This is a genomic window from Bacillus sp. S71 (assembly GCF_016625265.1).
GTDB classification, from domain to species: Bacteria; Bacillota; Bacilli; order Bacillales; family Bacillaceae_G; genus Bacillus_A; species Bacillus_A cereus.
The window spans coordinates 57,672-115,342 of record NZ_JACVUW010000004.1 but is presented as its reverse complement, the minus strand read 5'-3'; the positions used below and the strand labels follow the sequence as shown (position 1 = coordinate 115,342).

Here is a 57,671-nt window from a genome sequence, read left to right as displayed (position 1 = left end):
AAATGTAAAGAAACCAATTAATACAGGACCAAGCCCATCAAACATCGTAAAGTCTTTAGAGCCATGTAAAAAATTTACTTCAGGTTTCATAATCGATACATCATTCTTCTCTGTGCTTTTTTGCAATACTTGAAGTACAGCACGATTTTTTGACGAATCACTACCTTCCAACAGAAGTTTCATTTTTCCATTCTCTATTCGAAGTATTGCATCTACCTTTTGTTTTTCTAACTCAGAAATCGCGTTTTCTTTACTGTATTCATAAATTGACGCTTCTTGATTTTTCATCACTTTTACTATTTGAGCGGGCATATCAACAACAGCAATTTGCGGTATATAGTCTTTTTGTGTAAACACTAGCGATAATAGCCAAAGTAATAACATTGGTGCCCCAAACATCATCGCTAACGAGCGCTTATCTCGAAAAAATTGGCGAATAATACGAATGATTACACCAGTAACTCTCATGATGACACCACCTCTTCCAACAAAAAGACATCTTCAATCCGTCCAGATGACACGCGTTTTTTCAATTCTTCAGTTGTTCCAACCGCAACTAGTTTCCCTTCTCTAATTAATCCTAGACGCTCACAAAATTCAGCTTCATCCATAATGTGCGTCGTTACAATAATCGTTGTGCCTTTCTTTTTAAGATCATAAAATTTTTCCCAAATCGTTTTCCTAAGAAGCGGATCTATCCCCACTGTAGGCTCATCTAAAATTAATATTTCTGGTTCATGGAGGAGTGCTATTGCTAATGATAAGCGTTTTTTCATTCCACCTGAAAATTGTTGTACTTGCTTTTTCATATACTGTGACAATTGTACAAGTTCAAAAACCTCTGCAATTCTTGTCTTTTTACTTTTTCCCTTTAATCCATACATCGTTGCTATAAAATCTGCATTTTCATATGCTGACAATTCTTCATATAATGCATCCGCCTGGGCCATATAACCAATTCGTTTCATTTCATTTAAATTAGGCATATTAGTATTATTAACAAGCACTTCACCTTTCGTTGCCTCATTAATACCTGCAATCATTTTAATGAGCGTTGTTTTCCCTGATCCAGAAGGTCCAACAAAACCAAAAATCTCTGCTTTTTCAACTTGCAATGAAAGATTGTGTAACACTTCTTTTTTTCCAAAACTTTTTGATACAGTCCGTAAAATAATTGAAGGTTGTTGCACGTTTCATCCTCCTTTTCCAATAAAAATGAGTGAGTACTCACTTTTATTTTACTCTTGCTTAATTATATGTCAAACTTCGTTGATTAGTATGTATGTTCAATCACCGATATTAAACAATGAAACAGAGTCGACATTAGAATTTCATTTCCTAAAGTCGACTCTGTTTCATTTAAACTATAAATTTCACTTTACGTTTTTAAATTCATATACTTCCGAATTCTAGCAACGTCTAAAGAATATTCAATAACTAATTGCTGTAACGGTAAAATAACTGTGTCAGGATATAAATGTGCATATTGTAATGTTTCTGCATATTTTTCTAACCTTTTTTCTAAATACTTTATTATTTGATCAGGATGACTTACTAATAAACATTTACAATAATAATGGATTTGTTCCTCAATCGCCGTGTATTCTTCAATTTCATATTCTTTATGCATGTGTACACCCCTTTAAGTTTTTTATATGAATTACTTATCACAATTTTCACTCGACAAATTTTAAGCTTTTTGATTATTTACACTATAACAAACACTGAGGGTCAAATTTTGTTACTTTATGTAACGTAGAAAATTTTTAACAAAATTGTAATGTTTACTCCTGCAAAATACAGAAAGCCCCTTTACTCATTTTTGTATAAAAAAAATCGTACAGCTTAATTTAGCTGCACGACTACAATTTCTGGCCTATTCAAAATCCTTTGCGGAATGATACTATTTCCTAATCCTCTACTCACTACCATTGATGTATTTTGTTCTACATATAAACCCGCTGTATATTTAGGTAAAACACCTTGATTTGGCGCAACTAATCCTCCGATAAATGGCAATCTAACTTGCCCTCCATGAGCATGTCCCGATAAAACCAAATCCAACCTCTCATTCGTATATTCCTTTATAAATTCAGGCCGATGGGATAATAATACATTATATTTATCTGGCTGCATTTCAATTTTCGCTTTTTTAATTTCATCTATTATAATATTTCCTTCATCACGGTTTCCAGTAACAAACTCTGGATCATCAATACCTAGCAAGTTTATTTCTTGCTCACCCCTTCGAATGCCTACATGTTCATTCCTTAAAACATTGACATCATATTTCTTCAACTCTTTTTCTAAATTGTTATACTTTCCAGACCATTGTTCATGGTTTCCTGTCACAAAATATACAGGATATTTCTTTACAATTTCTCGTATTAATTGCATACTAACTTCTGCATCGTATGATTTACTGTCAATTAAATCACCCGTAATCGCAATAATATCTGGGTCTATACTTTTTATTTTTTGAATTAACACATCTTGATTATCGCCAAATTTTTTATTGTGTAAGTCTGAAATTTGTAGAATTTTATACCCTTTAAAAGAGGATGGTATTTTACTAGAGGTTATTTTAACCTCAGTTATACTTATTAAATTGTTCTGTAAAAATAAAAAGATACTACAACCTACTAATGTAGCAATAAGTAATATACTTCTTTTAATCTTCTTGCTCATATTCCCTCCTAAAATCTTCATCAATACTACAATTCTCAAAAACATTTCAATAGATTATTCTTTTTATCTAACGGTTCTCTTTTAAAGTGAAATCGATTTAACTACGATAATCAAGTACAAGTTTCTAATTTTAGGAACTGAAGAACTTATATCACTCTGTTGAAGTAAACATGCCCGGTTCTGTTCTAATCGTAACTCTATCATATAACATTAAAGCCGAAATTCCCAAGTTAAGGAATTTCAGCTTTTTGAGTTCGTATGAATATCTTAGTTTTAGTTCTATGTACCTTGCAGTTATACAACTTAGTACATATCAGTTGTCTATCTATATGTGGTGAGGTTTTTATCTTTTTCAATAATCAACTATGTATAAAATATTTAAGTTAGTTAATACCCTTAATGGATATCATGCTTTTTAAAGTTTCCGCCTTGTACTTCCGCAACATCATATACATTGACAAAGGCATTTTCATCAATTTCATGAATAAGTTCCTTCATTGTTTCTAAATTTTATAATTATGTAGCGTCCTTCCATTCAGACTTCAATATTGAATATTGATATTCATCAATCCACTGGCCTTTTAGCATGTAATTCTGCAATAAATGACCTTCTCTCCTCATCCCCACTCGTTCTAGTACAGAAATAGACTTATTATTTCGAACGTCCGAAAATGCAATCACCTTATGTTTTCCTAATGAATGAAATATGTAACTCAATAAGGCACAAACAGCTTCAGTTGCATAGCCTTTTCCCTGATATTCTGGAGAAAGAGTAAATCCGATTTCTACGATGCGAGGTTCATTTACAAGTGTGTGAAGTGCACAATCTCCAATTATTTTGTTATTTTCAGTTAAAGCAATTGCGAACTGGAACCAAGTACCTGGTAGATTAGGATTATTTTTAACTTGTTCATTTACAAACGTTTTAGCCTCATGATATTGATAATTAACCCATGACTGAAATTTAGCCACTTCTGGATTAGAATGATAAAAATGAAAGTAGTTAGTGTCATCCATACTAAACCTTCTCAAAACAAGACAATCTGTTCTCCAAAAGACTTGATTGTCATTCTCCATAACTATTCACCCTCTTTTCTACATTAATTATATCTTTATAATACATAGGTATAAATAGTTTACATGCTTATAAAAAAGCGATTCTTTTCACATTAAAAAGAATCGCTTTCCAAGTTCTTATTTTTAATTATATTACATAAAGAATTGAAAGATTATTACTTAAGAGCCTTAACTATAACTTCCGTTGCCTCTGCAATGAGTTGATTATCATAGGTAGCCTCTTTCTCATCTTTACTAGATAAAATTGCGATGATAATTGGTGCTCTATTTGGAGGCCAAACGATAGCAATATCATTTCTTGTCCCGTAACTGCCCGCACCTGATTTATCTCCAACTACCCAGTCAGTTGGTACGCCTGCACGAATAAGTTTGTCCCCTGTAGCATTTCCTTTCATCCACTCTGTAAGAATTTTACGTTTTTCAGCTGGAAGTGCATTTCCGACCGTAAAAGCTTTAAGATTCGTAGCAATTGCTTTCGCTGTACTAGTGTCACGAATGTCTCCTGGAATAGCTTCGTTTAATTCTGTTTCAAAGCGATCAGACATAGTAACCCGATCCCCCATCTTTCTAAGCGCTTTTTCATATCCTTTAGGTCCGCCTATTTTATTAAATAAAATGTTCCCTGCAGTATTATCACTTGAACGAACAGCAGCCTCAGCAATTTCTCCTAGTTTCATTCCAGTATCTACATGTTTCTCTGTAACAGGTGAATAATCCACTAAGTCTTCTTTCGTAAATGTGATTACTTCATTTAATGTATCAATTGAGTTTTGCTGTAGTAATACTCCTGCTGCTAAAGCCTTGTAGGTTGATGCGAAGGCAAATCTTTCGTTAGATCGATAAGAAATTGTTTGATTTGTACCAGTATCAATCGCATATACACCTACCCGAGCATCAAATTTTTTCTCAAGTTGAGAGAACTCTTTATGCGTCGCCTGATTTTTATGTTTCACTTGTCCAGTCTTTTCTTTCGCTTCAACTTGCAGTGCTCCTCCTGTAAAAGCTTCTAGGCTTGTAATACTTAAACCTAATATACCAACGCATATTCCTATTTTTAGCATCCTCTTATTTTTCAAAATCATCATTCCTTCCAAATTTTTAGCACCTTTTTATACGTACACATAATAGACAATCACCGAACCAAATTTGTTCCATAAACTAAAAAAATTATAGCTAGTATGAGAGTTATTAACAAAATAAGAGATAGTAGCTACGACGCCTCTATCTCCTATTTCATATTTCATTTTTTTACTTATAAATGGCTTTATATGAACAGGGTCTTTCCCTGAGAAAAGTACTCTAATTTTGCTTAGAACTACCTGTACTAGTAGCTTCACCATGTATACGTTGCTGTTTTAAATCAAAGTATACATCTAATACTTCCTTTCCGATTATAGAATTAATTCCATTTTTATCATCATGAAGCCATGGAACTACTACGGAAAATGCTACTTCTGGATTATCATATGGGGCATATCCAACTAACGTTAAGTTGTAACATTCCATACGTTCTCCTTTTGCATTTCTACCAATCGGGTCATCTCCACCATATACAGTTTGGGCTGTTCCTGTCTTTCCTGCTGGTTTATATGGCGCGTTTTTGAAATATTTCACGCCAGTTCCATCACCTTCTTGGAATACCCATCTAAACCCTTCTTTTATCCGATCAATATGTTCTTTCTTCATATCAATTCGATTTAATACGACAGGCTCTATGGAACGTATAACTTTGCCAACCTCTTCTTTTATTGATTGTTCTCGTATTTCTTGTACAATTTGAGGTTGCATTCTATAACCACCATTCGCAATCGTTGAAATATATTGCGCTAATTGCAACGGCGTATACGTATCATACTGACCGATAGAAAAATCTAGTAAAAATCCAGGTTGACTATCTACTTTTCTCGTTTGTCCAATTATTTCATTCGGTAAATCAATACCTGTTGGGACACCTAAACCAAATTGCTTGAAATAATAGCGCATCGTATCAAATGCTCCTTGTTTAATATCCAATGAGCCATTTGGTACGTAATTAACTCCCGCAATTTTTAAAGCTGTCTGGAACATGTATACATTCGAAGATACTTGTAAAGCCCGTAAATCATTAATATTACCAAATCCGGATACATTCCACGATTTCTTAGCTTGTGTACCTTTAAATTTCATCGGCGCGTCATAAAATTGATCTCCTAGATGTATTGCGCCTGTCTCATATCCAGTTAATAAAGTAGCACCTTTTACAGCTGACCCTAGCTCATACGAAGTTGTCATGTTTCCTAATGCCAAATCGTCAACCTCTATTTTCCCTTCTTTTTCTACAATCTTTTTGCCTGCCATTGATAAAATTTGTCCGTTATTTGGATTCGTCATGACAACAAAAGCTCGATCGAGCAGTGGCTCTGAACTCTTAAAAGCTCTCAAGTTTTTCTCTATACTTTCTTCCACTTTCTTTTGTAATTCCATATCAATCGTTAATGTTAAACTATTACCACTTTTTCCTTTAGAGATTATTTCTGTGCTAACAATGTTTCCTGATTTATCAGTAATATTTTTCACCTCTTCTTTTGTGCCGTGTAATACATCTTCATATCGTTGTTCAATATAACTTTTTCCAACACGATCATTACGGTTATATCCACGTACTAAATAAGAATCTAAATTTTCTTTCGGTAATCCTTCTTCACTACTCGTAATATTCCCTAATACAGAACGAAATAAATTACCGTTTACATAATTACGTTCCCAATCAACAGTTGCATCTACTCCTGGAAAATTCGCAAGATTTTCGCTTATCCGCGCATACTCTTCATCTGTTACATCTTTTTTAATGATTTGTGGTGTTAGTTGATAACCTGAACTCATTTTACTTTTAATAGCTAACACCTTTAAATCTTGTGCTGTTAATTCTGCTAATTCTACCTCTGTAACACGACCTCGTCTTAAGTCTTCTATTTTTTTATCTAACTCTTTTCCCTCTATACCCTTTTCTTTAAACTTTTCTATATCTTTCTTAGTAATCTTTGTCTCCGCACGTTTCGAATTCAACTGCATCCAAAAATCTTTTTTATCGATATCTGTTAATTTATTTATATCTTGTTCAGGCATTTCAAGTACTTTCGCCAAGTCTTTTGCTGTTTTTAAAATATCTTCACTCGTAATTCCCTTCACCCTTGTATACGTAATTGTGCGAAGAGATTTATTATTAACAACTGTTTTCCCTTCTCGATCTAAAATTTGTCCACGTGGAACTGGAATACTAGTTATTGCATTTTGACTACTTTCCACTTGGTTCTTATAAGCCTCTCCCTCAACGATTTGTACCTTTCCTAGCTGCATAATAATAGCTGAGAATAGTACAAATATGCAAAGGAACATTATATTTAATCGAATAGATATATATGTCTTCTGCTTCTTGCCTTTTTGTTCTTTCATAAATCCTCCATTTAATCCTTTCAGAAATTGCTACAAATACTAAAAGCATTCCTTATATATTAGATACCGATAATCGGTTATAAATATCGCCTCAATTTTTTGCTTCATCCTTGTAAGCAACCATTCCTTTTCGTTTAGCTACGGAATTAATAACTCTCCCTTCCTGTTTTCTCTCTATTTTTTTGCCACTTGCATGAGAAGTGCTAAACTGTATAATGACTCTTATTAAACTTACATATAAACTTGCTAGTAAATTTTCATGCTAATTATTCCTTTCTTCATGCTGTAATACTTAATAGACAACCTAAACAATAAAGTTGTTCCACATTTACAAAAAAAATAATTAAATATAAGATGAAATAGGCTACATAAGGGAGGGTTATATGTTACATATAAAAAGATGGAGATTTTTTGCGGTTTTTTCTATCGTAGGTTTGATTTTACTAATTTTATTAAAAATCAACTTCATTTCAATTACTATCGCAACTTCTTCAGCTGAAAGAGGAAAGATTTTTGATCAAAATGGTGTAATACTAGCTACAAATAAGAAAGTTAAGTCTCTATATTGCACTTCTAATGACGAAAAGCTATCGAAACAAGATACATCAAACACATTAGCTTTTTTTAATCAATTTTCAAGCGAGTTTCAACATGATATTTCTACAGAGAACCTAAAATCTCAATTACAACAATCTTGTAAAAAGCAGACTATGAATGATATACCGTTATACTCTGATATAACTGAGAATGAACTTGCATTCATAAACAAAAACAAACCCAATAATGTAATAATTAAAGATGAATGGATTCGATATTATCCTAAACAAGAAATTGGTTCACAAGTAATTGGGTATGTAGAAAATGGCCTTAATTCAAAGCATAAGGCTGTTGGAAAAAGCGGGATTGAGCTGCAATATGAAAATGATTTAAAAGGAAAACCAGGTAAAACTCTTATTTTTAAATTGAATAATAAAAAATTCTTATGGAATATTCAAAAAGTACAAAAAGGTAAAGATGTACGGCTAGCTTTAGACTCTGAGTTGCAGCAAAAGGCAGAAGAAGCATTAAGATCTCAAATTAAGAAAACACCTGATGCTAAAGCTGGTTATGCTGTAGTAAGCGATGCAAAAACTGGCGCAATTTTAACTATGGCCAACACGGCAGTTTTTGATCCAAATATATTAAATACACGTGTATCTTCTAGAAAAGAAAACATTAACTCTCTTTCGCAAAATAAAGCAATTCAAAAATTAAAGTATGGTGAATCTTATGTAAATATGGCTTCTACTATAAAACCACTCACTATTTTAATTGGATTAAACGAAAAACTTTTTCAACCCGAAGATACTTATTTAGATAAAGGTACTTTTCAGTATGATAGTCAAAATAACATTACGAATGCACCTGGAACACCAACAGGTGAGATTACACCGAGGCAGGCTATCATTAATTCATCTAACACATTTATGACAGCAAAAGTAGCTCTGCCCTTATTCAACCAAAATAATGGAAATATAGAAAAAGTAGCACATATATGGACAGATTATTTAATGCAATTCGGCCTACGTTCTAAAACCGGGATTGATTTGCCCTTTGAAGAAGACGGACAATATGAATTCCATCCATCTAATAAATTTGAAAATGGGATTTCCGCTTTATTAAATGCCTCTTGGGGAGGAAATGAAGTGCATACTCCTCTTCAACTCGCTCAATATGCAGCAACATTGGCAAGTAAAGGTGATAAATATAAACCTCAAATCGTAAGTGCCATTATTGGTCAAGATGGTAAGGAAACAAAAAAGTTTAAACCCATTTTAGAAAGTTCAAATCGTTACCCGATGAACTTTTGGAGTGTCGTGCAAGGTGGAATGAGTCAAAATATAGAGGAAATTAAAAAGTTGCCCTTTGACGTCGCAGGTAAAACAGGTATTACAGGTTTTCCAAATGAGCAAGAAAGAATGATAAATCATTCTCTTTTCATTGCTTATGCTCCTACTGAAGATCCACAAATTGCCGTTTCTGTCGTTATTCCTGGTAGTAATTCAGAAAAAAACATCGCTGCTCTCGTTACATCAGAAATTTTAGAGTCTTGGCATACACTTCAAAAAGAGAATAAAAACAAAGAGGAAGGTTCATTAAAGTGAACCTTCCTCTTTTACCAAATAGAATCTATATTTATTATTTTCCATTCACCATTTTCATTTTTTTCGAACATAAATGAATACTTAATATCAGTTAAAATATACTCTTTTTGTACGTATCCAGTATTGCCATTAATTGTCGATATTTTTATATATCCATCATTTTGCACTTTTTCTGGAATCCAAGCTTTTACCATTTCATTAGATACTTCATATAACACTTGTGATTCTCGTTTTGGTTCAGCTAAAATTTTCGTTTTATTTCCAGTAACCGTTGCATATATAAAATGCGCTTGCTTTGGTTGGTTACTTTCTGTCAATCCACTTGGTACTTTGTATACTTTTTTTGTATCATTTGCAAACTCTCCCCCCATTGTAAGAGCGACTTGCAACTCATGAAAAATATCTTCATCAAACTTCAGTTCATCCTTTTTATAACTCTTCCCTTTAAATAGAACTTCATCATTTAACGCTTTGTACAGGTCATTTTCATTTTTTGAGTTCGTACTTTGATATAGTTCATTCATAAATTGTTTTAATGATGGATCTTGAGCAGACTCATCTTTTGTTTTAGGCTTAATTTGAGTACTACTTTGTACTGGTGATTTATTATCATCAAGCCAAGGTTGTTGAACAATGAAAAATAACATTGTACAAACTAAAACAACTACAATAGGTAATGCTTTTTTACGAAATGGTCTTTTATGTTTTACAAAATCCACTTCATTATTTTCGTATATAGACTGCTTTATTTTAGAAATAAATTCTTCTTCATCTTTACGATTCTCCATTGGGCCTTTTTTTATCTTTCTATACCAGTCAGGATTTTGTTTATTGTTCATCACTACTACCCTCCCCTATTAATTTTGAAACCTTACTTCTTGCTCTACTTAATCTCGATTTTACAGTTCCAATGGATACTCCTAATGTTTCAGCCATTTCTTCATAAGATAATTCATATTTTGCGTCCAATATAATTATTTCACGGTGCTTTTTAGGTAGTTTTAATACAACCTTCCACACATCATTCATTTCTTCTTGGTTAAAAAATTCTTGTTCTGCTGACAGGGATTGCTTATCGTCACTAAAAAATCCTATTAAAGATATCCTTTTAAAATAAGAGGATTTCAAATAGTTTATTGCCGTATTTCTTGTGATTTTTAATATCCACGTTTTAATAGATGACTCCTTTCGAAATGAATTCCAATTTTTAAACACCTTTATAAATACATCTTGCGTGATATCATCTGATAAGTGTGGATCTTTCGTAATAATAAATGAATAATTCCATACATCTTGCCAATAGTCTTTTATAACATAGTCCAGCTCATCATGATTACACTTTTCAATAAACGTCTGTTCCATTTCCACACCTCAAACTTATTTGAATAAACATAAAAACTGCCCTCACTTTTATTATGGTTTCAATATATAGACAAGATACAAGTTTCATTTGTTCCATTGTTTATCTTTTTTCAAGCAGAATAATACTACTAAAAAACAAGTAAAGCATACAATGATAAAATTCTACTCATGAAAATCTGTTTTTTGAATTTAACGTAACACTCCACTTGTCCATTTCAATTTGCTATACTCTTCTATTTACCATTAGCAATGCCAACTTTTTAGAAATGAAAATTAAGATAAGGTATTAACTTTCTAGAGTCGCAGCAAAAAAGCATTCTCGATTAGAAAGAATGCTTTTTTGAAATTTAATTGTTCTATATTTTCCCCAATTTATATCTTTGAGTTAAGCAAACATGTAATAAATTTAGTCAAAAAATTCACCTTATAATTAAGTATTATTTCTGAAATACATGTTTTACTTTTTCACCTGGAACGTTACTTCCTCCTCTTCCTTTTACATCTTCAATCATCATTGTAACAATCATGTCTGGCGCATTTGCATCGAAAGCTGCGAACCATCCCAGTTCTTTTCCGTCTGCTTCTTTCGACTCTTTCAGTTCTGCTGTACCAGTTTTACCAGCAAGCGTTACACCATCAACCTTTGCAATTCTCCCTGCACCATCAGGGTCATTAATGACTTTGATTAATGCACTCTTTAATATCTCTTGATTCTTTTTAGAAACCACATTTTCTTTCCAATTCCCTGCTACTTTTGCTTCTTTTAAAAGATGTGGCGACGGAATATTCCCTTCATTCACAATCGGTGCATATGTTAATGCTAAATGAAGTGGCGTCATTAATACTTGTCCTTGTCCATAGCCCGTGTCTGCTAGTTGAATATCGTTTTTTATCCCATCTTTTGCAATGATTGAAATAGGAAATTCGTATTCGATTGGTAATTTTTCATGAAATCCGTACTTTTTAAATTCCTTTACATACTGATCTTTTCCCATTTTCAAAGCTTGTTGAGCAAAATAAATATTATCAGAGTACTTCATTGCCTTATCCAAATCAATTGGACTTGCATCCTTTACACGCGTTACATAGTAATTTCCCCAAGACGAATCTTTTGTCCACTTCAATCCTTGAATTTTAAATTCTTCCTTCGGATTTATTGTGTTTGTTTCCAAACCAATTGCACCTGTGATCGTTTTAAATACGGAACCTGGTACAAATGCTTGTGTAAAGCGATTCGTCATTGGTAGTTTCGAGTCGTTACTCCATGCTTCTCGTTGGGCTTTCGATGCTCCTCTAACTATTATATTTGGATTATAAGCAGGGCTACTTACAAGTGCGATTGTTTCACCTGTTTTAGGATTGACCGCTGCACTAGACCCTGCTTCATTTTTCATCTCATTAAAGATTTTTTCTTGAATTGCAGCATCAATTGTTAACGTAACATTTTCTCCTTCTTTTGCTTCTTTTTTTGCTACGTTTTTAATCTCTTTCCCATTCTCATCTTCTATAAATACGCGTCCACCCTTTTCACCACGCAATTTATTTTCTAACACTTTCTCTAAACCGGTCTTACCTACTAAATCATCCGCTTGATAACCTTGTTTTTGAAGTGATTTTAACTCCTCCGCATTCACCTTTCCTATATATCCAGTTAAGTGTGCCGCTGCTTCACCTAATGGATACGTACGAATATTTACTGGGAGAGATGAAACTCCTTCTAATTCAATATAATCATTCTGTCTAGTTCCCTCTTTTAAAATACCAATTGGTACAAAGGAGTCTGGTTTTATCCATTTTGCTGTGAGCTTTTGTTCGACCTCTTCTATAGACATATCAAGTAATTGTGCTACTATTTCTTTCGTTTGCGCTGCTGTTTCGCCTAGTTTCTCTGGAATAATTCCAACCTCAGTTGCTTTACCATTCGTTGCAAGCCCTTTTCCATTGCGATCATATATTTCTCCGCGTTTTCCTTGCTCTATTTGCATACGTACTTTGTAATCTTTTTTCATACCTGGGAAAATGAAGTCTGGTGTCCAATCTATTTTCCAAGACTCTTTATCTTTCACAAGTTTTGCTTCGTGGATGAATGAAACTGGTCCTACATCCGTATCCATCTTAACTTCAAAAAGAAAAAGCTCTTTATCTTTCGTATTCTCTCCTTTCATTTTAACTTTTAAATTCTTAGCTCCAATCCCCTCATAGATTTTTTGATATTTTTCTGTGAATTCTTTTTTAGAAATCGATTTTTTTGCATGATCTGATAAATGATCATACATATTTGCAAATTTTTTATCATTCCATAAATTGATATATTCTTCAAATGCTTGTTTTGGCGGTTCGTTTTTATTACATCCTACCAACATAACTGCAAAACAAACGAAAAGCAGCATCCATAATTTTTTCAATTCAATCTTCTCCCTTATTTAAAAATGATGATTCCTTTCTTAATTTATTTAATAGAAAATGTTTTAACGCTTAATAGACAGTGTAAGTAATGACATTGTTCCATATTTTAAAAAAATAGACCTAATTGGAATTCATCAGAAATTAATAGATACAAAAAAACGCCATACTTTCTGTAAATTTCTACAAAAAGAATGGCGTTTTCTTATTTTATCTTTCTATATATGCTATACCGTGAGCTCCTTGATTTACAGAAGGATCTGCATTTCGATCTCCTGGATCAACTTCAATGGTATGAACATTCTTGTAATTAACTAAATCTAATACACTTATTGTCCCTGATCTAAGGTTAGAAACATATCCAACCGTTCCGTCCGTAGAAGAACGCATTGTAATTGGGAGTAAATCTACTTCTATTGTACCTAACACATTTAACGATTCTCCATCAAGAACAGAAACATACCCTGGTGCTGGAGAAAACATATTTCTTGTTCTCTCTCCATTCTTATTCTGAAAACGCGTATGTCCTACCAATACTTTCCCATCATTCGTTACATGAACCGGAGTAATTAAATCTGAAAATGATTTTGTCTTTATAATTTTATCGGTTTCTGTATTAATGATGCTAAGTGTAGGTTGCTCCTCTTTGTAGTCTCCAAGTAAACATGGTGAAGGGATGTAAACTCGATTACCTTTAGGAGAAATAGCTAGTTCTTCACTACCATTGGGCATAGATACTTTTCCAATTAACTCCTTATCATGTGTATCTAAAACCGATATAAAGGGCGCCTCTTTATTAGAGGAATATCCTTTTGTACCATCTGGAGTCGTAACAAACCAATGTGGACCTGCTGCTTCTGTAGAGATTCTATCTAGCACTTTTCTCGTGTTAGGATTAATAATTAAAATTCCTCCTTCACCAGATTCAACACTTACATACAATAAGTCTTTTTTTTCATTATAAACTAAACCATGTGGTGCAAATTCCGGCGAGATATCAATGATATCAATTACTTTAAATTGATCAATATCGATAACTAAAATTTCATGGCTTTTTTCCGGATTATTTCTATAAAAACCTGAGCGATAAGTAATACTTACATATAACAATTGACGCTTAGAATCGAAACATAATTCATGAGGTTCTGTAACTGGAGAATCTATAACCCCTATTCTTTCAAAATTTTTCGCATTGAAGAAATGGATTTGATTACCGCTGGAGCTAACGACCGCCAATATAGGATTATTTTCTTTAGAAATATTCATTAATTAAACCCTCCTTGTTATTTGTTCCAAATTTCTTAAGTTCCATAGAAATCAGCATATTTAAGTAATTTGTATTATTACTAAGACAAATTATAAACAATTTTCACCTCCTTTCATTTAAATTAGTTTAACTTATAATAAGCTAGACTAACTTTTATTCCGTAAAAATAAGTTGAATTTAATAATCCAACGTATTTATCTACCTTCTCCAACTTTAGCTTTTATACTTACATGTATTTTATTTAATAACCTTCCAATACTTTACTCCTAAATTAATGATGCACAAAAAGCACAGAAAGTAAGTAATTAGCGAAATACCATTTCTTTGTCTCGTGCATTATCAGATACTCATAACATAAGTAAATCAAGCTTAGCTACCATTGAATCAGTTTCCTTTGCTGCCGTTTTTTTTAATTCATTCTGCGTACAGCTCTATTCTTTGGGGAATCTTTCTATAGATTGACAAATTTGCTTCAGATTCTTGTTTTTTATTGCTCTATTCCTGTGTTGAAAAACTAATTATAATTAGTTAGCTTAACTAACTATAATTATAAATACATTTACATTTTATCGCAAGAGTTTTAAGAATCTTCGAATAAATGAATAGAGAGATAGAATTATTTTCATCCTAAGATACATAATCTTAAGTTGATAGTGATGCATAACGAGAATTTCGTACGTTAAGAAAAAAACTTGCTACATATGTATGTAAATTTTAATTGCCTACTAAAAAATAACGTATTTACAGGATGTATGAAAATTATACAAAAAGTAATAATTCATCGTTTACCCAACAATAGATAATATGGATAAAGAAAAAATACTAGAGAATATCACAGTGTAGTAGTCTCAAGTATCTTTTCATAGTATTTTAACGGCTATGCAATACGAAGGGATAAAAAAAGACCTCTTACGGAAAGATAAGAGGTCATCAAGAAGATAAAAATGTTGTATTTGAAACACGCGAGTTTCTAATTCATATCATAACACAATATATTTATATATTCAATATATACATAAAACAAGGGGTATATGTTCAAAAAACACACGGAATATTAATTTGGAACAGTATGTTTTATTCTTTTAACCTATTGCTTCTACAATGCCGTAATTGTAACAATGGATGGTCTCCTCTATATACTGATGAGCAATTGTAGCAATTTTTTCTAAATTCTCTTCCGTTACCTCGTGAATAAATAGAACAAAATTACTATCGGATTCGGAGTCTGTTGAAATGGAACCATCGATCCGTTATGAAATGTTGAGCTTGCATCTCCTAGATTCCATGTAAATATTCGCTAATTCCAATCCCCTTTCGTGTCTATTTTATGTTTAATATAGTCTCGTACCGTACAAACGGGAAATGTTGTTAATTTGAAAAGTGAGCGGAATAAAATTTCTTTATCGCCTCTGTTCTTTCTTCTGTATGATAGAAAAAACGGAGAAAGATGGAATTTTATCTATCCTTATCACTTGTTAGAAAATTCTAATTTGATTAAATTAAAAGAAAATGATATATTGATTTTAGAATAATAATCCAATTAATGGATGATAACCTAATACCTGTAAGTGGACTATGACAATGTCAGATAAACGGGAGGAATTTAATATGAAAAAATTATGTTCATTTGCTTTAATCGGTGCCTTAACCTTTTCGGGTTTTATCGTTTTAGACAGTACGCTACCTGATAAAGCGCGCGCTGAAGTAAATACGATTAAGCAAGCTTCAGCTGTTGTGGATGATTGGCCATGGCAGACGTATTTCTTATTGCATCACAACGTGGACTATCTACAAGAATTAGCCCCTGGTACGTTAAAACAAGGTGATACGTTTGATACGACGGTATATATAGGCGGAAAAGATGTAGGTGTTGTAAAGATTTATCGATTGAACGGAGAAGGTAAATTGCAACGCTACAAAACCATTTCTGCAGGTGAGGCTGGACACCACTACTATTCTAGGTTCAAAACACCAATTACAACGGTTTATACACCAGGTACATATGTGGCAGTACTAAAAGTAGACAATTCATATTATTATGGTGGCTCCTTCCAAATTACAAAGTAAAACATATAGGTATATTTGTCTGAAACGCACTGGGTTACGGTGCGTTTTTGTTATCTAACGAATAAATGATCACGCGGGAAGTCAAAGCATATTATCGAAACGGAGCTGAATGTGATGAAAATTGTAACAGTTAATGCGGATGCAACAATCCATGTTGGTATTTTAAAAGGGATGACAGGATGTGTTACTAGTTATGATGCGGATACTGGATGGCCGAAATCTAATTGGATTCATTTACAACGGTTATAATTAGGTCTGTATTTCTAACGCAATAAGGTTTGTATAGGATTCTTTAGAAAATTAATATTTGATTTTTATAGTGATTCAATACATTCTATGATTAAAACTAAGTTACATATTTTAAAATCATCACCAGGAGAATCTGCAAATTTACGGGTTCTTATTTAAAACATAATGCCAGAAAAGCTGAGGTGAATAAAGTGCAAAGTTTAAAATCTTTAAAACGTGACGTATACATTTTTCTTCCATTGTCTATTTATTTTTCCTCCATTTTTATTTCATTCTATATTATAGAGAATACATTCAACTTGCTAAGTTTTTTACCAGCACTTGGAACCCTGTATGTCTGGCTAACTAGTGTGATAGACATTAAAAATAAAAATTACAAAATAAAATAAAAAAGCATCTGAACTAGATGCTTTGCTCTTAATGTTATAGAATATTGACGCCCATGACCATACAGCTACCAAAAACAATACATACCAAACCTAAAAATATTAAAAACTCTGGCAGATCAAAATGTTCGAGTAACGCGCCTATTAATAATAAAAAGGGATATACTAGAATTTCAATCCAGGTTACGCCCCCTGCTTTCTTTATTTCTCGGTAAGATACAACGCTGACAAGTAAAACGCCTACTACAATCAACCCTATTCCTAACATCATCCATTCACCCTTTTGAAAATTTAGTATTTCACTTTCATATACTGCTCTTTTACGAGCACCAATAATTCCCTCAGTTTCTTCTCTACAGGATGTTCTTGATTTTCTGGTACTTCTCTCCCGTATGATGAGAAGCTTTGTGAGCAAGCACTAGTTGTAACTGCCAATTTCGCGTATGAGAATGTATGCTCATTTTCTTTACCAATGTTTTCAGTAGTGCCTCCATTTGAACCAACGCGTATACAGCTTTCATCAAGTTTGGTGCGCTTACCTTCCTTGTTAACCGTGTAATACGTGTCATTGACTTCCCCATATTTCATATCGGCTGTAGATGTAACTGCGATCCCGTCTGCAGAAAAAGTGACGACACGAAATCCATCTTCTTCTGGCAACAACTCAGCTCCTGGAACATTGTATATAACCAAAAGGTCTCCTTCGTATGCTTCAGGAATGAGATAGATTGTATCTGTAATGTCTTTTCCGAATCGGATACAACCGCTTAAAAGAATCATAATAAAGATCCCGCAATACATTATAACTTTTCTCATAGAGTCTCTCCCGTTATGTGTAAGAATGTATAGTATGTATTATATAATTCAATATATTTCCTTGGATAGAATAAGTTTCTAGTTTGAAGACGATTTTACTATTGTCATATAAAAGAGTTATGTCAGTGGATGATTAGCACAAAGAGAAATGGAGTGAATTGATGAGCAGACGTTTTGCATTAACATATGAAAATAAGATTTTGAGAAAGATAATAATTACCGTAAGTATTGTCATACTCGTTTTCATTGCAACAGGGTGTGATTCTGTCCAAAATGAGGTAAAGGATGTAACGGATATTCCGCTTAACAGCAAACTAGATTCCCTTATTTCAGAAAGTATCATTGCCTGGAATCAAGACAAATTAAAACATACAGAAAAACAATTTGAGACGCATGTAATCTATGGAACTGAGATGAAGGATGAAAAAATGTATGTCTACCTCCATTCCCTCATGCAAGGATATAACCGCGAAACACAGACAGTTCCTCAAGCAGGACATTTACTTCCAGTCCGTGTGACAGTCACAAAAAATGGGGATGATTACATCATTGAAGATTACCGTGAACCAGGAGATGGTGCTGAAAATGAACCTACTTTGCGCAACATGTTCCCGAATAAGTATGCGGATCAAGCACTTGCTATATCAAATAAAATAATACAATCATTAGAATCTCGTATGCAAGAATCCGTTTCTAAGTGGCTGGAAGAAACAAATAATGAGAGACAAGAAAGATAACAAATATACTATTTATAATCGAATACAAAACAAAAAAGGAGAGAAATAATCTCTCCTTTTTCTACTTTATATCTAGCATTATTTGTTATATCCACCAAGTTGCTGTTCTGCCATAGCAACGAGACGTTTTGTGATTTCTCCACCTACAGAGCCGTTCGCTCTTGCAGTTGAATCCGCACCTAATTGTACGCCGAATTCTTGTGCAATTTCATATTTCATTTGATCCAGTGCGCTTTCTGCACCTGCAACCACTAAAGAGTTGTTACGATTGTTTGCCATCACATATCACCTCCTGTACGTTTAATATGCTACGAAACAAAGAAAATATTATTAGTAAATAAATCCATTTAGAACGTGTACTTTTCAACCATTTTACTTTCCCATTACAATTTCAGCATAATAACAGTACAAGTTTTCTTTATTTGCATGAGTTTACAGAATGTGAAATATGATTATGAAGAGTTTTATTTTACAAAAAAATTTATCGATGTAGTTGTATTGCAAGTTCTTCTAAAATATTGACAGATAATATGCCGTGTGTTAAATTCAAAATATTTAAATATTAAGGAGATGAGTGACAGATGTCAGTTAATAAGATAGAAGAATATTGGTATATGTACGCTAAAGAAAATGAGTTAAACATGAGTGTTCCAGATGCATGGATGTTTGGAGATGGTTCCAAAGAAATGGGAGATGAATTAGGAAGTTTAGTAGTTAAAGGAATCAAAACAGGAACATGCGCTGCACATTGTGTTTATGAGCTTGAAGGGGAAGAAATTCAAAAAGTTGGTCAGTACGATATTGTATTGGATGGAGACAATAATCCATTAGCAATTATAAAATATACAAAGATCGATTTACTAAAAATGAATGAAGTAACAAGTAATTTTGCAAGATCTGAGGGTGAAGGAGATTTAAGCTATGATTATTGGTATAGTGAGCACGTTAAATTTTTCACTTGGGAATTAAGTCGGTATGGACTTACTTTTACTCCAGACTTAATGCTCGTTTGTCAAACGTTTAAAGTAATGGATGTCTATAAAGATTAAACATGAATGAAAATCAAACATGTTTAATCTTTATATTATGTTTTTAAGCATTTCGTCATGTAAAAAAACAAAATCCCCTTAATACAGGGGTTTTGTAATCTATACTGTTCGTAATCCTTAGTAAACCGTTGATACTGTTTGGATAGTTCATACTCAATTTCATCGTACGCCATTGTACCTGCTAATTCTTTACGTGTCTGTTCTTCAATATATCGAGATACTATAATCAATCCCATCATCTTAACGCCTCACTATTTGGTTCAAAACTAGAGCCATTCGCGGATAAAGCAGAACAATATGCCATACTTATCCTTTATTGTTCCTTTATACCTTTAGTAATTGTGTATCGGTAAGGCTTATCGCCTTCTCATACAACTTTGGATGAAGTGAATAGCTGAAAATAAAAGGAACTCTCAGAATAGAGTTTTTAATCAAGTGCGTACCTTTTATTACTTACTATTTAGCCTACGTACATATTACATAGTGTATTTTATCATCCAATAAATTGGATTAAAACCTGGTTAAACTTTTCCCGCTCTTCCCAGAATGTACCGTGACCACTGAATTGAAAAGGTACAAGTTGTGCATTTCCCAATAATTTTTGCGTCTCTTCTCCTTTAGTAAATGGAACAATTTTATCGTGAATACCGTGAATAATTAGCGTCTGTACATTTATTTTACCAAGATCGCTATACACATTTTCATCTCTCAATGTTCTCATAATCGCAGCTGTCGACCAACTAGCCGCTTCCAATCCTAACTGTAGAAACCATTCGGAAAATGGTCCAGTGATTTTCTGAAAGAAAAATTGATTTGTTACACCCTGCAACATATTAGGGCGATCATTCAGTGTGTCTGTAATGAACTTATTCGCAATCTCTTTTTCCACACTAGTCGGAGATGCAGCACCAATTAGGACTAATTTGGATACTCCAAATCCTTGATAACGAGCCATATAACGAATTGAAATTGCACCACCTGTGGAGTGTCCTGCTAGTGTGACATCTTTAAGCTGTAACGCTTTAATTACTACTGCTATATCATCTGCCAATCTATCAAAATTGTATCCACTATATGGTTTGTCTGAATTGCCGTACCCCCTCCAATCAATGCCTATACATCGATATCCCATTGCTGGAAGTACATTGTACTGATATTCGAATTGCTTATGGTTTAATGGCCAACCATGTATAAAAAGTATTGTTTTCTTACCTTTCGGATTTATATCTTCTACAAAAATTCTTACATCAGATTCAACAGGTATTAAGTATCCCATGCAGACTCCCCCATGTAATAAAGATTGCCTCTACAATAAGATATTCAGCTTAAGTGAATCTATGCTGTTTCAGGTCTACTCTAAATTGCCCTAAGGAACAGTTCGACTACAAATAATGATTCATGAAATTCGCGTTACGTATACAATCGCAACAGTTGTGTTAGAGAGAGATCCTACTTTCAATTCCTTCATTTGTAAATAAGGTGTTGAAAGTTTTCTACGTACTAAATTTAAATTTACATCTAAATCTTGGACAAATGCGATTTGCGGACCCACAATATTGTATTCAATTTCTGCTTTTGAAATATCTCTTTTTTCTTTCTTTGACACATTTACTAACAAACAATTTAATTTATCTGTATTGAACTGAATAAGTATATAGCCATTTAAAATACTATCCTGAATATCTTCCATTTGATTTGTTATTTTTGAATTCTCAAAGGGTAATACAGACTGAATATCTTGTAACGAATCGAAGCTCTTCTCTTTTATATAAGTCAAAACCTCTTCATGAAATATATTTACATCGATTAATGTTCTAAAATATGAAATGACTATAGCGGAATTATTAGAAGAAATTTCCAACGTTATAAAATATTTAGATTTTTTAGTAATTTCATTAAATCCTGCAAAGATTCTATAGAGTAAACAGATATTCTTTCATGTGGTTTCAATTGATAATACCCTTCCTTTCAAAAAGAACCTATATATAGTTTTTAGAAATTTCTATTTTAAAAATGAGGGATATTTATATGTCAATATGCTCATTAAAAATAATGCCTTTTTAACTAACTTAACCAAAATTAGTTAAAAAATGTATTACAAGTAAAAATTTGAAATGTCTCCAAGAAAAATTACAATATTAAAAACATCCTTTCTTTTGGTTCTAAAGAAAGGATGTTTTTATAACAGGCTTTTTCAAGTGTCTATTCTATAGGGTACATTTACCAGTGTTCTTCTCTTTATTATTTCATTAAGTAACATTGGCATTACATTCTGTATGGTTTCTTAAAAAATTTCAGTAAGAGAATATCTTAATTTTGAAGTGTACAAATAGGGAGAGTGACTTCAACTGTAGTCCCCTTATTCATTTCACTCTTAATAAATATCTTTCCCTGATGTGTTTCAATGATTTTATAACAGATCATTAATCCTAAGCCAATCCCCTCTTCTTTAATACTATAAAAAGGTTCTCCGAGGTATGGTATACGTTCTTTTGGAATCCCACACCCTTGATCGATAAAACGAATGCTTACTTGATTATTATCAAGTATATTTAATTGAATCAGAATTTCCCCTCCCATCGGCATAGATTCAATTGCATTTTTTAATATATTAACAAATACTTGTTTTAATTGATTTCCTTCACATGAAATCAATGGAATACCAGGGTTAAGATCGATTCTAAATTTTATATTATGCATCATTGCTTGAGGTTGTAGTAGCATTAAAACTTGATCCATTAGCACACTAATGTTATTAGGTTGCATTTTTACTACCTGTGGTTTGGCTACCGCCATAAATTCAGTTGTTATGCTCTCTATACGCTCAATCTCTGATGATACTATATTAATATAACCCTGATTATTCTCATTTTCCGTTGATTTTAGTAATTGCATGAACCCTTTCATTGCAGTTAATGGATTATTAATCTCATGAGCCATTACAGTCGCTAATTGTCCTACAACAGCAAGTTTTTCAGATTTTCGTAATAATTCTTCTGTTTTTAGCCGTTCAGTGATATCACGAGAAATACTTAGAAAAACTTTTTTACCATTTAAGTTAAAAACACGAACACTAAACTCAGTTGTTATTACTTTTCCTGTTGGAAAAACATATTCATCTTGCAAAGTGAAGAAAGTTTGTCCTTTTTTAATTTTTTCTAATAACCTTACGATTATTTGAGAATCTTGTGGTACTATATTTGAAAATGATAATGAGAGCAACTCTTCTCTACTATATCCAAATCTTCTACACCCAACAGGGTTTACCTCAATAAATCGACTTGGAGCATTATCTTCATTCAGCTCTACTACATATACCGCATCAGTTGCTTGTTCGATTAGTGCACGGTACTTCATTTCACTATCTCTTAATTGCTGGTGTAATCGATGCCGTTCTCTTTCTGCTTGTTTTCTTTCAGAGATGTCTCTACATATTGCTGATAAAGCTATCACATTTCCTCTTACATCTAGTATAGGAGAAACTGTCAGACTGATATCAAGAAGACTCCCATCACTCCGTTGTCTAACAGTTTCTAATCTAGTAACCACCGATTCTCCTGTTAGAATTTTCTGAATATTTTCGAGCGATTCTTCCATTAAAAAATCTGGTACACAAGGTAATCTCTTACCTATGATTTCTTGTGATGACCACCCAAATATCTTTTCATAAGCTTTATTGGCTTGTAAAATATGCCCTTCTCGATCAGAAATGGTAATAGCATCTAGATTGTGCTTTATAAATGATTCTAATAATTCTTTGGTAGCGCTTAATTCTGATTCTACCTTTTTCCTTTCGGTTATATCAACTGTAGAACCAACAACTTCAATAACTTGTCCATTTCTTTTAATCGGCCTAAGCGCAATAAGAATAATAGTTTTATCATTTGGCCAAGGTAATTCAAATATAATTTCTTTTCCTTCCCATGCCTTAAGATAGTACTTCATCAATTGTGGAACTAAATGTGGAGGAACAATAGAAGCATCAATAGTACGTAAGCTTTTTCCTACCACCTGTTCAGAATAAAATCCGTTTTGATAATAAAACTGTCCATCACATAAAGTGTGTATAAAGTGCTTACCCACTTTTTTAAATTTAAAAATTCCTCCTTGAAGCTCATGTACGGTATCTGTAAGTTCTTGCTTCGATTTTTTTAATTCTCGATTCATTTTAGATAAGTCCCGTGTTAAATAATACAATCTCTGGTAGGCTTCCATAAGAAATAGCCCAATTAAAAGTCCTAACGCTATATATAATAAGCCTCCTGTGTAAAGTAATGTAATATTAAATAATACGCCAACTAACCACTTTATTCCAATAAAAACAGAAAAATATAAAGATGCACTTTTAAAAGGATGTAGTTTTTTAAAATAAGTTTTAAAATTAGAAAATAGAATTCCCATACATAAATAAGCAATCACAGGAGGTTCCCAATACCCTCCAATGTAAAAGATACGCATTAAAATTATGCTAATTAACGTAATCCAACCAGCAATACGGCCAAAGTAAATAAAAGATAGAATAAGAGGAACAATTCGAAGATCGTAGGAAAATCCCATGTATGGAAAAGAAAAGAACATTAACGTAACTGCAATAATCCCTCCATAGAGCTTTTCGAAATATCGACTAGAATTAATTGTAAACACTTGAATAAATATTGCTGCGCTAACTAATAAAGAAAAAATAGAAAGGTTGATGAAATAATCTTTAATAATCATGTAATGTCCCTCCTTGCATTAAGTGTATTCGACAAAAAAGCTAAAAATCCTACAAATTGTATAAACAGTTCAAATGCATAAATTTTAAACTAGGATAAAATCTGGAAAAGTAAATAAGGAGCACAGCAGATGAGATATTTTAATGAAAAATAGTTCAAAAAAGATAATAGTAACCGTTGACTACTATTATCTTTTTTCTTTAAGTTATCGTAATACGTATGAAACTCTAAGGGACGTGGTATGTCATTTCATCAAACAATGATTATATGCTGAGTCATGAATATAGAAACTTCAACAGTAATTTTTGAAAAATAATATAAAAAACAAAACTATCTTTGATAAATGAAAAAAATCTATATAAATGTCAACTAATCTATGTACAAAAACGTTCACTTAATTTTGCATAAAGTCACTCCACTTAGGAAGCGAAGTAGTTCTTCAGGGTCGATAAGAACACCTGTAGATGCTTCAGGATAACTACATAATTGTATGCGTAATGTACTTGAAACCGTTCGGTAAAACCATACACATAATACAACTAACTCCATGGTTCAATATTTACTTTTTCGTTGAACAAATTCTTTTTCTTGAGCAAAGTATTCTAGGATTTAAGGAGATTTTCAAATTAACTTGATGTCTAGTTTATTGTCCAGCTTTAATTACTTCGTTACTTTTCAGATTCAGTTCATTATATTTTGTACTTTGTCTTTATATACAACATATTCTTTACCATCCACTACTGCTACTACCGCAAATTCATCATTTGGATTGAATGAAAGCCAATCAGCCCACATGTTAGTATTAGCCCCTCCACTCCACATATTATGAACAGTGTTTTTAGTTAAATTCATAACTTTATAAGACGCATTTGGCGCATTTGTTCCAGTCTTTATTTCAAAAGTGTATGCGTTATGAATTTTTTTATAAAAGTAGAAAACGTTTGATGGACGAAGCTGATTCAAAAAATCCTGTTCTTTTTTCTCTGCAATTTTTATCCCTTCTTGCAAAGTGACAACATCTGTTTTTAATGTTTTCCAACTGTTTTTCGCTGCATTCAAGCTAGGGGTTAAGAATTTATATTTATTTTGATCAGCTTTTTGATCAGCTTTATCAATATGTCCCAGTACACCCGAATATTGAGAATCTAAATCCTCCCATTGCGTAGACATATAAGTAAGAGCAGTGATAGCACTATCAAGCATACTATGCATATCACTAATATTATGAAATGCAACTCCAACTACACGATTCAATGTTATTTTATAATCTACAGTCTGACGCAATTTTGCTAATTCAGGTTCTAGCCAACCTAACTTACCTCTTGCATCACCTATCATGATGCCACCAGCAATCAAGGTTGGAATAAAGGGGATTTTCACCATGTCTAATCCCTTAGATTCTATGTCTTTCTGATATTTTACTTGTCCTAAAAGGTCCTCTAGACGCTTTTGGTCAGCCTCCACATCAGCACCTTGGTTTTTTAAAATCGATTGCAATGTCTCTTTATGACTTCCAAATGTTCTAACATCTTCTCCAATAGCATTTTTTAATTGAATTAATTCTTCTATTAATGCTTTTGCAGACTTTTGATTTTGTTGAATTCCTCCCTGTAAATCTGTAATCCCTTTTTTTAAAGTATCTCCATTTCCAGTATTGATCGCCTCTACTAATGTTTCATAATAATTTTCAAATTTTGTATCGTATTCTATAATGCCTGTCAATGTATCAAAAAGCTGTTTTTTTACTTGTGTATTCCATGTAACAGCATGTGCTCTTGCATTCTTTTGATCTTGTACAATTTTACTAGGTAAATCTGCATTTCCATTAATAGTTATTCCTTCAAAACTCACATCTGGATTATTAATTAGCAAATAAGAATATTCATTCATAGCTTTTGCAAATAAACCAGCATCTTGCAAAGCTTTTTTCATCTGTTCTTCATTTGCTGAAAGAGATATATTTTCATTGTTCGTTTGTTCAATTTCAATCGCAAAAGTTTCTAGTGGTATGACTGCATAAGTAGTTGTTATAGTTAAAAACGCTGATACAGCGAGTAGTTTATTAGGGATTTTTTTCATCATTTCGTATTCCTCCTATATAAGGTATGGTTTCAAGTTCTAATCTTATTAAAAAGCGATGTCTTTCAAAATGAGTTCTACATCTTTTATCAGTATCGTTTGAACTTTCTTTAGCAGCCTTCAAATCATTAAGTATTAAAGAAAATGTATATAATCTGCTTCAAATTAACCGATTCTGTTGCAAATTTTAAAAAAGCAATTAAACTACAAGGTTATTTTTTATTCGAATCATACTTATATATAATTGAAAGGCGAAGTCTTTAATGAGACTCCGCCTTTCTGTTATATAAGGATTTATTAATTATTACTTTTCTGTTTAACAGTGTAATCATAGACTTTCTATGTTTTAGTTCACTTTACAACAGAATTAATATTTCCCTATTTTTGTGGAGTAACTGTTTCCACTTTTAATTCCTTTATTCCTTCTTTTAATGTAACGGCATCTGTTCGTAATGTTTTCCAACTATCTTTCGCTGCATTTAAATTAGGTTTTAAGAATTTAAATTTATTTTGATCCGCTTTTTGAGCTGCATTCTCAATATGCCCTAGAACGCCCGAATATTGAGAATCTAAATCATGCCACTGCGTTGACATATAAGTAAGAGCGTTAATAGCATCATCAAGTGCCTTGTGCATTTCATTAATATTACTATAAGCAACTCCAACTACACGATTTAATGTTACTTTATAATCCACGGTCTGACGTAATTCTGCTAATAAAGGCTCTAACTTACCTAAGTTGTCTCTTGCTACTCCCACTATAATACCGCCAATTATTGGTAGACCCAAAATAGCACCCTTCATTACATTAAACCCATCAGATTCTAATTGTTTATAATAGTTTACTGATCCTAATACTTCTTCTAGACGCTTTTGATCTGCATCAACATCTGCACCTTGGTTTTTTAGAATCGATTGCAAAAGATCTTTATTGCCTCCAAATGCTCTAACATCTTGTCCAATAGAGTCTCTTAATTTAGTTAATTCTTCTATTAATTGTTGTGCGTACTTTTGGTTTTGTTGAATTTCACCTCGTAAATCTGTAATTCCTTCTTTTAAAGTTTCTCCATCCCCTGTATTAATCGCCTCAACCAATGTTTCATAATAATTGTCGAACGTGGTATCATATTCAACAATACCAGTCAATGTATCTAAAAGCTGTTTTTTTACTTTCGTGTCCCAAGTAACAGCATGTGCTCTTGCATTCTTTTGATCTTGTACGATTCTACCAGGTAAATCTACATATCCATTAATAGTAATTCCTTCAAAATTTACATCAGGATTCTTAATTAACATATAAGAATAGGCATTCATAGATTTTGCAAATAATCCAGCCTTTTGCAAGGTCTCTTTCATTCTCGCTTCATTTGCAGAAAGAGCCGTATCTCCATTGTTCGTTTGTTCAATTTCACTTGCAAAAGTTGCTACTGGTGAGACTACAGAAGTTGCTGTCATAGTTAAAAGAGCCGATGCGACGATTAGTTTGTACGGGATATTTTTCATCATTTTATATTCCTCCAATATAATTTTTCATTTTCAGTTCTATTCCTGTTTAAAAGCAATGTCTTTTGAAATGAATTCTGCATCTTTATGAATATCATTCCAACTTTCTTTAGCAGCTTTTAAATCATCCGGTATTAAAGAGAATTTGTGGTCTTGCATAGAATCGATATTATCCAGTAAATCTGTATAATTTGCGCCCATTGTATTCCATTGCTTTTGAATATTTGTTAGAGACAATATCGCTTGATCTACAGTCTGGTACAGATATGCCAATGTTTCTTTCGCGTTAGTAAGCGAAAGAACTGCTTGATTAGCACGATCTGCTTTCATACTTAATTCTCCGATTTTGTTAGAAATTTCGTTATAGGAGTCCATATGCTTAGATGCCGTGACACCAGCCGCAGTTCCTAGACCGATACCAGCTGCTCCAAGAGCTGAAAGTCCACCAACAACAGCCGGTGTTGCTGTACCACCAGTTACAACAATTACAACCGCTCCTCCAATAGCTGCAATAACTAAAATAGCTGCTCCCAATCCACCACCAATTGACCATGCTAATACATCATCAAAATGTTTTTTCTGAGTAGAACGAAGTTGCTCAATTTCAGCTTGAAGTTGTGGGATCGTTGCCTGTTGACCTGCTAATATTGCAGTTAATCCACCTTTCCCATCTGGACCACCAACATTATTTTTAAAATCTGTAGAATTTTGATATAGTTTCCCTTTGAAGTCTTGTAGCATCTTAATCACATCTGTAACTTCTTTTGAATTTGTATTGATTGTAGTAATTAAATCATTTATACCCTCTTTTAGACCTGCCTTATCTTTCTTTTGTACAGTTTCTACTAATGTGTCGTAATAATTTTGAAATTGTTCATCGTAATTTACAATATTACGAGCAGTTTTTTGAATCTGTGGCTTCGCTGTATCTAACCAGTAATTCGCATTGATTCGTGATAGCTCTTGATTAAGGTGAATATTTTTGAGCAACTCTCCCCCCTCTGAGCCTAAATCAATATTAGATAAATTTACATTTGGTTGCTTAATCATTGTTTTTGCGTATAAATCCATTACTAGAATATGAGATCCTGTTTCAGCTAATGCTTTCTTCAGTCCTTCGGGGCCTAATGCATAACTGCCTACTTTTTGTTCTTGAGCGGTCGTTTCTTGTGCAAATGCATGAATAGTGTTACCGGTAGTAGCAGTTATAACAGTTGCTAATGTAGCTAAAGTTAGTACTTTGAATGGAAATTTTTTCATGACTATTCTCCTTCTTTCGCTAAATGCTTATAATCTTTATGAATTCCGAAAAAACGCAATATTAAAATTTATATACTTGTTCTTCAAGGTAACTTATTACATTTTTTAATTGTCTTAATGTATCTTTTTGAGACTGCTCGCTAGTTGTATCAACATTAGTAGATAATTTTGTAATGCTATTTTTTATTAGATTTAAATCTTCTTTATAGCGCTTTAGTAGATCAAGTTCTACATCTACTTGATTTGCAAACGTATGCAAATCATTTTGTGTAAGAAGAAGCATTGATTTTTGTAAATCAGCTATTGATAGTTTCGTTGTTAAATCATATATTTTTTGATTTTGTTTCTCTAAATCATCTAAATATGCTCGCTGTTCTGCTGTTAATTTATTTACTTCAGCAAAAACGCCAAATGTTTTCTTAATCTTTTCGGTATCAATGACCTTCATCAGGTCATACTCTTGTGTTTTTGCTGCGGCTGCGGCTGCTATTTCACCTTGTTTGCTTTTCTCAATTGCTTCACGAGCTGCTTTTTTTGCTGATTCAATCTCTAGAGCAGTTTTACCTTGCTCTGTTGCTTCTTGCACTGCTTTTTTCTCTGCTTCTAGAATAGAGTTGTTAATTTCTTTTCCTTTGTTATACGCTGCCACCCCTGCTTGAGCAGCTGGTTCAATAATTTCTTTTGAAAGACTATAAACTTCTTTGAATATAGCAAATCCCTGTTCATTTAAAGCCCCTGGTATTAAGGCAATTTGCTGTAAATCATTTTGAATTGCTTTTTTGGTATTTAATATTTCATTTTTTAACTGGTCTATTTTTCCTGTTCCATCTGTACTTAGTATGCCTTGAGCAGTTGCCACATTGGTATCAAAATCTTTTAATTTTTTATCAAGCTGTAATTTAAGATCTGTTAATTCATTGATTTGCCGTTGCGTATTTTCTTGATTCGTCATAGCCATTTCTTGAAGTACTTCAAGTCTATCCGAAAACCCTTCTCTATCTTCTTTATTGTCTACAAACGATTTTAATGTCGGGTAATAGCTATTAAATTTTGTTACAAATCCTTTACTTTTTGAATTTAATAGAATTAACTGTGGATAGAGTTCCGATGACCATTCCTTCATATCTTGTTTGATTAGGAATTGATTTGTATTTAAAGCTGTGACTTCCTCTAACTGTACATTAGGACTCATTAAAGATTGATCAATATACGTTTGGATTAATTTAGATTGCGCACCTAATTTTCGTAATGAAGAGGAAATATCCATGCCTTCCTGTTGAGTTTCCGCTTGAACGATTGGTGTTGCGAGAGTATTGATAGGAATATTTCCTCCAGTTACAATGGATGTGACTAATAATCCTGTAATTATTTTAGTTTTCATTCCGTACACTCCTTTACCATTGTTTTTATAACTTAATTCATATAACTTGTATGACCTCTCTCGTTGTAAACTGATTAAGAAGGAGAAATCTTTCAGATAGGATAATATCGTTATTTTTTACTTCTAATAGAATGTAAGGATTTTACTTACCTCTCACTTCGATACTCTATTTTTTCAAATATAAATAACAAAAATTTATTAACTATATTTGAATCAAGCACCCTATGAATAGTAAATGTGTAATTCTTCCCTAGAATTGCGGTTTAACTTACAGAACCGCGAGAATCAATAAACCAATGCTTACAGTTAATCTTGCCATAACATTGCTTAATTTAAATTTAATAATATTACTCTTAGTTTTATCAGCAAACTCCTTACTAGACTACAAAAGGTAAAATTATACTGTACATCGCTTATACTTTTATTGCGGAATAACTTCACTTTTGTTATGCAGAAACTTAGAACACGTTTATTACAAATTTGATTCTTGACCTCTTGTGAATAAATTTACTATTTAGAATATTATTAACGACATAATGTTACTTACAACTTCACTATAATTCCTATTAGCGTAACCTTCTCCTTTCTATCTGGTCATACCAGTTATGTTGTTCATTAAAACATTAAATTTTTAATGCGTAAATAGAAAAATTTTGTCGATTAAGCTCGATAATTTACTGTTAAATAAAAATATGCCCCGGAAAAAATTATATAAATATAGTTATTCATAAATTTCATTTCTGTAATTGTAATGATTACAAATTAATGTGTATACGGTTAAAAATAACTATTTTCGCTCAACCAAGAAATTTTATTTTAGAAAAAATACTTATAGAATAATATAATAGGTCTTTTTATACTTTTTTACCTTTATTTAGTTATGTATAATTGCATAAAATGTAGATATATTTAGTAATATATGTTATATTGTTGATCTTTTTACAAAAAACATCCTAATATCATTATTAATAAATATATAATATGAAGATATTAGTCTATAAACTTATCTTCGTTATAAACGTAGGTTTTAAATGACAAAAAAGCTACAAAGTTTCCTTGGAGCACTTTGCAGCCTTCTATCTTTTTGTTTCCTTTAGCAAAATAATGGTTAGTGAATTTTCATTTTTTGGGATACTTATACCCATGTTTAAGTCTTTACATTGGAGACAGCAGATAACAAGCTTATATTACTGTATATTTTTCACGGTACTGCCTGGGAGTCATGCTAGTGATTTTTTTGAAAACTCTTATAAAATAACTTTGGTCATTAAAGTTAAGCCACGCACAGATATCTGATAACGAATAAGTAGTGAGTGTTAATAATTTTTTTGCTTCTTCCACTCGTTCCCTTTGAATATATTCGCTTAAAGTAATTCCCATTTCTTTTTTAAATAGTTTAGACAGATAAGTAGGCGTAATTTCTAAATGATTAGCAAGTTCATTCAGAGATATTCCATCGTAAACATTTTTATTAATATGTTTTATACATGTAGTAACCGCGTAAGAATACTTTTTTGCATTGTATTCTTTCACACGATCTGCAAAAGTACGTAAAGCATCCCCTGACAATCGCTTTACAGATTCTACATTATCTAATTGTTCCAGGGTTTGTATATATAAAATACTATGAGCAAAAGCAATATCTGGTGGCAGGTTTCCTTCTATTGCATATCGAGTGGCTAAGGTAATCGCAATAATTCCAAGGTTTTTTTGATTCCTGAGCGGATCCTCTATTAGCATAAGTTCAACATCTTCTTGCGAAACCGCATACATATACTGTATTAACTTTTTTTTATTGCCTTCTTTAATAGTCGAAAAGAAATCATTTACTAATGCCATATTGTGCGTTTTAGGTTTGTTTTGTCGGCGTTTTAAAATATATAAATCAGGTTTCACATTTTTATTAGGAATTTCCTCTAGTACTTTATTTTTTTCCAAGACAATATCTACATCTAACTTTTCATTGAAAATCATGTAATGTAATAAAATTCCCATATCAATTAATGTAGTTTTTTTAATCTCAGATAAACACTGATAATAGGCAAGTCTTTCTTGAATGTTATCATTTGATTTAAATTCTTTCTGAAATTTTATGATCATATCATCTGAATCTTTTGGATGTATAGTAGGACCGATTATAATAGTCCCTTTAATATCATCATGATTTTCTATATGAATTAGAACAAAATTTTCAAGATAGTTGTTACTTCGAAAAAGTGGCAAGTTAAAGGGATCGTTTTCTTGATAAATATCACTAAGATGTTCTTCTTTTGAAGAATAAAAAGGACTACAAACATTATCAGATGTAGAATGATATAAAATTTTTCTGTCTGCAGATAAAATATGTACAGGGGCATTAAATGCTTTATGTGCAAGATCACACAAGTGTTGTATATCGATAGAAGTATTCATTACATTCTCCTTTATAGATCCATAAAATATATTCTGTTAGATATAATTCACGACAAATAATACTATAAAATATCAAATTAGTACAATTCACAACAAAATATTACTATATCTTTTTTATAAAAATCATATATTATTTAATTGTAGTTAGCATCTAAACATCAGAGTAGATAAGTAAATGAAATAAGTTAAGTTCTTTTCTTAATTCTACAAGATATAATTATTGAACTTGAGAAAACAGTGAAGTACTACAAAATACAGTGGTAGTCAATGCGAGGACCAAGCTGGAAAAAGATTTAAAATACAGCGAAAGTAACAGGAGATACTGTACCACCGCAAGAAACAACAGTCAAAGTTCCAATTCAATCACTTATACAAATTGAATTCAAAAAAATAAATACTGCTAATTTAAATATGAAACTGAAAAACTATTTTGCTCCAAATTTTAAAAAAAGATAATAAAAAAGTTGTGAAATTGGAAACAGATGAAAGCGATACGGTTATTTTTGAAGCACTATGCTTTGAAAAGTACAAGGTGGAGGAAATTCAAGTACTCAACTAAACATAAAAAAACGAATGGAATATTCAAAAAAATGACACTATATTACTGGTCGCAACATTAGTTTTACTTTCCACAAAAGAGGAAAATATATAGACTTTACAAATACTAAAAATAGCAAATTAGATAGTTTTATTACCTCATCACATAAAGTGAAACTTTAATCAGTGGGGGTTTTGTTCATCCCCACTGATTATTAGCCCACACCAATCGGGCTTTTACGGACAGTTGATCCCCCACCTAACTTCTTTGCTTCCGCTGAATTTTGAGGTGGGGGTCTTACTGCCCAGCAAACAGCGAGATAAACTTATTATTAATTTCCAAATACAATAGTTGTTAATCAACAAAAAACTTCAATAACCAAGGTGCACAGTAAATTGACCTCAAAACAATAATTACTACAATATCAGGTTTTGCTTATTCTATAAAAAAGAAATATCACTTAAAAACTATTCCTTTATATCGATTTAGACATAAAACATTTTATTATATCGGCTTAAGTATTATGGAATTAAAATTGCGAATAACACCAAAACTCTTTTAAGGGCTCATACATCGTTCTTATTGAATTAATTATCTTTCGATACCTATGTCATTAACACAACTAAAAAAGGTTATTACAAGGGAATTTGAGAGGTTTTTTTCAATTCCAAAAATTTATTTTTGTAAATTAAAGGAAAAATAATCCGTATATATATACGGATTATTTTCTTAGAGTATACAATACTTTATTTTTAAATTTCTATAACTTTAAAAAGTGATTACTACTAGAATAATAAAAACCAAAACTTTCTCAACATTAAATTGAGAAAGTTTTGGTTTTAAAGTACATAATACTTACAATTAGCATTATAAGCAAGATCCACAAATTGCATCAATTAACTCACCAGTTATCCAACGACTGTCTGATGATGAAAAAAAACCTCTAAAAACTAGTTGATAATCTTTTAGAATTTAACTTTCCTATAATACTCTTTGCTATTTCTTCAATATTTTCATTTAGAAAGAAATGACTACCTTCAAAAGAATGAAAAGTACACGTTTTACTTGTATATTGCTTCCATTTTATTACTTGATCATATGTAGTAAATTCATCATTTTTCCCATTAAATATAAGAAAATCAATATCACATGGTTGTATATTATTATCATGAATGTATGTCTCGACAATCTTAAAATCTGCTCTTAAAATAGGGAGAAAAATCTCCATTAATTCTTCTGATTGAAGTACCCCAGATGGTGTACCTCCCATTGCAATAACTTCTCTTTTAAATTGTTCATTGGGAAGATTATATCGGATATTTTTTATTTTACTATTTGGATGGTTTCTACCGGACAAAACAAGAAATTCAGGTAATTCGTTATTAGAATCCTGTATTTTCCTGGCTACTTCATAGGCAATCAAACTCCCCATGCTATGCCCGAATAGAATGTACGGCGAAGCATCTATTTGCTTAACTATACTAGTGTAGGCATCATTTACGGCCTCTTCCATACCTTGGTACAAGCTTTCTTCAATTCTATATCCTCTGCCAGCTAATTCTATCGGGACTACTTCAATATATGGATTAAAGTAATTTTTCCATTTTGCGTAGTTAAACGCAGATCCCCCAGCATGTGGAAAGCAAAAAAGTTTAGTCTTCTGCATTGATTTTCTCCTTACTTTCAAATTTGTATATAGTTTGGCAAATTGTATAAATGTCTTTAATTATTATCTCTTGCGGAAATTCATCTCTTGTTGCACAAGCAGATAACTTATAATTTGGATCAATGTTATATTGTTTAAAGTAAAAGTTTTTAGGTATATGCTTGTATGAAATTGAAGTTCGTGATTCTTTTTTTATAGAGAATGAATTTAATGGGGTATAAAGCCCTTTTCCAATCGTTTTTATATAGCTTTCTTTTAATGTCCATAAATCATAAAAATAATTAATTTGTTCATCAGAATTCATATTAGATATATCATAAAATTCTTCCGCTGAAAAAAAATCTTTTGCTAATTTAAAAGCCTCTATTTCTGAAACTTTTTCTATATCAATACCCACATTAAAATTAGCAGTAGTACAAACCACCCATTCTCCTGAATGAGACACATTAAAATGAAAGTCAGAAAAGTTTTCAACAAAAGGTTTTCCATACTCATTATATATAAATCTAATTTCTTCATTATTAATTTTATACTTTTGGCAGATTAGAGATCGGATTAGTAAATCCCCTATCAGGGTCCTATTAATGTCGCATGAATTTAATAATCGCTTCATTCGCTCTTTCTTCCCATTTGAAACCAAGTTACTAAGTTTCTTAAACAAATGACTTTCAATATTCTTTGGTATTTTCACAGCGTGAATTTGTATGATAAATCACGTCCTTTTTTAAAGAATGGCTTCATATATGAACGTTACAGAAACTCAAATTAACTTTATTAAATTGCATATACAATAGAAAAGGTGCATATTTACATATCAATGAAAATATGCACCTTCCCTCAGTAATATCATCAGGCATTCGCTTCTATTACAAAGATTTCTATGTCTCTACCAATTACTTTTTACATTATCCCCTTAAAAAGTAATGCTCTTAATATATTCATTATTCCCTACACTTGATATGCAGGTATTGGTCTCCCCTTTTCGTTCATTGCTTTGCATCTTTTATACTCTCTACTTTTCCGTTAATAAAATGGACTTCTCTTTTATTCCTTCAAATTCATTTAGTAGATACATAGCTATTTTTTCAACTGCAGGTGAATCTACTATTTCCTCATGTGATCCAGGGACTGAATACCTATTTACTCTACCTTTTAATAAAGGTCCCCAATCTGTAAACAACTCTTTTCCTTCCTCAGCACTAAAGTAGAGAACTTCTCCAGAGTATGGTATTAAATCATGCTCTGCCATTAAGTTCAGGCATTTCCTATGAGCATTGATAACTTGCTTCAAATTCATAAGATCTGCATCAGGCGGGAGTACTCCCTCCATAATTAATCGCTCCACAAGCATATCTTGTTTATGGATGAGGCCTTCTTCCTGCTCAGTAAAATCTCTAGGAATGAAATGCTCATATATATATGAGAGCATTTCTTCTCTTGTTTTATAGTCCTGCTCTGAAGGTACTTTAGTATCCATTAGTATCAACAACTCAACTTCCTCACCTTGATTCTTTAGTACAGTTGCGATTTTATAAGCAATTGCACCGCCTAAAGACCATCCTCCAAGACGATATGGACCTTCTGGCTGAACACGTTTTATTTCTTCGATGTAAAGTTGAATTACTTCCGGCAAAGTTAACTCGTCAATTTCTTTCTTTTCTATAAGAGGATTCTGTAAACCATAAAATGAACAATGGTTCTTAAGCAATCTTGCTAGTTGAATGTAACAGAATACATTCCCCATAAACGGATGAACGCAGAAGAAAGGTCTTTTCTCTGATTCTTGTAGTGGAACTAGCGCTACTACTGATTTCGTCATATCATGCTTATCACGAATAAGGCATGCGATTCCTTCCACTGTTGGATTCTTAATCAATGTAGACACCTTAATCTCTTTTCCAAACTTCTCCTTAATTTTTGAAACTAATTTAATTACAAGGAGAGAGTGTCCTCCTCTATTAAAGAAATCATCATTTACATAGACATCTTCTATCTGTAACACATCCTGCCAGATTTCAATCAACTGATATTCAATTTCATCCCTTGGAATGATTGGTGTAGAGAAGTTATTTTCTCTATGAATAGTTAAATTGTTCAATGCCTTTCGATCAACTTTGCCATTTGTTGTAAGAGGAATCTCGTCTACCTTAATAAAGTGAGCGGGAACCATATAATTTGGTACTTGTGTCTTGAGATATTCACGCCACTCATGCATACTACCATCTCCAACTACATAAGCAACCAATCTCTGCTCTCCTAATTTATCCTCTGTTACCAAAACTACTGCTTCTTTTACCAATGGATGCCTCTCTATACTCGCTTCAATCTCTTCAAGTTCAATACGAAAGCCCCTAATTTTAACTTGATTATCAATTCTTCTCAAGTAATCTAAATTACCATCAGGTAAATAACGAACCAAATCTCCCGTACGATATAAACGTTCTTCTTCATTAAATGGATGACGGATAAATCGCTCTGCTGTTAATTCTGGGCGATTCAAGTATCCTCTCGCTATACCTGCACCCCCAATATATAGCTCACCTGTTACACCAACTGGAACAGATAACAAATTTTTATCCAATACATAAGTTTGAACGTTCGGCAACGGACGTCCAATTGTTACTCTCTTACTATCTTTTTTGATATGATAACACGTTGCATCAACCGTACATTCTGTAGGACCGTATACGTTATAAAAATCAATTTTTTCGGTCTCTACTAGCTGTTCCCATAATGACGGCATGATTGCTTCACCACCGACTAATATCTTACTTGGTACATGAACATCAGCACTTATTTCTAGCAATCCTCCATCTATAAGTAATTGAAGTAATGAAGGTGTCATATCAAACATTTCCAATTTATTCTCCCTAATATAGGACACAAATTGTTCCGGATTAGTGCGAACTTCACTTGGGATAATATATAAACTTGAACCATAAAGCAACATTTGTAATTGCTGAATAGATACATCAAAGGCAATTGACGCATTCAAACCGACGCGCATATTACTAGGTATGTCATGTGAGAAAACTTCTTTTTGTAAACCATAGGATAGGTTTATTACAGAATGGTGCTGTACTAAAGCCCCCTTTGGATTCCCTGTCGAACCAGAAGTATAGATAACATACGCTAAGTTTTCCCCTGTTACCTCACATATTGGTGAAAGTTTGCTTTCTTGAGAAAGCATTACTTGGTCCCTATCTAGGCAAACTGTCTTGATGTCTTTAGGTATCCATCCTAGTAATACCTCATTTGTAACTAACACTTTAATTCCCGTGTCTTGTAAAATATATTGCAGGCGGCTTTCTGGATTCGATGGATCCAATGGAACATAGGCTGCTCCAGCCTTCCAAATTCCCATGAGACCAACAATCATCTCAACTGATCGATCAAAGCAGAGGCCAACTAATGACTCTGTCCCAATTCCACATTTCTGTAAATGATGGGCTAATTGATTAGCTCTTTCATTCAGCTCTCGATACGTTAGTTGCTGTTTTTCATCTACCACTGCCACCGCGTCAGGTGTACGATTTACTTGCTCTTCGAATAGTTGATGAATTACATTCTCACGTGGATAGGATATAGCATTATTATTCCATTCTTCCAATAGCTTTCTTTGTTCAGCCTCCGTAATATATACTAGCTCCGATAGATTTTGATCAATGTTTTTGAGCATTTGCATTAACACTTTGTGTAAATGACCCAGCATTCGTTCAATGGTTAATCTATTAAACTTACTACGGTCATACATTAACTTTAACGATAACTGGATTCCTGGAACTACAGCCAATCCTAATGGGTAGTGGGTTTGTTCTTCCCCTTTCAATTCACCAATTTCCAGATTTTCTGAAGATTCTTCTTTCACTGGATAATTTTCAAACACATATAAACAATTGAACAGCGGTGTACCTCTAGGAACCTCACTCCACCCCTGAATCTCTGTCAAAGAAGCATACTCATATTGTCTTCTTTCTAACTCTTCTTCTTGTAACTTCTGCAACCAATCTATTACTTTTATATCATCAATCAATTGAATTCGCGTCGGTGACGTTGTAATGAAAGGACCTACGATGTTTTCAACACCAATAATCTCCGTAGAACGCCCTGAGCTTGTTACACCAAAGACAATGTCATTTTCTCCACTATATTGGCTCATGAGATATGCCCATGCACCTTGAATTACTGTACTCAAAGTAAGTTTATTTCGTTTCGCCCATCCTTGTAACGCTTGAGTCTGCTCTTCTGATAAATACGTAACCTTCTCTGTGTAACCTTTTTCTTCCTCTTTACTTTCTAAGCCCAGTAAAGTTGGTGCAGTAAAACCTTTTAGCTTCTCTCTCCAGAATTGTTCCGCCTGCTCCTTATCTTGTTCTCTGAGCCATTGGATATATTTCTTATATGATGAGGACTTAGGTAACTTCACAGCTTCTCCATTCATGCTCTTCTGATAGACTGTAAGTAATTCATTAAAGACTAATGGTAAACTCCACCCATCCAGTAAAATATGGTGATGTGTCCAAACAATCCGATATTCTTCCTCACCTTCTTGAATGACTGTTACCCGCATCAATGGTGCTTCATCAAATTGGAAGGCTTGTTTTCGATCTAATTCCAAAAAGACTTTTCTTTTTTCCTCTATCTCTTCACTTGTCATTGTACGCCAGTCTTCTTTGTTCACTTTAAATGGGATATTTTCATACACCACTTGTATTGGTTCTTCAATTTCATCCCATACAAATGCTGTACGAAAAATTTCATGCCGCTGAATTACAGATTTCCACGCCTGCTCAAATGTAGGAATATCCATTTCCCCTTGAATCATAAAACTCAATTGCACTATATACGGTGCAACATGTTCATCCCCTTGATCATGCAATGTGTGGAAAATCATACCTTCTTGCAAAGGTGATAGTGGATATAAATCAGTAATCTGATTGTTCTTTCCACGATGCATTTTTTTTAGTACATTTGTCAAACCTTCTTGGCTAAGATTAGCCATTGCAAAATCCGAAATGGTCAGTGCAGATTCTCTATCTGAAGATTGAATCAATCTACTCAGTTGATATAGCATATTCTGTGCAATACTTTGAATCGTTGATTTGGCAAATTGTCCAACATTGTATACCCAAGTGAACTGAAGTTTTCCATCTGTTACAACCCCAATTACATCAATTACATGCGATCGCTTGGAACCGGCAGCATGATCTAAACGCTTAAATTCGTTCTCTGGAATAAACATTGCATCGCTAGAAAACATTTGGTCAAATTGTCCAAGATAGTTAAAACTAATAGACGGTGTATATTGGGAGCTTAATGGCTCACACATTGTTGTGTTCATGTAACGCAACACCCCATAATCAACACCCTTATTAGGAATTTTGCGAACTTGTTCTTTAACTGCTTTTAATGCTGCAATTGGCGTATTAGCATTAGTAATATTTAAATGAACTGGGTAAATACTTGTAAACCATCCCACGGTTCTCGATAAATCAACATCTTCAATAATCTCTTCTCGACCATGTCCCTCTAAATCTACGCTTAATATCGGCTGCCCCGTACATGCTGCTGTAGCTTGTACCAATGCTGCTAATAATACTTCATTGATTTGGACACGGTGAGTGCTTAAAGTCTCTTGCAATAACATACGGGTCTCATTCTCGTTTAACACCACAGTAATTTCCTCAGTTACTGCGCTTACTGGATTACTTATAGTACCATCTACTGGCAGTATAACTACGTCTTGTTCAACCTGCTGCTCCCAGTAATGTAGCACTTCTTTTGATATTCCAGTTTGAGCGTAATGTTGTAATTTCTCCGACCATTCTTTAAAAGATGTACTCTTCATAGGTAATTGAATTTTTTGCCCTTGGACCGCTTGCGTATATGCTGTTTGCAAATCTTCCAATAAAATTCGCCAAGAAACACCATCCACGGCTAAGTGATGAATTGTCCAAAATAATCGACCAGTCTCCTCACCTTCATCAAAATACACCATTCTCATTAAAGGACCATCATGTAAATTCAATCTTTCTTGTGCAACATTAATCTCTTTTTGAATAACTTCATGCCAATCCGCTTCCGACACTTCGTCTAATGAAATGACAGTCAGCATCAATTGTTCTTCAATTCCTTCATTCCACTGTTCCCAAGTCCCATTAGGTAAACGTTCATATCTTAAACGCAGGGCATCATGATGAAGTAGAAGGTTACGCGCTGCCTTTTCCAGTGATCCTATGTCCAATTTTTCTTTCGTTCTAAAGAACATGGATTGATTCCAATGATGTGGATTAGGATGATTTTGTGCAAAAAACCTTTGCTGAATAGGTGTAAGTATCGTCTCTCCAGTTATAATTCCTTGTTCAGCTTGTACACCTTGTTCTTCTTTGACTACTTGCGCTAACTCAGCAATCGTTTGGTGTTCAAATAGTTGTTTTGGTGTCAACTGTAAACCAGCTTGCTTTGCGCGAGAGACAATCTGAATGCTAAGAATTGAATCTCCACCAATTTCAAAAAAGTTATCATAAATACCAATACGTTTTGAACCTAGCACACGTTCCCAAATGATAGAAAGCTTATGTTCACGTTCATTTCTTGGGGCCGCGTAGCCTTCTTGTATTCCTTGATAATCTGGTATAGGTAACGATTTCCGATCAACCTTTCCATTTATGGTTAGCGGTAATTCTTTCATTTCGACAAAGTAGGAAGGTATCATATGGATTGGCAGTTTTGTTTTAAGATACTCTCGCCATTCTTCTACACTACCTTCGCCCACTACATAAGCTACTAACCTCTTATCTCCCGACTGATTTTCCCTAACTATTACAACTACCTCTTTTACCAAGTCATGCTCTTGTAAAGTCGACTCAATCTCCCCAAGTTCGATTCGAAATCCTCTAATCTTCACTTGATTATCCATTCTTCCTAAGTAGTCTATATTACCATCAGGAAGATATCTCACAAGATCGCCTGTTCTATATAACCTCTCGCCTTCTTTGAATGGATGAGAAATAAATCGTTCGGATGTTAACTCTGGACGATTCAAGTACCCCTTTGCTAGACCTACTCCTCCGATATAAAGTTCCCCCATCACACCAACTGGAACTGGCAACCTATTACTATCTAATACATAAGTTTGGACGTTAGGCAATGGACGCCCAATTGTTACTCTCTTACTATCTTTTTTGATATGATAGCATGTTGCATCAACCGTACATTCTGTAGGACCATATACATTATAAAACTGTATTTTATCAGTCTCTACTAGCTGTTCCCATAATGACGGCATAATTGCTTCACCACCAACCAGTACCTTACTTGGAACATGAACGCCATCGCACGTTTCTAACAATCCGGCATCTATAAGTAATTGAAGCAATGAAGGTGTTATATCAAAGATTTCTAACTTGTTCTCCCTAATATAAGCTACAAACTGCTCCGGATCACTTCGTACTTCATTCGGAATAATATACAAACTTGAACCATAAAGCAGCATTTGTAATTGCTGGATAGATGCATCAAAGGCAATTGACGCATTTAAACCGACATGCATGTTAGATGGTATCTCATGTTCGAAAACCTCTTTTTGTAAACCATGCGACAAGTTTAGTACAGAATGATGCTGTATCAAGACACCCTTTGGATTCCCCGTTGATCCTGAAGTATAGATAACATACGCTAAGTTTTCTCCTGTTACTTCACATTTTGGTGAAAGAATGCTTTCTTGTGAAATCATTGCTTGATCCCTATCTAGACAAACTATCTTGATTTCTTTAGGTATCCAGTCTTCCAATGACTCGTTCGTAACTAATACTTGAATTCCAGTGTCCTCCAAAATATATCGTAGACGACTCTCTGGATATGATGGGTCTAATGGAACATAGGCTGCTCCAGCCTTCCAAATCCCCATAATACTAACAATCATCTCAACTGAACGCTCAAAGCAAAGTCCAACCAATGATTCATTCCCAATCCCGCATTGCTGAAGATAGTGGGCCAATTGATTAGCTTTTTCATTCAGCTCTCGATACGTTAACTTCTGTTTTTCATCTACCACTGCTACCGCATCAGGTGTACGATTTACTTGCTCTTTAAACAGCTGATGAATCGTACTTTCCTGTGGATATGCTACAGCATCATTATTCCACTCCTCCAACTGTTTTTGCTGTAATCCTGACAATATAGGCAACTTAGCTAATGATTTATCAGGATTCTCCACGATTACATTCAACCAGTTCCCAAAATGTTCAGCCATGGATTCAATAGTTAAGCTGTCAAATAAATCAGTTCTATAAACAAAAGTAAGTAATAAACCCTCTTCCACTTCTGCAGCAGTTAAACTTAAATCAAACTTAGCGATAGGAGCATTACTTTCCATTACTTCTATATTTCTTCCATGTAGTTCTGGTAGCTTCTGTCCCGTATTTTGCAAAGTAAACATGGTTTGGAAAATCGGAGAATGGCTTGTATTTCGTTCAGGTTGGATAACCTCTACAATTTTCTCAAACGGAACATCTTGATACTCATACGCCTTCAATGCTTTTATCCTCACTTGAGACAACAACTCTTGAAATGCCGGTGCATTACTTAAATCAGCTCGATAAACCAATGTATTGACAAAGAAACCAATCAGCCCTTCAATTTCTCGATAATTTCGATTTGCAATTGGGCTGCCAACAATAATATCCGTTTGTCCCGTATAACGAGCAAGGAAACTTTGATACGATGCCAATAAGGTCATGAAAAGTGTGGCCCCTTCTTGACGACTTAGTTCGTTTAATTTATCCAGTAATGAGCGCGATAACAAAACATTATGAGTTAATCCATGGTGGGTTTGCACTGGCGGACGCGGACGATCCATTGGCAACATTAAGACTGGTAACTCACCGGATAATTCTTCCTGCCAATACGCAAGTTGTTGATATAGTACTTCATCTTTCAACCATTCTCTTTGCCACTGAGCAAAATCGGCATATTGAACTGGTAGTGGTTCCAGCTCTGCTTGTTTTTCACCAATCGCATTCTCATAAAATGCCATCCATTCTTGAAGCAAGATTTCCATCGACCATCCATCTGAGATAATATGATGCATATTACATAGAAGAACCCATTCTTCTTCTGAAATTCTTATGAGTTTCCCACGGAACAATGGCCCTTTTTCTAAATCAAATGGAGATTCGACTTCAGTTTGAATCCATTGCTCCAACTTTCTTTCTCGCTCCTCTAATGAAAGCTTAGTTAAGTCCATTTGCAGAAGCGGACGGAAAACGGACGGTTGAATCCGCTGCATAGGATGGCCATCCTCTTCATAAAATACAGTCCGCAAAGATTCATGACGCTCTATCAACTGATTCCATCCCAACTCCAATGCCTCAGGTAACCAATTCCCTGTAAGACGGCATGCCATTGGCATATTATAAAGTGCACTATTAGGTGCAAATTGATCAATAAACCATAAGCGCTGTTGGGCATAAGACAGTGGAATATTTCCCCCTCGTTCCATCGGCATCAATGGTGGAATTTCTCGTTTTTCGCTCCCCTTACGTAACTGATCTATTCGTTTCGATAATGCCTCGACCGTTGAATATTCGAACAGTTCACGTACTGGCAATTTGATTTGAAAGACTTCCTGTAAGCGTGAGACCACTTGTGTAGCAAGTAGAGAGTGACCACCGAGCTCAAAGAAAGAATCCTGAACATCAATGTCTCTTATTCCTAGCACTTGACTCCATACTGAAGCAATAAGTTCTTCCAGCGGAGTTCTTGGGTATACAGTATTTTCAGCGGATTGTTCACTAAGTATAGGCAATGCCTTCAAATCAAGCTTTCCATTCGGTGTAAGTGGTAAAAATTCCATCTCAATAAAGTTTGTTGGAACCATGTAATTAGGTAAATGTGTTTGTAGATGTTCTCGCCATTCATGGACACTTCCTTCACCAACTACATAAGCTACTAATCTCTTATCACCTTGATTATCCTCTCGCGCCAATACAACAGCTTCTTTCACAGAAGAATGCGCCTGCAAAACAGCTTCTATTTCTCCCAATTCAATCCGGAAACCACGAATTTTCACTTGGTCATCTATACGTCCATGGAACTGGAGATTACCATCAGAAAGATAACTTGCTTTGTCTCCTGTATAATAGAGACGTTCTCCTGACTTGAAAGGATGTGGAATAAATTTTTCCTTTGTAAGATCCGGACGATTAGCATATCCACGTGCAAGGCTCTTCCCTCCAATATAGAGATCTCCAATTACACCAATTGGTACTAGCTGAAGATGAGAATCTAACACATAAACTTCTGTATTCGCAATCGGTCGACCAATCGATGGCGTACCTGTTGTCACTCCTACAGGTACGTAACAATCTGTGGTAACAACGGTATTTTCCGATGGACCATACTGATTAATTACCGCAAAAGGAATATCGTTAGATGGATACTGCGTTAATTGATCCCCACCAGTAATGATAAAACGAAGCTCCGTTTTATCTGGCCAAGATAATTTCAATAGTCTTTCCAGAATAGGCGTAGGTGCAAAACTAACTGTTATTTGTGAATCGATGAGCCAGTCCCTTAGCGCTTCTGGATTAATTCTCAGTTCCTCTGTTGACAAGTAGAGTGCTGCGCCAGCAGTTAGATACGGCCAAATCTCCTGGACAGCCGAATCAAAAGCAACCCCTGCAATCTGAGTCGCACGATCCTCTGCTGAAATATGATAAACTTCTTGATGCCAAGAAACCATATTCATTAATGAGCGATTTTCAACCATGACACCCTTCGGTTTTCCTGTAGAACCAGAGGTATAAACAATATAGGCTAAGTTCTCTGGATTTATTTGACGTGTAGGTGCGATTACGCTTTCCACTGTTAGTTCTTCTAACCTCACCATTTCGACGTGTGCGAAATGTCCTTCTTGTCCTTCCGCCGTCACTACAAATTGAATTCCTGCATCTTCAATCATGTATTCTAACCTTGATTTTGGATATAACGGATCTAAAACAACATAAGCTCCACCAGCTTTTAAAATGCCTAGTAAACTTGCCATTAGCTCAGCTGACCTCGGAAGATAAACTCCTACCACTGACTCTGGGGCTACTCCCTTTCGCCGTAAAACATTTGCCAACTGATTTGCTTGTGTATCCAGTTCACCATAAGTCCACTGTTTTGTTTGATCAACTACCGCAATCGCATCCGGACGCCTTGCTACTTGCTCCTCAAACCTGTCGCAAATAAGACCCTGATGAGACATTTCCATTACAGTGTCATTCCATGTTTCTAATAACAAAGTACGTTCGGGTTCTGATAGCATGCTCAGGTCATGCAACGGATTTTGTGGGCGATGAGAAACTTCATGTAGCCATTTCTCAAAGTGTCCTGCCATCCGTTCAATAGTAGTAGCATTGAATAAATCCTTATTGTACTCAAAAGTAAAAAGTAATCCCTCTTCCGTCTCAGTTGCCATTACACTTAAATCAAACTTTGCAATTGGACTATGGCTTTCTATCATTTCAATACTTCTACTAGATAACATCGGAAACTCTTGTTTCATATTTTGCAAGATGAACATAGTCTGGAAGATTGGCGAATGACTTGTACTTCGTTCCGGTTGCACAACTTCTACAATTTTTTCAAATGGAATATCTTGATATTCATACGCCTTCAATGCCTTTTGACGAACCTGATATAGTACATCTTGAAATGTCGGTCTACCACTTAAATTAGCTCGATAAACCAGCGTGTTAACGAAGAAACCAATTAGTCCTTCAATTTCTCTATAATTCCGATTCGCAATTGGGCTTCCGACCAGGATATCTTCTTGTCCCGTATAACGAGATAGAAAACTTTGATATGCAGCTAAAAGCGTCATGAAGAGTGTAGCCCCTTCTTTTCGACTAAGTTCATTCAATTTATCATGTAGCGTGCCTTGCAGAACCAGAGTGTATGTCGACCCGTGATGAGTTTGTATTGCGGGACGCGGGCGATCCATAGGAAGTTGGAGTACAGGAAGCTCCCCAGACAATTCTTCCCTCCAATATTGGAGTTGTTGATCAAGCACCTCCTCCTTTAGCCATCCTTTTTGCCACTGAGCAAAGTCAGCATATTGAACCGGTAATGGTTCAAGTTCCGCTACCTTTCCATCCATTGCTTTCTCATAAAATACCATCCATTCTTCAAGTAGGATTCCCATTGACCATCCATCTGAAATGATATGATGTAGAGTACAAAGGAGTATCCATTCTTCCTCTCCCACATGCAAAATACTTGTCCTGATTAATGGACCTTCTGTTAAATCAAATGGCACTTCTGTTTCTTGTTGAATTAAACGTTTAACTTCTTCTTCTTGATCTTCAGAAGAAAGCATAGTTAAATCCGTTTTCGGAATTGATTGAAAAGCATACGGTTCAATTTGCTGTACGGGTTGACCGTTCACTTCGTGAAAGACCGTCCGCAGTGATTCATGACGTTCTATTAGTTGATTCCATCCCGTTTCCAATGCTTCAAGTAGCCAATTCCCTGTAAGGCGGCATACCATTGGCATATTGTAAAGGGCACTATTAGGTGTAAATTGATCAATGAACCATAAGCGTTGTTGGGCATAAGATAGTGGGATAGCTTCTCCTCGCTTCATTGGTATTAGCGGCGGAATCTCTCGTTTTTTATCTCCTTTACGTAACTGATCTAGTCGCTTTGCCAGTGACTCCACCGTTGTATATTCAAATAGTTCACGTACTGGTAATTCGATTTGAAAAATTCCCTGTAAACGTGAAACTACTTGAGTAGCTAGTAGTGAATGACCACCGATTTCAAAAAAGGAATCCTGAACATTAATATTTTTTATTCCTAACACTTGGCTCCAAACGGAAACGATAAGCTCCTCCACTGGTGTTCGTGATGAAATAATATCTTCACTTATGAACTGTTCTTCTAATTCCAGTAAGGCTTTCCGATTCACCTTACCATTTGGAGTGAGTGGCATACCTTCAATTTTGAAAAAGTATGCCGGAACCATATAATGTGGCAGTTGCTTCTTGAGATATTCACGCCACTCCCCAGTATCGCCTTCACCCACTACATAAGCTATTAACTGCTTATCTCCTGGTCGATCTTCCTTCACCAACACGACTGCCTCTTTTACAGATGAGTGATCATGTAAAGCTGCTTCAATTTCTCCCAATTCAATTCGGAATCCTCTAATTTTAACTTGATTATCTATTCTTCCAATATATTCCAAGTTACGATCATTCATATATCTCACCAAGTCACCCGTTCGATATAATCGTTCCCCGTCCTTAAAGGGATGCGGAATAAAACGTTCAGTAGTTAAATCCGGTCGATTGAAGTAGCCACGTGCTAATCCTACTCCTCCAAGGTAAAGTTCCCCTGCCACACCAATCGGGACCACTTGTTGATATTGATCTAACACATACAACTCTGTATTATTAATCGGACGACCAATCGGAATAAGCATTGGTTCTTTTTCTAAATCACAATCGTAATAAGTCACATCCACAGTTGCTTCAGTAGGACCATACAAGTTAATTAACTTTGTTTGCTGAGCATTGTAAAAGATCCCCTTAAACCGGCGAACCTGCTCAGTGTTTAACGCTTCTCCACTAGTAAAAACTTGAATTAAAGACGAGACATCCCTTTTCGAATTATATAGTTCCATATAATCTAAGAAAGTAGATAACATCGACGGAACAAAGTGCATGGTGGATACACGGTATCGTTCAATATACTCCTCAATCACCGCAGGATCTTTCTCTCCTCCTGGTGGAAGTAAACAAACACGTGCTCCTACAAATGACCACCAAAATAATTCCCAGACAGAAACATCGAACGAAAACGGTGTCTTTTGTAGGATTGTATCCTCCTCGGACAATGGATATTTTTTCTGCATCCACTGTAGGCGATTGATAACGGAATGATGTTCAATCATTACCCCCTTTGGATTTCCTGTCGAACCCGAAGTGTATATGATATAGGCTAAGTTATTTGCTGTTACTCCACTTACCGGAGCTAAATTACTCTCTTTAGAAATCATCACTTGATCCCGGTCTAAACAAATTGCTTGAATATCTTTAGGTAACCAGTCCTGTAGTGTTTCTTTTGTTAACAGCACTTGAATTTGTGAATTCTCCAAAATATATCTTAGGCGGTTTTCGGGATAACTTGGGTCCAGTGGGACATAAGCCCCACCTGCCTTCAAAATCCCAAAGAGACCAATAATCATATCAGGAGAACGTTCAATACATATACCAACCAATGATTCAGGTCCGATACCTCGTTTTTGTAGAAAATGTGCCAATTGATTCGATTTTTCATTCAGTTCTTGATACGTTAGCTTTCCACCCTCATAAACTACCGCCACTGCATCAGGTGTCCGTGCAACTTGTTGCTCAAATAGCTCATGAATCATACAATCATGACTATAAACTACGTCCGTATCATTCCATTCTTCTAGGAGTTGTTTTTGCTCAGTATCCGATAACATTGACAGCTTTGTATATGATTCATCTGGATGATACGTGATTTCATTTAGCCAGTTCTCAAAATGTACTGCCATACGCGCAATGGTACTACTATCAAATAAATCCGTGTTGTATTCAAATGAGACGAATAGACCTTCTTCCACTTCATAGGCAGTTAAGCTCAAATCAAATTTAGCAATAGACATATTACTTTCTACCATTTCAATACTTCTATCAGGCAAATCTAGTCGTTCTTGTTTTATATTCTGTAGCGTAAACATGGTCTGAAATATAGGGGAATGACTCATGCTTCGTTCAGGTTGCACAGCTTCTACCACTTTTTCAAATGGGATATCTTGATATTCGTATGCTTTTAACGCCTTTTTCTTTGTTTGGTTCAAAATCTCCCGAAAAGTAGGGGTGCCACTCAAATCTGATCGATAAACCAACGTATTAACAAAGAAACCAATTAATCCTTCTACTCCCTTATGGTTCCGATTTGCAATCGGGCTACCAACTAGAATATCTTTTTGTCCCGTATAACGAGCAAGAAAGCTCTGGTATGCGGCCATTAAAGTCATAAATAAAGTAGATCCTTCTTGTCGACTTATATCCTTCAATTGACTGAGCAATTTATAAGGAAAAATCACATGATGCGTAGCCCCAGAGTACGTCTGCTTAACCGGCCGAGGTCGATCCACTGGCAGTTGTAAGATAGGAAGCTCCCCAGACAATTCTTCCTGCCAATACGTAAGCTGACGATTTAGCACATCACCTTGCAACCACTCCTTTTGCCACTTCGCAAAGTCTGCATATTGAATGGATAATGAACTTAATTTAGCAGGATTTCCACCCATTTCTTCTTCATAGAAAGCAAGTAATTCATTCATGAATATATCAATGGACCAAGCATCAGAAATAATATGATGCATCGTACACAGTAATAACCATTCATCCTTCTCTAATTGAACAAGCTGATTACGAATTAAAGGACCATTCATTAAATCAAATGGTTCTTGCGCTTCTCTCGCAATTAAACTATCTACCTCTTTTTCTTTTACTTTTAGAGGAAGTTGAGAGTAATCCCTTACAGGTAATGCTCTAGGAAGAAATTCGAGAATTTGTTGCACAGGCTGTTCTCCTACTTCTTTAAAAACAGTTCGTAATGATTCATGACGTTCAATGAATCGATTGAATCCCTTCTCTAATGCTTCAGGTATCCAATTTCCTTTTAGATGCCATACTGTTGGAATATTATATAAAGAACTGTTTGGGTTAAATCTGTCCATAAACCACAAACGTTGTTGCGCATAAGACAACGGGAGTGCTTCTTTATTCTCCTTTTTTTGCATTTGCTTCTGAAGCCATGCTCTCTTCTCAGGAGAAAGTGAACTCAGCTTTGCAAGTAAATCACTTCTCATTTTTTTACCCCTTCCTCAATCAAATTACTCTCGAATATCCCATGTGCTTCTTCCTCTGATAGCTCTTCTAATTGCTTAAGCAGTTCTAGTAATTCTTCATCATTACTGACTGCTGCTTCTTTTTGAATATAGTCTTGAAGACTTACACTCTCCTTACTATCATTCTGCATTTCTTGATTTTTGTTATAGAGCAATTGATCAATCTGTTCTGCCAATTGCTGCACCGTATGAAACATAAATAAATCATGCAATGGTATCTCGATTTCAAAAGCCTCTTTAAGATTGGAAACAGCTTGCGTAGCGAGTAGTGAATGGCCACCAATTTCAAAAAACGAATCTTGAATTCCGATGTTTTCCATACCTAAAACTTCATGCCATATCGAAACGATTGTTTTTTCCGTAGACGTACGAGGAGCAATATAACCACTTGCTATCTCCTGTCTCTCTGGCGCTGGTAAGGCCTTCCTATCAATTTTCCCATTAGGAGTGAGTGGAAATGCATTTAATCCAACAAAATAGGCTGGAATCATATAATTTGGTAGTTGATCCTTGAGATAATTACGCCACTTTTGAGCATCCCCGTCTCCTACAACATAGGCGATCAAACGCGGATCGCCAGGATAATCTTCCCGCACCATCACAATAACTTCGTTAACTAGTGTATGCCTTTGTAATGTCGCTTCAATTTCTCCTAGTTCAATCCGGAACCCACGAATTTTCACTTGATGATCGATTCGTCCAACATACTCCAAATTTCCATCTGGTAAATACCTTACTAGATCTCCAGTCCGGTATACTCGCTCTCCTTCTTTAAACGGATGCGGTATAAAACGATTTCGCGTTAAGTCAGGGCGGTTTAAATATCCACGTGCTAACCCTGATCCACCAATGTATAGCTCACCAACTACACCAATTGGAACCATTTTTTGTTCGGCACTCAGTACATATACTTCTGTATTGAATATTGGTTTACCAATTGGTGGCACTCTATGCATGACACCCTTTTCTAATTCCATATACGTGGAATACGTAGTATCTTCGGACGGTCCATATAGGTTGTACACCTTTTCAATCGTACCTCTCTCGTATAAATCTTGAACTAGCCAATATGGCAATGGTTCACCAGCCAAATTCATCACCTTTACCGAAGAAGGGATTGTTTTTGCTCGAACCAGTTCCTTCGCTGCCGATGGCACAGTATTAACCAAAGTCACACCTTTGGTAGACAACTTCTCTAGATGTAGAGCATTTTCAGTGACAATCACCTTACCACCCATCGTTAAGGGAACAAATACTTCAAAAACGGATAAATCAAAAGATAGCGAAGTTGAAGCTAACACTCCCGCTAATTCCTTTCGGGAATACGTGTGATGCGCCCAATGAATCATTGTTACTGTATTCCTGTGCTCAATCATTACTCCCTTTGGATTTCCAGTGGAACCTGAAGTATAGATAATATAGGCTAAGTTATCGCCCGTCACTTCACTCATACATACCGTAGTTACTTCTTGTTCTATTTCTGCTCGATTACAATCAATACAAATCACGTCAACGAATTTAGGTATAACCATTTTTTGTCGTAACTTTTCCTGTGTCACCAGTACCTTTATTTGAGCATCTTCTAAAATGTACTGCAGTCGACTTTCTGGATACGCTGGATCAATTGGGACATATGCTCCTCCCGCCTTCATAATTCCTAAGAGACCGACAATCATCTCGGATGAACGTGTAACGCAAATCCCAACCAATGATTCGCATGTTACACCATTTTTTTGTAAATAATGTGCCAACTGATTCGAGCGTTCGTCCAACTCTCGATATGTTAGTTCTTCATCTTCGCACACTACTGCAATTGCTTCTGGTGTTTTTTTCACCTGTTCTTCAAACATTGTATGAATCGTACTTTCTTCCATATCTATAACACGCGATTTATTCCATTCCTCTAGTAGTTGCTTATATTCTACTTTCGATAACATATTCAGTTCTGATAGTACACATTTTGGATGAGAGACAATTTGATTTAACCAATGTTTAAAATGACTTGCCATACGTTCAATGGTTGTATCATTAAACAAATCAGTATTATATTCAAAGGTTAGTGATAATCCTTCTTCCGTCTCAGAAGCAAATAAACTCAAATCAAATTTGGCAACAGAAGCATGGCTTTCCATGAGTTCCATTTGTCTTTTAGATAGCTGAAGAAATTCTTGTTTCGTATTCTGTAAAGTAAACATAGTTTGGAATATTGGTGAATGACTTGTATTCCGTTCAGGTTTTACGAATTCTACCACTTTCTCAAATGGGATGTCCTGATACTCGTATGCTTTTAGCGCTTTTTTTCTTACCTGCGACAATAGTTCTTGGAACGTCGGATTCCCACTGAAATCAGCTCGATAAACCAACGTGTTTGCAAAGAATCCTATTAACCCCTCAATCTCTTTCACATTTCGATTAGCGATTGGGCTTCCAACTATAATGTCGTCCTGTCCTGTATAACGAGAAAGGAAGCTTTGATACGCTGCCATCAATGTCATAAATAAAGTGCATCCTTCTTGCAAACTTAAATCTTTGAGCTTTTCCTGTAGGGAATTCGCCACTATTAAGGACTGACTTGCACCACGATAGGTTTGAACTGCAGGTCGAGGACGATCCATCGGTAATTGTAAAACCGGTAGTTCCCCAGATAATTCTTCCTTCCAATATTGAAGATGCTGATTCAAATTCTCCTCTTTTTGCCATTCCTTCTGCCACATGACAAAATCTGCATATTGGATAGATAACTCCTTCAATTCCACTGGTTTTCCGGTTAGTGCTCCTTCATAAAAAGCCATCCATTCTTCAAGTAAGATTCCCATTGACCATCCATCTGAAATAATATGATGCATCGTACAAATGAGAACCCATTCTTCCCTGTCCACTTTCAATATTCGTGTTCGAATCAGAGGATCTTGTCCAAAATGAAATGGTTCCTCCGCCTCGTTTTGAATAAGGCGTTTCATTTCTCTTTCCCTATCTTCCAAAGAAAGATCTGTTAGATTCGTTTGAGGAATATGTCTGAACACATGAGATTGAACCTGTTGAAAAGGTTCACCCTCTTGTTCTAGAATTGTCGTCCTTAATGATTCATGACGCTCCAACAATTGATTCCATCCGACCTCCAATGCTTCAATTGACCATTTACCTGTTAAGCGACACGCTGCATGAATATTGTACATAGCACTATTTGGCATTAATTGATCAATAAACCATAGACGTTTCTGCGCATAGGAAAGTGGGATAACTTCTTCTCGTTTCATAGGTACAAGAGGAGCAACCTCTCGTTTTTTATCTTCTTTTCGTAACTGATCTACTCGTTTCGCCAATGCTTCCACTGTATCGTGCTTGAAAAGTTCACGTAATGGAATTTTAATTTGGAACAGTTCTTGCAATCTAGAGACGATTTGAGTAGCAAGTAGTGAGTGCCCACCACGTTCAAAGAAGGAATCTTGAATACCAATATTTTCTGTTCCTAACACTTGACTCCAAACCGAGGCAATAAGCTCTTCCGATGGCGTCCGAGGTAGCGCATTTAAATCTTCAATAGCTTGCTCATCAGGTGCTGGCAAGGCCTTTCGGTCAATTTTCCCATTTGGAGTAAGCGGGAAATGTTCTAACTCTATAAAGTGCGCTGGAATCATATGATTCGGTAATTGGTTTTGTAAATACTCTCTCCACTCTTGGGTATTTCCATCGCTTATTACATATGCAACCAATCGTTGATCATCTGGACGATCTTCTCTAACTAATACGACAGCCTCTTTAATAAACGAACATTTTTCTAAAGTGGCTTCAATTTCACCTAATTCAATCCTAAAACCACGCATTTTGACTTGATGATCCATTCTACCTATAAATTCTATATTTCCATCAGTTAGATATCTTACTGAATCTCCTGTTCGATATAGTCGTTCCCCCAATCGAAATGGGTGCGAAACGAATTTTTCAGCAGTAAGATTCGGACGATTTAAGTATCCACGTGCTAAACCAGCACCACCAATATATAACTCACCCTCAATTCCTATTGATTGCAAGCGTTGATTTTGGTCTAATACATATAATTGCGTGTTCTGTATTGGCTGCCCAATAGAAACAAATTCTTGATTAGGCTGAATATCAAATGCATTGACATAAATAGTGGCTTCAGTTGGCCCATAAAAGTTGGTTAATTTCACTTGTCCACTATAATCCCATTTCTGTTGAAAACGTCTAACTAACCCTGAACTTAGTTCTTCTCCACCAGAAAATACATGGCGTACGGACGAACAATTCATGTTCAATTCAATATGATTGAAGTAATCTAAGAAAACAGATAACATCGAAGGTACAAATTGAACTATAGTAACCTGATGTTGTTTAATCACTTCAGCTATAATAGAAGGATCTTTTTCTCCACCTGGAGGTAGGAAAGATACACTTGCACCAACATGAATGCCCCAAAACAATTCCCAAACAGAGACATCAAATGAGAATGGCGTTTTCTGCAAGACCACATCTTTTTCAGAAAGCGGATATTTATGTTGCATCCATTCTAGATAATTAATTACTGAATGATGCTCAATCATTACTCCCTTTGGATTCCCTGTAGATCCTGAAGTATACATAACATACGCTAAATTTTCTCCTGTTACACCACTTATACATGGGGTTGTTTCTTCTTTTTCAATTGCAGTGTAATCTTTATTCATACAAATCGTTTCTATATTTTCAGACACAAACAAATTTTTAGAATCTTCTTCCGTCACTAGTACTTCGATTCCAGCATCCTCTAATATATATCGAAGTCGACTCTCTGGATAAGTAGGGTCAAGTGGAACATACGCTGCTCCTGATTTTAGAATACCTAATAACGCTATCATCATTTGTAATGAACGTTCCATATATACCCCAACTAGAGACTCTGGGCCTACACCATGCTTTTGTAAATAATGAGCTAACTGATTTGCACGCTTCTCCAACTCTTTATAGGTAATTTGTTCATTTTCGTAACTAGCCGCGATTGCTTCCGGTGTTTTTTTTACTTGCTCCTCAAACATCGTATGAATCATGCCTTCAGCCGAATAATTAACTTGAGTATGATTCCATTCCTCTAGTAACTGTATTTGTTCTTCTTCTGTTAAATGAGTAATTTCAAATAGTTTTGAATCTAGGCTCTTCGTCATCTGAATTAATATTTGCAATAAGTGATTCTGAATCAGATTTATTGTTTCTTCATTAAAATAGCTTCGATCATACATCAACTTTAAAGTAATTTTCTTACCGGGCATTACAATGAGTGTTAAAGGATAATTTGTTTGTTCCGTGCTTTTAACATCTAGTAATCTTAAATCATCATTTCTCTCACCTTGAATTGGATAATTTTCAAACACATACAAGGTATGAAATAAGGAGCAATTTCGCGGAACCTCACTCCAGCCTTGAATATCTATCAACGAATTATACTCATACTGTCTTCGTTCCATTTCTTTCATTTGTATTTTACGAAGCCAATCTACTACTGATGCATTATCCGTTAATCGAATTCTGGTAGGTAATGTGTTAATAAATAGCCCCACCATATTCTCTGCTCCTATTAAATCAGTAGGACGTCCAGCGCTAGTTACGCCAAATACGACGTCACTGTCACCGCTATACCTACTCAGCAAATAAGCCCATGCACCTTGTACTAACGTATTCAACGTTAATCGACTATTTCGTACCCACTTTTGTAAACTCTCAGTAAGTTCCTCAGATACTTGATAAGCAAACTCTCCATAACCCTTCTCTTGTCCTTGATCCTTTCTTTCCATTGCTAATGGAGTGGGTGCATAGAACCCTTTTAATTCTTCTTTCCAAAATTCCTCTGCTTGACTTTGATCTTGTTTATTTATCCATTGAATATATTTTTTATAAGGAAGAGATTTAGGAAGATTCAACAATTCTCCCTTTATCATCTTGAGATAAACTTCCATCACTTCACTAAAGACCAATGACACACTCCATCCATCTAGCAAAATATGATGATGTGTCCAGATAATTCTCGTTTCCTCTTTTGCTTCTTTAATCGCAGTGACTCTCATCAATGGTGCTTCATCCAATAAAAATCCTTTCCTACGATCTGCAGTCAAAAACTGTTGTAATTTCTTCTCCTTCTCCTCATGCGAATAGGTACTCCAATCCTCTTGATGAATAGTAAAAGGAAGACGTTCGTAAACTGCTTGTAGAGGTTTTTCTACTTCTTCCCAAACAAATACTGAGCGCAGAACCTCATGTCGTTGAATAACATATTCCCAAGCTTTTTCAAAAGTAGCAACATCCAATTGCCCCCCGAGCAAGAAACCTACTTGTACAATATAGGAAAAAGAATGTTCATCATCTTGATCGTATAAAGTATGAAACAGTATTCCTTTTTGCAAAGGTGATAAACCATATATATCAATAACGTCTCCCATTTTTACACCCTCTTTTTTGTTAATTTAAGTAATACTTTGCTTAAGTTTTCTTCCGTAAGATCCTCTGCATCAGCAAAA

General features: G+C 34.6%; 34 protein-coding genes and 3 pseudogenes (2 of these 37 cut by a window edge). 6 read left to right on the top strand and 31 right to left on the bottom strand.

Annotated features, from left to right (window positions below; genetic code table 11):
• From IBT51_RS10775 to IBT51_RS10740, 8 genes and pseudogenes are all read right to left on the bottom strand, one after another.
• Window positions 1–468: the beginning of an ABC transporter permease gene (locus IBT51_RS10775; RefSeq protein WP_200458340.1), read on the bottom strand. The gene continues 552 nt to the left of window position 1, outside the view; the window shows 468 of its 1,020 coding nt (coding positions 1–468); the start codon lies at window positions 466–468; its stop codon lies beyond the left edge, outside the window.
• On the bottom strand, window positions 465–1,190 hold the full coding sequence (locus IBT51_RS10770) for an ABC transporter ATP-binding protein (RefSeq protein ID WP_001187075.1): 726 nt from the start codon (window positions 1,188–1,190) through the stop codon (window positions 465–467). Before IBT51_RS10770 ends, IBT51_RS10775 begins: the two co-directional genes overlap by 4 nt.
• Window positions 1,191–1,378: 188 nt before the next feature.
• Window positions 1,379–1,630, bottom strand: coding sequence for a hypothetical protein (locus IBT51_RS10765; protein ID WP_000548621.1), 252 nt, complete (start codon window positions 1,628–1,630; stop codon window positions 1,379–1,381).
• A 215-nt stretch (window positions 1,631–1,845) separates the two neighbouring features.
• Window positions 1,846–2,688, bottom strand: coding sequence for a metallophosphoesterase (locus IBT51_RS10760; RefSeq protein WP_200458341.1), 843 nt, complete (start codon window positions 2,686–2,688; stop codon window positions 1,846–1,848).
• 396 nt (window positions 2,689–3,084) lie between these two features.
• Window positions 3,085–3,186 (bottom strand): annotated as a pseudogene (locus tag IBT51_RS10755) (DUF2179 domain-containing protein); the annotation flags it as partial.
• Window positions 3,187–3,204: 18 nt separating this feature from the next.
• Window positions 3,205–3,765 carry a GNAT family N-acetyltransferase gene (locus IBT51_RS10750; RefSeq protein WP_200458342.1) on the bottom strand — a complete coding sequence of 187 codons (561 nt, stop codon included), beginning with the start codon at window positions 3,763–3,765 and terminating at the stop codon, window positions 3,205–3,207.
• A gap of 155 nt (window positions 3,766–3,920) precedes the next feature.
• Complete coding sequence (bla, locus tag IBT51_RS10745; protein WP_016512811.1) at window positions 3,921–4,847, bottom strand: class A beta-lactamase Bla1; 927 nt, start codon at window positions 4,845–4,847, stop codon at window positions 3,921–3,923.
• Between the two features lie 217 nt (window positions 4,848–5,064).
• The gene (locus IBT51_RS10740) at window positions 5,065–7,197 is read right to left on the bottom strand and encodes a peptidoglycan D,D-transpeptidase FtsI family protein (RefSeq protein WP_200458343.1); all 2,133 of its coding nucleotides are present in this window, start codon (window positions 7,195–7,197) and stop codon (window positions 5,065–5,067) included.
• Between the two features lie 383 nt (window positions 7,198–7,580).
• Here IBT51_RS10740 and IBT51_RS10735 point away from each other — a divergent pair, with 383 nt between their 5' ends.
• Entirely contained in the window at window positions 7,581–9,341 is a 1,761-nt protein-coding gene (locus IBT51_RS10735; RefSeq protein WP_200458344.1) for a peptidoglycan D,D-transpeptidase FtsI family protein, read from the top strand.
• A gap of 11 nt (window positions 9,342–9,352) precedes the next feature.
• On the opposite strand, the gene IBT51_RS10730 is transcribed toward IBT51_RS10735, so the two are convergent.
• The 4 genes from IBT51_RS10730 to IBT51_RS10715 all read right to left on the bottom strand — a co-directional run bounded on the left by IBT51_RS10730 (window position 9,353) and on the right by IBT51_RS10715 (window position 14,372).
• Window positions 9,353–10,180: an SH3 domain-containing protein gene (locus IBT51_RS10730; RefSeq protein WP_088021967.1), complete on the bottom strand. Its 828-nt coding sequence runs from the start codon at window positions 10,178–10,180 to the stop codon at window positions 9,353–9,355.
• Window positions 10,170–10,703: an RNA polymerase sigma factor gene (locus tag IBT51_RS10725; protein ID WP_141544860.1), complete on the bottom strand. Its 534-nt coding sequence runs from the start codon at window positions 10,701–10,703 to the stop codon at window positions 10,170–10,172. Before IBT51_RS10725 ends, IBT51_RS10730 begins: the two co-directional genes overlap by 11 nt.
• 437 nt (window positions 10,704–11,140) lie before the next feature.
• Entirely contained in the window at window positions 11,141–13,108 is a 1,968-nt protein-coding gene (locus tag IBT51_RS10720; protein ID WP_200458345.1) for a penicillin-binding transpeptidase domain-containing protein, read from the bottom strand.
• A gap of 208 nt (window positions 13,109–13,316) precedes the next feature.
• Window positions 13,317–14,372 (bottom strand): YncE family protein, encoded by a 1,056-nt coding sequence (locus IBT51_RS10715; RefSeq protein WP_200458346.1) that lies wholly within the window; start codon window positions 14,370–14,372, stop codon window positions 13,317–13,319.
• 1,609 nt (window positions 14,373–15,981) lie between these two features.
• Here IBT51_RS10715 and IBT51_RS10710 point away from each other — a divergent pair.
• Both IBT51_RS10710 and IBT51_RS27215 read left to right on the top strand, forming a co-directional pair.
• Window positions 15,982–16,440: a DUF5065 family protein gene (locus tag IBT51_RS10710; protein ID WP_023521971.1), complete on the top strand. Its 459-nt coding sequence runs from the start codon at window positions 15,982–15,984 to the stop codon at window positions 16,438–16,440.
• Between the two features lie 114 nt (window positions 16,441–16,554).
• Window positions 16,555–16,689, top strand: a complete 135-nt coding sequence (locus tag IBT51_RS27215) for a hypothetical protein (protein ID WP_255288170.1) — start codon at window positions 16,555–16,557, stop codon at window positions 16,687–16,689.
• A 423-nt stretch (window positions 16,690–17,112) separates the two neighbouring features.
• On the opposite strand, the gene IBT51_RS10705 is transcribed toward IBT51_RS27215, so the two are convergent.
• Entirely contained in the window at window positions 17,113–17,346 is a 234-nt protein-coding gene (locus IBT51_RS10705) for a hypothetical protein (RefSeq protein WP_002152897.1), read from the bottom strand.
• Window positions 17,347–17,366: 20 nt separating this feature from the next.
• Window positions 17,367–17,891: a DUF6843 domain-containing protein gene (locus IBT51_RS10700; protein WP_200458347.1), complete on the bottom strand. Its 525-nt coding sequence runs from the start codon at window positions 17,889–17,891 to the stop codon at window positions 17,367–17,369.
• A 161-nt stretch (window positions 17,892–18,052) separates the two neighbouring features.
• On the opposite strand from IBT51_RS10700, the gene IBT51_RS10695 reads away from it, so the two are divergent.
• Complete coding sequence (locus tag IBT51_RS10695; RefSeq protein ID WP_200458348.1) at window positions 18,053–18,628, top strand: peptidase M56; 576 nt, start codon at window positions 18,053–18,055, stop codon at window positions 18,626–18,628.
• A gap of 78 nt (window positions 18,629–18,706) precedes the next feature.
• Here IBT51_RS10695 and IBT51_RS10690 read toward each other — a convergent pair whose 3' ends face one another.
• A complete protein-coding gene (locus IBT51_RS10690) occupies window positions 18,707–18,907 on the bottom strand; it encodes an alpha/beta-type small acid-soluble spore protein (RefSeq protein WP_000002881.1) in 201 nt (66 codons plus the stop codon).
• 302 nt (window positions 18,908–19,209) lie between these two features.
• Between IBT51_RS10690 and IBT51_RS10685 the strand changes: the two genes are divergently transcribed.
• A complete protein-coding gene (locus IBT51_RS10685; protein ID WP_088022119.1) occupies window positions 19,210–19,677 on the top strand; it encodes an ASCH domain-containing protein in 468 nt (155 codons plus the stop codon).
• A gap of 35 nt (window positions 19,678–19,712) precedes the next feature.
• Here the strand turns inward: IBT51_RS10685 and IBT51_RS10680 are convergent, their stop codons facing one another.
• From IBT51_RS10680 to IBT51_RS10635, 10 genes and pseudogenes are all read right to left on the bottom strand, one after another.
• Window positions 19,713–19,913: a hypothetical protein gene (locus tag IBT51_RS10680; protein ID WP_229196666.1), complete on the bottom strand. Its 201-nt coding sequence runs from the start codon at window positions 19,911–19,913 to the stop codon at window positions 19,713–19,715.
• A gap of 257 nt (window positions 19,914–20,170) precedes the next feature.
• A complete protein-coding gene (locus IBT51_RS10675; RefSeq protein ID WP_053564469.1) occupies window positions 20,171–20,953 on the bottom strand; it encodes an alpha/beta fold hydrolase in 783 nt (260 codons plus the stop codon).
• A gap of 126 nt (window positions 20,954–21,079) precedes the next feature.
• Window positions 21,080–21,627, bottom strand: a pseudogene (locus IBT51_RS10670) (spore germination protein); the annotation flags it as partial.
• A 360-nt stretch (window positions 21,628–21,987) separates the two neighbouring features.
• Entirely contained in the window at window positions 21,988–24,393 is a 2,406-nt protein-coding gene (locus tag IBT51_RS10665; RefSeq protein WP_200458349.1) for a PAS domain S-box protein, read from the bottom strand.
• 389 nt (window positions 24,394–24,782) lie between these two features.
• On the bottom strand, window positions 24,783–24,941 hold the full coding sequence (locus tag IBT51_RS27385) for a hypothetical protein (protein WP_200483280.1): 159 nt from the start codon (window positions 24,939–24,941) through the stop codon (window positions 24,783–24,785).
• A gap of 132 nt (window positions 24,942–25,073) precedes the next feature.
• Window positions 25,074–26,474: a hemolysin BL regulatory component HblB gene (gene hblB / locus IBT51_RS10655; RefSeq protein WP_200458350.1), complete on the bottom strand. Its 1,401-nt coding sequence runs from the start codon at window positions 26,472–26,474 to the stop codon at window positions 25,074–25,076.
• Between the two features lie 375 nt (window positions 26,475–26,849).
• Window positions 26,850–27,977, bottom strand: a complete 1,128-nt coding sequence (hblA, locus tag IBT51_RS10650; protein WP_000977258.1) for a hemolysin BL binding component B — start codon at window positions 27,975–27,977, stop codon at window positions 26,850–26,852.
• Window positions 27,978–28,013: 36 nt separating this feature from the next.
• Window positions 28,014–29,234 carry a hemolytic enterotoxin HBL lytic component L1 gene (gene hblD, locus IBT51_RS10645; protein WP_200458351.1) on the bottom strand — a complete coding sequence of 407 codons (1,221 nt, stop codon included), beginning with the start codon at window positions 29,232–29,234 and terminating at the stop codon, window positions 28,014–28,016.
• Window positions 29,235–29,295: 61 nt separating this feature from the next.
• A complete protein-coding gene (gene hblC, locus IBT51_RS10640; RefSeq protein ID WP_078401515.1) occupies window positions 29,296–30,615 on the bottom strand; it encodes a hemolytic enterotoxin HBL lytic component L2 in 1,320 nt (439 codons plus the stop codon).
• 1,182 nt (window positions 30,616–31,797) lie between these two features.
• Window positions 31,798–33,027 (bottom strand): helix-turn-helix domain-containing protein, encoded by a 1,230-nt coding sequence (locus IBT51_RS10635; RefSeq protein ID WP_023521964.1) that lies wholly within the window; start codon window positions 33,025–33,027, stop codon window positions 31,798–31,800.
• Window positions 33,028–33,457: 430 nt separating this feature from the next.
• Between IBT51_RS10635 and IBT51_RS10630 the strand changes: the two genes are divergently transcribed.
• Window positions 33,458–33,586 (top strand): peptidase, encoded by a 129-nt coding sequence (locus tag IBT51_RS10630; protein WP_088022120.1) that lies wholly within the window; start codon window positions 33,458–33,460, stop codon window positions 33,584–33,586.
• 846 nt (window positions 33,587–34,432) lie between these two features.
• On the opposite strand, the pseudogene IBT51_RS27310 reads toward IBT51_RS10630, so the two are convergent.
• From IBT51_RS27310 to IBT51_RS10605, 6 genes and pseudogenes are all read right to left on the bottom strand, one after another.
• Window positions 34,433–34,507: pseudogene (locus IBT51_RS27310) on the bottom strand (short-chain dehydrogenase); the annotation flags it as partial.
• 1 nt (window position 34,508) lies between these two features.
• Window positions 34,509–35,231 carry a thioesterase II family protein gene (locus tag IBT51_RS10625; protein ID WP_023521954.1) on the bottom strand — a complete coding sequence of 241 codons (723 nt, stop codon included), beginning with the start codon at window positions 35,229–35,231 and terminating at the stop codon, window positions 34,509–34,511.
• Entirely contained in the window at window positions 35,218–35,922 is a 705-nt protein-coding gene (locus tag IBT51_RS10620) for a 4'-phosphopantetheinyl transferase family protein (RefSeq protein ID WP_481748732.1), read from the bottom strand. The genes IBT51_RS10625 and IBT51_RS10620 overlap by 14 nt, the downstream gene beginning before the upstream one ends.
• A gap of 321 nt (window positions 35,923–36,243) precedes the next feature.
• A complete protein-coding gene (locus IBT51_RS10615; protein ID WP_200458353.1) occupies window positions 36,244–51,126 on the bottom strand; it encodes a non-ribosomal peptide synthetase in 14,883 nt (4,960 codons plus the stop codon).
• Window positions 51,123–57,593: a non-ribosomal peptide synthetase gene (locus tag IBT51_RS10610; protein WP_200458354.1), complete on the bottom strand. Its 6,471-nt coding sequence runs from the start codon at window positions 57,591–57,593 to the stop codon at window positions 51,123–51,125. The genes IBT51_RS10615 and IBT51_RS10610 overlap by 4 nt, the downstream gene beginning before the upstream one ends.
• A gap of 2 nt (window positions 57,594–57,595) precedes the next feature.
• On the bottom strand, window positions 57,596–57,671 hold the 3' portion of the coding sequence (locus IBT51_RS10605; RefSeq protein ID WP_200458355.1) for a non-ribosomal peptide synthetase. It continues 4,481 nt past the right edge of the window; the window shows 76 of its 4,557 coding nt (coding positions 4,482–4,557); its start codon lies off the right edge, out of view — the gene reads right to left on this strand; the stop codon is at window positions 57,596–57,598.

What these genes read in the sequence shown, in the direction of transcription:
- IBT51_RS10765 (WP_000548621.1), bottom strand. Translation starts at nt 1,630, where the DNA reads ATGCATAAAGAATATGAAATTGAAGAATACACGGCGATTGAGGAACAA.
- IBT51_RS10760 (WP_200458341.1), bottom strand. Translation starts at nt 2,688, where the DNA reads ATGAGCAAGAAGATTAAAAGAAGTATATTACTTATTGCTACATTAGTA.
- IBT51_RS10750 (WP_200458342.1), bottom strand. Translation starts at nt 3,765, where the DNA reads ATGGAGAATGACAATCAAGTCTTTTGGAGAACAGATTGTCTTGTTTTG.
- bla (WP_016512811.1), bottom strand. Translation starts at nt 4,847, where the DNA reads ATGATTTTGAAAAATAAGAGGATGCTAAAAATAGGAATATGCGTTGGT.
- IBT51_RS10740 (WP_200458343.1), bottom strand. Translation starts at nt 7,197, where the DNA reads ATGAAAGAACAAAAAGGCAAGAAGCAGAAGACATATATATCTATTCGA.
- IBT51_RS10735 (WP_200458344.1), top strand. Translation starts at nt 7,581, where the DNA reads ATGTTACATATAAAAAGATGGAGATTTTTTGCGGTTTTTTCTATCGTA.
- IBT51_RS10730 (WP_088021967.1), bottom strand. Translation starts at nt 10,180, where the DNA reads ATGAACAATAAACAAAATCCTGACTGGTATAGAAAGATAAAAAAAGGC.
- IBT51_RS10725 (WP_141544860.1), bottom strand. Translation starts at nt 10,703, where the DNA reads ATGGAACAGACGTTTATTGAAAAGTGTAATCATGATGAGCTGGACTAT.
- IBT51_RS10715 (WP_200458346.1), bottom strand. Translation starts at nt 14,372, where the DNA reads ATGAATATTTCTAAAGAAAATAATCCTATATTGGCGGTCGTTAGCTCC.
- IBT51_RS10710 (WP_023521971.1), top strand. Translation starts at nt 15,982, where the DNA reads ATGAAAAAATTATGTTCATTTGCTTTAATCGGTGCCTTAACCTTTTCG.
- IBT51_RS27215 (WP_255288170.1), top strand. Translation starts at nt 16,555, where the DNA reads ATGAAAATTGTAACAGTTAATGCGGATGCAACAATCCATGTTGGTATT.
- IBT51_RS10705 (WP_002152897.1), bottom strand. Translation starts at nt 17,346, where the DNA reads ATGATGTTAGGAATAGGGTTGATTGTAGTAGGCGTTTTACTTGTCAGC.
- IBT51_RS10700 (WP_200458347.1), bottom strand. Translation starts at nt 17,891, where the DNA reads ATGAGAAAAGTTATAATGTATTGCGGGATCTTTATTATGATTCTTTTA.
- IBT51_RS10695 (WP_200458348.1), top strand. Translation starts at nt 18,053, where the DNA reads ATGAGCAGACGTTTTGCATTAACATATGAAAATAAGATTTTGAGAAAG.
- IBT51_RS10690 (WP_000002881.1), bottom strand. Translation starts at nt 18,907, where the DNA reads ATGGCAAACAATCGTAACAACTCTTTAGTGGTTGCAGGTGCAGAAAGC.
- IBT51_RS10685 (WP_088022119.1), top strand. Translation starts at nt 19,210, where the DNA reads ATGTCAGTTAATAAGATAGAAGAATATTGGTATATGTACGCTAAAGAA.
- IBT51_RS10680 (WP_229196666.1), bottom strand. Translation starts at nt 19,913, where the DNA reads ATGGGATTGATTATAGTATCTCGATATATTGAAGAACAGACACGTAAA.
- IBT51_RS10675 (WP_053564469.1), bottom strand. Translation starts at nt 20,953, where the DNA reads ATGGGATACTTAATACCTGTTGAATCTGATGTAAGAATTTTTGTAGAA.
- IBT51_RS10665 (WP_200458349.1), bottom strand. Translation starts at nt 24,393, where the DNA reads ATGATTATTAAAGATTATTTCATCAACCTTTCTATTTTTTCTTTATTA.
- IBT51_RS27385 (WP_200483280.1), bottom strand. Translation starts at nt 24,941, where the DNA reads ATGGAGTTAGTTGTATTATGTGTATGGTTTTACCGAACGGTTTCAAGT.
- hblB (WP_200458350.1), bottom strand. Translation starts at nt 26,474, where the DNA reads ATGATGAAAAAAATCCCTAATAAACTACTCGCTGTATCAGCGTTTTTA.
- hblA (WP_000977258.1), bottom strand. Translation starts at nt 27,977, where the DNA reads ATGATGAAAAATATCCCGTACAAACTAATCGTCGCATCGGCTCTTTTA.
- hblD (WP_200458351.1), bottom strand. Translation starts at nt 29,234, where the DNA reads ATGAAAAAATTTCCATTCAAAGTACTAACTTTAGCTACATTAGCAACT.
- hblC (WP_078401515.1), bottom strand. Translation starts at nt 30,615, where the DNA reads ATGAAAACTAAAATAATTACAGGATTATTAGTCACATCCATTGTAACT.
- IBT51_RS10635 (WP_023521964.1), bottom strand. Translation starts at nt 33,027, where the DNA reads ATGAATACTTCTATCGATATACAACACTTGTGTGATCTTGCACATAAA.
- IBT51_RS10625 (WP_023521954.1), bottom strand. Translation starts at nt 35,231, where the DNA reads ATGCAGAAGACTAAACTTTTTTGCTTTCCACATGCTGGGGGATCTGCG.
- IBT51_RS10615 (WP_200458353.1), bottom strand. Translation starts at nt 51,126, where the DNA reads ATGAGAAGTGATTTACTTGCAAAGCTGAGTTCACTTTCTCCTGAGAAG.
- IBT51_RS10610 (WP_200458354.1), bottom strand. Translation starts at nt 57,593, where the DNA reads ATGGGAGACGTTATTGATATATATGGTTTATCACCTTTGCAAAAAGGA.